The organism is Nonomuraea basaltis (assembly GCF_005893125.1).
GTDB classification, from domain to species: domain Bacteria; phylum Actinomycetota; class Actinomycetes; order Streptosporangiales; family Streptosporangiaceae; genus Nonomuraea; species Nonomuraea basaltis.
On record NZ_VCJS01000091.1, the window covers coordinates 1 to 49,003 of the forward strand.

The 49,003-nt window shown below is 70.2% G+C and carries 47 protein-coding genes and 2 pseudogenes; 36 read left to right on the forward strand and 13 right to left on the reverse strand.

From position 1 onward, the window contains the following. The 20 genes and pseudogenes from EJK15_RS34915 to EJK15_RS77790 all read left to right on the forward strand — a co-directional run. A pseudogene (locus EJK15_RS34915) lies at positions 1–200 on the forward strand (hypothetical protein); the annotation flags it as partial. Positions 201–531: 331 nt separating this feature from the next. Next, positions 532–1,044, forward strand: a complete 513-nt coding sequence (locus EJK15_RS34920) for a flavin reductase family protein (RefSeq protein WP_138714753.1) — start codon at positions 532–534, stop codon at positions 1,042–1,044. 15 nt (positions 1,045–1,059) lie between these two features. Beyond that, positions 1,060–1,971, forward strand: a complete 912-nt coding sequence (locus EJK15_RS34925) for a glutathione S-transferase C-terminal domain-containing protein (protein WP_138714754.1) — start codon at positions 1,060–1,062, stop codon at positions 1,969–1,971. Next, positions 1,968–3,287, forward strand: coding sequence for an NtaA/DmoA family FMN-dependent monooxygenase (locus tag EJK15_RS34930; protein ID WP_138714755.1), 1,320 nt, complete (start codon positions 1,968–1,970; stop codon positions 3,285–3,287). Before EJK15_RS34925 ends, EJK15_RS34930 begins: the two co-directional genes overlap by 4 nt. Continuing rightward, a complete protein-coding gene (locus tag EJK15_RS34935; protein ID WP_138714756.1) occupies positions 3,284–4,456 on the forward strand; it encodes an LLM class flavin-dependent oxidoreductase in 1,173 nt (390 codons plus the stop codon). The genes EJK15_RS34930 and EJK15_RS34935 overlap by 4 nt, the downstream gene beginning before the upstream one ends. Beyond that, positions 4,453–5,487: an LLM class flavin-dependent oxidoreductase gene (locus EJK15_RS34940; protein ID WP_138714757.1), complete on the forward strand. Its 1,035-nt coding sequence runs from the start codon at positions 4,453–4,455 to the stop codon at positions 5,485–5,487. The genes EJK15_RS34935 and EJK15_RS34940 overlap by 4 nt, the downstream gene beginning before the upstream one ends. Next, positions 5,484–6,572, forward strand: a complete 1,089-nt coding sequence (locus EJK15_RS34945; protein WP_138714758.1) for an MsnO8 family LLM class oxidoreductase — start codon at positions 5,484–5,486, stop codon at positions 6,570–6,572. Before EJK15_RS34940 ends, EJK15_RS34945 begins: the two co-directional genes overlap by 4 nt. Next, a complete protein-coding gene (locus tag EJK15_RS34950) occupies positions 6,569–8,167 on the forward strand; it encodes an ABC transporter substrate-binding protein (protein ID WP_240777405.1) in 1,599 nt (532 codons plus the stop codon). The genes EJK15_RS34945 and EJK15_RS34950 overlap by 4 nt, the downstream gene beginning before the upstream one ends. After that, positions 8,164–9,075 carry an ABC transporter permease gene (locus EJK15_RS34955; RefSeq protein ID WP_138714759.1) on the forward strand — a complete coding sequence of 304 codons (912 nt, stop codon included), beginning with the start codon at positions 8,164–8,166 and terminating at the stop codon, positions 9,073–9,075. Before EJK15_RS34950 ends, EJK15_RS34955 begins: the two co-directional genes overlap by 4 nt. A 107-nt stretch (positions 9,076–9,182) precedes the next feature. Next, positions 9,183–9,959: an ABC transporter permease gene (locus EJK15_RS34960; RefSeq protein ID WP_240777406.1), complete on the forward strand. Its 777-nt coding sequence runs from the start codon at positions 9,183–9,185 to the stop codon at positions 9,957–9,959. Then, positions 9,956–11,539: a dipeptide ABC transporter ATP-binding protein gene (locus EJK15_RS34965; protein WP_138714761.1), complete on the forward strand. Its 1,584-nt coding sequence runs from the start codon at positions 9,956–9,958 to the stop codon at positions 11,537–11,539. The genes EJK15_RS34960 and EJK15_RS34965 overlap by 4 nt, the downstream gene beginning before the upstream one ends. A gap of 52 nt (positions 11,540–11,591) precedes the next feature. Then, a complete protein-coding gene (locus EJK15_RS34970) occupies positions 11,592–13,214 on the forward strand; it encodes a TIGR04028 family ABC transporter substrate-binding protein (RefSeq protein WP_206061270.1) in 1,623 nt (540 codons plus the stop codon). After that, positions 13,211–14,140: an ABC transporter permease gene (locus tag EJK15_RS34975; protein WP_138714762.1), complete on the forward strand. Its 930-nt coding sequence runs from the start codon at positions 13,211–13,213 to the stop codon at positions 14,138–14,140. The genes EJK15_RS34970 and EJK15_RS34975 overlap by 4 nt, the downstream gene beginning before the upstream one ends. Next, positions 14,137–14,925 (forward strand): ABC transporter permease, encoded by a 789-nt coding sequence (locus EJK15_RS34980; RefSeq protein WP_138714763.1) that lies wholly within the window; start codon positions 14,137–14,139, stop codon positions 14,923–14,925. Before EJK15_RS34975 ends, EJK15_RS34980 begins: the two co-directional genes overlap by 4 nt. Continuing rightward, on the forward strand, positions 14,922–16,469 hold the full coding sequence (locus tag EJK15_RS34985) for a dipeptide ABC transporter ATP-binding protein (protein WP_138714764.1): 1,548 nt from the start codon (positions 14,922–14,924) through the stop codon (positions 16,467–16,469). The genes EJK15_RS34980 and EJK15_RS34985 overlap by 4 nt, the downstream gene beginning before the upstream one ends. Next, positions 16,466–17,458 (forward strand): putative FMN-dependent luciferase-like monooxygenase, encoded by a 993-nt coding sequence (locus tag EJK15_RS34990; protein ID WP_138714765.1) that lies wholly within the window; start codon positions 16,466–16,468, stop codon positions 17,456–17,458. The genes EJK15_RS34985 and EJK15_RS34990 overlap by 4 nt, the downstream gene beginning before the upstream one ends. Then, a complete protein-coding gene (locus EJK15_RS75000) occupies positions 17,455–18,045 on the forward strand; it encodes a CMD domain protein (protein ID WP_138714766.1) in 591 nt (196 codons plus the stop codon). Before EJK15_RS34990 ends, EJK15_RS75000 begins: the two co-directional genes overlap by 4 nt. Beyond that, positions 18,042–18,611 (forward strand): alkylhydroperoxidase domain protein, encoded by a 570-nt coding sequence (locus tag EJK15_RS75005; protein ID WP_138714767.1) that lies wholly within the window; start codon positions 18,042–18,044, stop codon positions 18,609–18,611. The genes EJK15_RS75000 and EJK15_RS75005 overlap by 4 nt, the downstream gene beginning before the upstream one ends. Then, on the forward strand, positions 18,608–19,228 hold the full coding sequence (locus EJK15_RS35005) for a VOC family protein (protein ID WP_171074703.1): 621 nt from the start codon (positions 18,608–18,610) through the stop codon (positions 19,226–19,228). The genes EJK15_RS75005 and EJK15_RS35005 overlap by 4 nt, the downstream gene beginning before the upstream one ends. Beyond that, positions 19,183–19,779: an OsmC family protein gene (locus EJK15_RS77790; protein ID WP_206061271.1), complete on the forward strand. Its 597-nt coding sequence runs from the start codon at positions 19,183–19,185 to the stop codon at positions 19,777–19,779. The genes EJK15_RS35005 and EJK15_RS77790 overlap by 46 nt, the downstream gene beginning before the upstream one ends. Positions 19,780–20,094: 315 nt before the next feature. On the opposite strand, the pseudogene EJK15_RS77795 reads toward EJK15_RS77790, so the two are convergent. Beyond that, positions 20,095–20,678, reverse strand: a pseudogene (locus tag EJK15_RS77795) (sulfatase-like hydrolase/transferase); the annotation flags it as partial. A 213-nt stretch (positions 20,679–20,891) separates the two neighbouring features. Beyond that, complete coding sequence (locus tag EJK15_RS35020) at positions 20,892–21,788, reverse strand: TauD/TfdA dioxygenase family protein (protein ID WP_138714769.1); 897 nt, start codon at positions 21,786–21,788, stop codon at positions 20,892–20,894. Positions 21,789–22,156: 368 nt separating this feature from the next. On the opposite strand from EJK15_RS35020, the gene EJK15_RS35025 reads away from it, so the two are divergent. Both EJK15_RS35025 and EJK15_RS35030 read left to right on the forward strand, forming a co-directional pair. Continuing rightward, positions 22,157–23,425, forward strand: coding sequence for an MFS transporter (locus EJK15_RS35025; protein WP_206061272.1), 1,269 nt, complete (start codon positions 22,157–22,159; stop codon positions 23,423–23,425). A 273-nt stretch (positions 23,426–23,698) separates the two neighbouring features. After that, a complete protein-coding gene (locus tag EJK15_RS35030; protein WP_138714770.1) occupies positions 23,699–24,199 on the forward strand; it encodes an FAD/NAD(P)-binding protein in 501 nt (166 codons plus the stop codon). A gap of 212 nt (positions 24,200–24,411) precedes the next feature. On the opposite strand, the gene EJK15_RS35040 is transcribed toward EJK15_RS35030, so the two are convergent. The 6 genes from EJK15_RS35040 to EJK15_RS76540 all read right to left on the reverse strand — a co-directional run bounded on the left by EJK15_RS35040 (position 24,412) and on the right by EJK15_RS76540 (position 29,451). Further along, positions 24,412–25,497: an LLM class flavin-dependent oxidoreductase gene (locus EJK15_RS35040; RefSeq protein WP_138714771.1), complete on the reverse strand. Its 1,086-nt coding sequence runs from the start codon at positions 25,495–25,497 to the stop codon at positions 24,412–24,414. Then, positions 25,497–26,324: an ABC transporter ATP-binding protein gene (locus EJK15_RS35045; protein ID WP_138714772.1), complete on the reverse strand. Its 828-nt coding sequence runs from the start codon at positions 26,322–26,324 to the stop codon at positions 25,497–25,499. Before EJK15_RS35045 ends, EJK15_RS35040 begins: the two co-directional genes overlap by 1 nt. Then, entirely contained in the window at positions 26,308–27,342 is a 1,035-nt protein-coding gene (locus EJK15_RS35050; RefSeq protein WP_138714773.1) for a taurine ABC transporter substrate-binding protein, read from the reverse strand. Before EJK15_RS35050 ends, EJK15_RS35045 begins: the two co-directional genes overlap by 17 nt. 16 nt (positions 27,343–27,358) lie before the next feature. Then, on the reverse strand, positions 27,359–28,138 hold the full coding sequence (locus EJK15_RS35055; RefSeq protein WP_240777409.1) for an ABC transporter permease: 780 nt from the start codon (positions 28,136–28,138) through the stop codon (positions 27,359–27,361). Between the two features lie 93 nt (positions 28,139–28,231). Further along, positions 28,232–29,326 (reverse strand): YeiH family protein, encoded by a 1,095-nt coding sequence (locus EJK15_RS35060; protein ID WP_138714775.1) that lies wholly within the window; start codon positions 29,324–29,326, stop codon positions 28,232–28,234. After that, positions 29,326–29,451: a hypothetical protein gene (locus tag EJK15_RS76540; protein ID WP_276615457.1), complete on the reverse strand. Its 126-nt coding sequence runs from the start codon at positions 29,449–29,451 to the stop codon at positions 29,326–29,328. Before EJK15_RS76540 ends, EJK15_RS35060 begins: the two co-directional genes overlap by 1 nt. 379 nt (positions 29,452–29,830) lie before the next feature. Here EJK15_RS76540 and EJK15_RS35065 point away from each other — a divergent pair, with 379 nt between their 5' ends. The 11 genes from EJK15_RS35065 to EJK15_RS76545 all read left to right on the forward strand — a co-directional run bounded on the left by EJK15_RS35065 (position 29,831) and on the right by EJK15_RS76545 (position 40,011). Next, positions 29,831–30,889 carry an ABC transporter substrate-binding protein gene (locus tag EJK15_RS35065; protein WP_138714776.1) on the forward strand — a complete coding sequence of 353 codons (1,059 nt, stop codon included), beginning with the start codon at positions 29,831–29,833 and terminating at the stop codon, positions 30,887–30,889. Between the two features lie 17 nt (positions 30,890–30,906). Beyond that, positions 30,907–31,698: an ABC transporter ATP-binding protein gene (locus EJK15_RS35070; protein ID WP_138714777.1), complete on the forward strand. Its 792-nt coding sequence runs from the start codon at positions 30,907–30,909 to the stop codon at positions 31,696–31,698. After that, positions 31,688–32,548 carry an ABC transporter permease gene (locus EJK15_RS35075; protein WP_138714778.1) on the forward strand — a complete coding sequence of 287 codons (861 nt, stop codon included), beginning with the start codon at positions 31,688–31,690 and terminating at the stop codon, positions 32,546–32,548. Before EJK15_RS35070 ends, EJK15_RS35075 begins: the two co-directional genes overlap by 11 nt. Before the next feature lie 5 nt (positions 32,549–32,553). Then, positions 32,554–32,961, forward strand: coding sequence for an RrF2 family transcriptional regulator (locus tag EJK15_RS35080; protein ID WP_138714779.1), 408 nt, complete (start codon positions 32,554–32,556; stop codon positions 32,959–32,961). 265 nt (positions 32,962–33,226) lie between these two features. Beyond that, positions 33,227–33,565 carry a lipocalin-like domain-containing protein gene (locus EJK15_RS35085; protein ID WP_240777410.1) on the forward strand — a complete coding sequence of 113 codons (339 nt, stop codon included), beginning with the start codon at positions 33,227–33,229 and terminating at the stop codon, positions 33,563–33,565. 56 nt (positions 33,566–33,621) lie between these two features. Beyond that, positions 33,622–34,227 (forward strand): TetR/AcrR family transcriptional regulator, encoded by a 606-nt coding sequence (locus EJK15_RS35090; RefSeq protein ID WP_138714781.1) that lies wholly within the window; start codon positions 33,622–33,624, stop codon positions 34,225–34,227. After that, positions 34,224–35,090, forward strand: a complete 867-nt coding sequence (locus EJK15_RS35095) for a crotonase/enoyl-CoA hydratase family protein (protein WP_138714782.1) — start codon at positions 34,224–34,226, stop codon at positions 35,088–35,090. Before EJK15_RS35090 ends, EJK15_RS35095 begins: the two co-directional genes overlap by 4 nt. Before the next feature lie 4 nt (positions 35,091–35,094). After that, positions 35,095–36,732, forward strand: coding sequence for an AMP-binding protein (locus tag EJK15_RS35100; protein ID WP_138714783.1), 1,638 nt, complete (start codon positions 35,095–35,097; stop codon positions 36,730–36,732). A gap of 83 nt (positions 36,733–36,815) precedes the next feature. Then, positions 36,816–37,811: an aldo/keto reductase gene (locus EJK15_RS35105; protein WP_240777411.1), complete on the forward strand. Its 996-nt coding sequence runs from the start codon at positions 36,816–36,818 to the stop codon at positions 37,809–37,811. 887 nt (positions 37,812–38,698) lie between these two features. Then, the gene (locus EJK15_RS35110; RefSeq protein WP_276615458.1) at positions 38,699–39,733 is read left to right on the forward strand and encodes an aldehyde dehydrogenase family protein; all 1,035 of its coding nucleotides are present in this window, start codon (positions 38,699–38,701) and stop codon (positions 39,731–39,733) included. Then, positions 39,670–40,011: an aldehyde dehydrogenase family protein gene (locus tag EJK15_RS76545; protein WP_206061274.1), complete on the forward strand. Its 342-nt coding sequence runs from the start codon at positions 39,670–39,672 to the stop codon at positions 40,009–40,011. Before EJK15_RS35110 ends, EJK15_RS76545 begins: the two co-directional genes overlap by 64 nt. A gap of 206 nt (positions 40,012–40,217) precedes the next feature. On the opposite strand, the gene EJK15_RS35115 is transcribed toward EJK15_RS76545, so the two are convergent. Next, the gene (locus EJK15_RS35115) at positions 40,218–41,435 is read right to left on the reverse strand and encodes a hypothetical protein (protein ID WP_138714784.1); all 1,218 of its coding nucleotides are present in this window, start codon (positions 41,433–41,435) and stop codon (positions 40,218–40,220) included. Between the two features lie 297 nt (positions 41,436–41,732). On the opposite strand from EJK15_RS35115, the gene EJK15_RS35120 reads away from it, so the two are divergent. Then, on the forward strand, positions 41,733–42,872 hold the full coding sequence (locus tag EJK15_RS35120; protein ID WP_138714785.1) for an FAD-dependent oxidoreductase: 1,140 nt from the start codon (positions 41,733–41,735) through the stop codon (positions 42,870–42,872). A gap of 314 nt (positions 42,873–43,186) precedes the next feature. On the opposite strand, the gene EJK15_RS35125 is transcribed toward EJK15_RS35120, so the two are convergent. The 4 genes from EJK15_RS35125 to EJK15_RS35140 all read right to left on the reverse strand — a co-directional run bounded on the left by EJK15_RS35125 (position 43,187) and on the right by EJK15_RS35140 (position 47,225). Further along, the gene (locus tag EJK15_RS35125; protein ID WP_138714786.1) at positions 43,187–45,298 is read right to left on the reverse strand and encodes a TerD family protein; all 2,112 of its coding nucleotides are present in this window, start codon (positions 45,296–45,298) and stop codon (positions 43,187–43,189) included. A gap of 450 nt (positions 45,299–45,748) precedes the next feature. Beyond that, positions 45,749–46,174: a BP74-related protein gene (locus tag EJK15_RS35130; protein WP_138714787.1), complete on the reverse strand. Its 426-nt coding sequence runs from the start codon at positions 46,172–46,174 to the stop codon at positions 45,749–45,751. 183 nt (positions 46,175–46,357) lie between these two features. Further along, positions 46,358–46,732, reverse strand: a complete 375-nt coding sequence (locus EJK15_RS35135) for a hypothetical protein (protein ID WP_206061275.1) — start codon at positions 46,730–46,732, stop codon at positions 46,358–46,360. Then, positions 46,716–47,225 (reverse strand): hypothetical protein, encoded by a 510-nt coding sequence (locus EJK15_RS35140; RefSeq protein ID WP_138714788.1) that lies wholly within the window; start codon positions 47,223–47,225, stop codon positions 46,716–46,718. Before EJK15_RS35140 ends, EJK15_RS35135 begins: the two co-directional genes overlap by 17 nt. Positions 47,226–47,288: 63 nt before the next feature. Between EJK15_RS35140 and EJK15_RS35145 the strand changes: the two genes are divergently transcribed. Beyond that, positions 47,289–48,062 carry an SDR family NAD(P)-dependent oxidoreductase gene (locus tag EJK15_RS35145; protein ID WP_138714789.1) on the forward strand — a complete coding sequence of 258 codons (774 nt, stop codon included), beginning with the start codon at positions 47,289–47,291 and terminating at the stop codon, positions 48,060–48,062. Positions 48,063–48,193: 131 nt separating this feature from the next. Continuing rightward, positions 48,194–48,760, forward strand: coding sequence for a TetR/AcrR family transcriptional regulator (locus EJK15_RS35150; RefSeq protein WP_171074704.1), 567 nt, complete (start codon positions 48,194–48,196; stop codon positions 48,758–48,760). Positions 48,761–49,003: the final 243 nt, after the last annotated feature.

A 49,003-nucleotide genomic window follows, 5' to 3' on the forward strand; every position in this document is an offset into this window, starting at 1 on the left:
GGCTACGACCCGGCGAGGTGAGCGCCGACACCGGCTACATGGTCGGCGCGGCCGGCATCGGCGCGGCCCTGCTGCATCTCGACGCCGCCCTCCAGCCACGCCAGGCACGCCGGGTCATCCTCCTGCCCGACAATCCGTTCCCCGCCATCCCCGTGCCGCCTGCCGGACTGCGTGACGAGAATTACCCTCTAAACCAGTAGGAAATATTGACTTATCGCAGATCGCGGCTTAGCGTCGTTGGTATGAGCCAGGGCTTCCTCCTGACCAGGCGCTCCCACGTGGACTTCGGCCACGTCGCCAGCGCACAGTGTCGTTGATCACGGACCCGTAGCCGCCGAACCCACCCTCGTGCCTCCGGCGTGGCCGACGCCGTCCACGCCCTCGCCGACGACTCCTCCTTCTCCGCGCCCCCGGACAGCCGTCGAGGCGCCGCGTGAGCATGCCTTCTCCCGTGAGGAACCCTCTCGTGATCGTGCCATCAGTGACATCCGGCCACCCAGGCCACCGCCCGCACCGGACGGGGGTGCTCGCATGACCGACACCCTGCCCGACCGCGCCATCGCGGCCGACCAATTCAGGCAGGCGCTCGCCGTGCACGCCAGCGGCGTCGTGGTCATCACCGCGCAGAACGACGGCATCCCCGTCGGGCTCACCGCCACGTCCTTCTCCTCCGTCAGCCTCGAACCACCCCTGGTCTCCTTCTACGTGGACCGTTCCTCGACCACCTGGCCGCAACTGGGCGCCGCCGACCACTTCGCGGTCAACATCCTGGCCAGCGACCAGGCCGAGCTGGCGGCCCGCTTCGCCCGCAAGAACATCGACCGCTTCGCCTCGCCCACCCGCTGGCGGCCCGGACCGCTGGGCGCCCCGCTGCTGCAGGACGTCTCGGCGCACCTGATCTGCCTGCCCTACGAGCGCGCCGAGGTCGGCGACCACCTCCTGGTGGTCGGCCTGGTCGCCGAGGCCCACGTACGGCACGCCGGCCGCCCGCTCCTCTACCACCAGGGCCGCTTCGGCCGCTTCCTTGCCCACCCCGACTCCTGAACCCCGGAGCAGCTTGTGTCCACATCCACGCAGACGCGGGCCTTCGCGACCCCCGTCGACCACACCGCCTACGGGTACTACGGCCCTGGCCGTCTGCACCTCTCGCCGGACTGGAACCGCCCTGTCTACCCCTTCCAGGGCCGGATCACCGACGACGGCTCCAGCGACTTCCGCGCCGAGCCCGGCCGCTACCACCTCTACGTCGCCTGGGTCTGCCCCTACGCCCAGCGCGCCGCGATCGTCCGCAAGCTCAAGGGCCTGGAGGACGTCGTCTCCCTGTCCTATGTGGACGACGAGCGCGACGGCCGCGGCTGGGCCTTCAGGGAACGCCGAGGCCCGGACCCTGTCAACGGCTTCACCCTGCTGGAGCAGGCCTACGACGCCACCGAGAAGGCGTACGGCGGCCACATCTCGGTCCCTGTGCTGTGGGACCGGCAGACCGGCGCGATCGTCAGCAACAACTTCCCTGACATCACGATCGACCTGGCCACCAAGTTCGAGCAGTGGGCCGGCACATCGATCGACCTCTACCCGGACGCGCTGCGCCCCGAGATCAACAAGCTCAACGGGTGGATCTACTACGACGTCAACACCGGCGTCTCCCGCGTGGCCCGCGCCGCCACCGAGGAGGACCGCGAGCAAGAGCGGCACCGGGTCGTCGCGGCGCTGGAACGGCTGGACGAGCGGCTGGCCGAGCAGCCCTTCCTGGCCGGGGACACGATCACCGAGGCCGACGTGCGGCTGTGGGTGACGCTGGCCAGGTTCGACGCCGAGTACAACCGCGGCCACCTCGTCAGCGAGCGGGAACTGAGCGACTTCGAACACCTGTGGCCCTACGCCCGCGACCTCTACCAGCGGCCCGCCTTCCGCGAGACCACCGAGGGTCTGCCCGCAACCTGGGACGCGCCGCATGGGCGGGGCCGATGACGCGCAAGCAGGTCCACCTGGCGGCCCACTTCCCGGGCGTGAACAACACCACCGTGTGGGCCGACCCCCGCTCCGGCAGTCAGATCGACTTCGCCTCGTTCATCCATCTCGCGAAGACGGCCGAGCGTGGCACGTTCGACTTCTTCTTCCTGGCCGAGGGCCTGCGACTGCGCGAGCTCAAGGGCCGCATCCACGATCTCGACGTGCTGGGCCGCCCGGAGGCGCTCACCGTGCTCAGCGCGCTGGCCGCGGTGACCGACCGGCTCGGCCTGGCCGGGACCGTCAACGCGACCTTCAACGAGCCGTACGAGCTGGCCAGGCGCCTGTCCACGCTCGACCACCTGAGCGAGGGCCGGGCCGCGTGGAACGTGGTGACCACCTCCGACGCCTTCACCGGCGAGAACTTCCGCCGCGGCGGCTACCTGGACCGCGCCGACCGGTACGAGCGGGCCGCCGAGTTCGCCCGCCTGGCACGCGAGCTGTGGGACTCCTGGCGGCCCGACGCGTTCGCGGCCGACGCGACGGCGGGCACGTTCGTCCGCACGGGAGCCATCGGCACGGTCGAGCACCGGGGCAGGCACTTCTCGGTCGAGGGCCGCTTCACCCTGCCCCGCAGTCCGCAGGGCAGCCCGGTGATCATCCAGGCGGGCGACTCGGACGAGGGCCGCGAGTTCGCCGCCGCCAACGCCGACGTGATCTTCACGCCGCACGGGAGGCTGGAGGACGGCAAACGTTTCTACGCCGACGTCAAGCGCCGCCTGGGCAAGTACGGCCGCGAGCCGCACCAGCTGAAGATCATGCCCGGGGTGACGTTCGCGCTGGGCGACACCGAGGCGGAGGCCGCCGAGAACGCCGCCCGCATCCGCCGCCAGCAGGTCGGGCCGCAGACCGCGATCGCGTTCCTGGAGCAGGTGTGGGGTCGCGACATGTCGGCTTATGACCCGGAGGGTCCGCTGCCGGAGATGGAGCCCGACCTGTCGGAAGGGGTCTCCCAGGGCCGGGTGCCGATCAAGGACAGGGCGGCCGTGGCGGCCAAATGGCGGGCGCTGGCCGAGGAGAAGAGCCTGTCGATCCGGGAGCTCGTCATCGAGGTGACCGGGCGGCAGACGTTCATCGGCACCCCCGAGAGCGTGGCCCGGCAGATCGACGAGCACGTGCAGGCCGACGCCGCCGACGGGTTCATCATCGTGCCGCATCTGACGCCCGGCGGGCTGGACGAGTTCGTGGATCGGGTGGTGCCGCTGCTGCGCGAGCGTGGCTCCTTCCGCACCGAATACACCGGCGCCACCCTGCGTGAACACCTGGAGCTCGCATGACACTGCACCTTGCCGTGGCGCTGGACGGCGCGGGCTGGCACCCCGCCGCCTGGCGCTCATTGGACTCCCCGGAGGGGATCTTCTCGGCACGTCACTGGGCGGGGCTGGTGGCCGAGGCCGAGCGCGGGCTGCTCGACTTCGTCACCATCGAGGACGCGTTCGGGTTGCAGTCCACGCTGCCCGACGGCGACGACGACCGCACCGACCGGGTGCGGGGACGGTTCGACGCGGTGCTGCTGGCGGCCCGGCTGGCGCCGCTCACGAGCCGGATCGGGCTGGTGCCGACGGCCACCACCACGCACACCGAGCCGTTCCACGTGGCCATCGGCATCGCCACGCTCGACCACGTCAGCGGCGGCCGGGCCGGGTGGCGGGCGCAGGTCTCGCCGCGGGCCTCGGAGGCGCGACTCGTCGGCCGCAGGCAGTTCCCGCCGGTCGACCGGCTGCTGAACCGGCCGGGCGGCGTGGACCTGTCCGCCGACCCGCACGCGCGCGACCTGTTCGCCGAGGCCGGCGACGCCGTGGAGGTGGCGCGGCGGCTCTGGGACAGCTGGGAGGACGACGCCGAGATCCGCGACCTGGCCACCGGCAGGTTCATCGACCGGGACAAGCTCCACTACATCGACTTCGCCGGGCGGTTCTTCTCGGTCAAGGGGCCGTCGATCACGCCGCGCTCGCCGCAGGGGCAGCCGGTGGTGACCGCGCTCGCGCACGCGCGGCTGCCGTACGAGTTCGCCGCGAGCAGTGCCGACGTCGTGTACGTCACGCCGCACTCGGCCGAGCAGGCCCACGCCATCGTCGAGGAGGTCAGGGGGCTGTCCGGCGAGCTGAAGATCTTTGCTGACCTGCTGGTCTTCCTGGGCGAGGACGCGGCCCGGCGCAAGGCGCGGCTCGACGAACTGGACGGGGCCGAGCTCGTGTCCGACGCCTCGATCTTCACAGGGACCGCCCGGGAGCTGGCCGAGGTGCTGCTGCAGTGGCGGCGGGCCGGGATCCAGGGGTTCCGGCTGCGGCCCGGTGCGGTGCCGCACGACCTGGAGCGGATCACCCGGGAGCTGACGGCCGAGCTGCGGGGACGCGGGGCGTTCCGGCACGAGTACGAGGCCGCCACGCTGCGCGGGCTGCTCGGCCTGCCGCGCCCGGCCAGCCGCTACGCGGAGGTGTCGTGAAATTTCTGCTCATCACGTTAATCGTCCACAACGACGACCGATCGCCCACCGAGCGCTTACGCGAGGTCGTCGACAACGCGGTGCTGGCCGAGGAGTTCGGCTTCGACGGGTTCGGCGTGGGGGAGCGGCACGAGCGGCCGTTCATCTCCTCCTCGCCGCCGGTGGTGCTCAGCCACATCGCGGCGAAGACGTCCAGGATCCGGTTGTTCACCGCGGTCACCACGCTGAGCCTGCTGGACCCGGTGCGCGCGTACGAGGACTATGCCACCCTCGACCACCTGTCCGAGGGCCGGCTCGAGCTGATCATCGGCAAGGGCAACGGGGCCGCGCAGGCCAAGCTGTTCCACGTCACGGCCGAGGACCAGTGGGAGCGCAACCGCCAAGGGTACGAGCTGTTCCGCCGCCTGTGGCGGGAGGACAAGGTCACCTGGGAGGGCACGTTCCGCCCGTCGCTCACCGAGGCCGAGACCTGGCCGCGGCCGTTGCAGCGGCCGATCCGGGTCTGGCACGGCAGCGCCACCAGCAAGGAGTCGGTGGACCTGGCCGCCCGTTACGGTGACCCGCTGTTCTCCGCCAACGTCACCAACCCCATCGACCCCTACGCCGAGTTGATCGACCACTACCGGGAACGCTGGGCGCACTACGGCCATGACCCGGCGGACGCGCTGGTGGGGGCCGGCACGGCGGGCTACTACGCGGCCCGCACTTCGCAGGAGGCGATCGCCACCTACCGGCCGATCTTCGAAGCCCGGGTGGAGCTCCAGCGGAAGCTGGGGCTGCCGATCGTGTTCCCGACGCTGGAGAACGCCATCGAGCGCAGCTCGATCCTGGTCGGCAGCCCGCAGCAGATCATCGACAAGGTGCTGCGCTACCACAAGCGGTTCGGCCACGAGGTCATGCACCTGCACGCCGACGCCGACGGGCTCACCCCGAAGCAGCACCGGGAGGCGCTTGAGCTGTTCCAAGCCGAGATCGCGCCCGTGCTGCGCGCGGAGATCCCCAGCCGGCCGTTCCCCGGAGGTGCCTCGTGACGCTGTCCATCCTCGACCTCGCCCCGATCGTGTCGGGCGGCACTGCCGGTGACGCGTTGCGCAACACCATCGACCTGGCCAGGCGGGCCGAGGAGTATGGCTACCGCCGGTACTGGCTGGCCGAGCACCACTTCGCGCCCGGCGTGGCCAGTTCGGCCCCGGCCGTGCTGATCGCCCTGGTGGCCGCGGCGACGTCCAGGATCCGGGTGGGATCGGGGGCCGTGCAACTCGGGCACCAGACGCCGCTGTCGGTGGTGGAGCAGTTCGGGCTCATCGACGCGCTCCATCCGGGCCGGATCGACCTGGGGATCGGCCGTTCGGGGCAGCGCCGCGCCGAGTTCGCCCAGGCCTCCTGGGAGCCCAGGCCCGCCAGGGTCGTGGACGGGCTGCTGATCCCGCCGCCGTTCGACTTCTCACAGCTGGCCAAGCACCCCCATCTCGCCCACTACGCCACGCTGCTCCAGCAGCCCGGCGCGCAGACGCCCGACTTCGCCGACCAGATCGACGACGTGCTGGCCTTCCTCAAGGGCACGCACGAGGCGCGGGCCGTGCCTGGTGAGGGCGCGGACGTGGAGGTGTGGATCCTCGGCAGCAGCGGCGGGCAGAGCGCGCAGGTGGCGGGGGAGCGAGGGCTGCCGTTCGCGGCCAACTACCACGTCAGCCCGTCCAACGTGCTGGAGGCGGTGGAGGCCTACCGGGAGGCGTTCAAGCCGTCGGACGCGCTGGCCGCGCCGTACGTGGTCGTCTCGGCGGACGCGGTGGTGGCCGAGGATGAGGCGAAGGCCCGCGAGCTGGCCAAGGGCTACGGCCTTTGGGTGCGCAGCATCAGGACCGGCGCGGGCGCGATGCAGTACCCCACCGGCGAGGAGGCCGAGGCGCACGTCTGGACCGACGCCGACCGCGAGCTCGTCAAGGACCGCCTCGACACCCAGTTCGTCGGCTCCCCCGAGCAGGTCGCGGAGCGGCTGCGCGTGCTGCGCCGCGTGACCGGGGCCGACGAGCTGCTGGTCACCACCATCACCCACGATCATCACGACCGCGTGCGCTCGTACGAGTTGCTCGCAGAAGCCTGGAAACGCCCGTGAAGCGCCTCATCCCTTTTCTGCTCGTCCCCATGCTGGCCGCCTGCGGTGCGCAGCCTGCCCAGGAAGCCGCCGCCACCTCGCTGACCTGGGCCATCGAGACGCAGCCCATCACGCTGAACCCGCAGCTGTGGGCGCAGAACAAGGTGCGGCTGCTCGTGTTCAACCAGTTCGACGCGCTCGTGTCCAAGGCCGAGGACGGCACGTTCCGTCCCTGGCTGGCCAAGTCGTGGAAGGTGTCGGACGACGGGCTGACGTACACCCTCGAACTGCGTGACGACGTGACCTTCCACGACGGGACGAAGTTCGACGCCGCCGCGGTCAAGGCCAACCTCGACCAGTTCAAGGTTCCCGGCTACAACCCGGCGGTGGCCGCGATCCAGCTGAAGGCCTTCGACAAGGCCGAGGTGCCGGCCCCGCACACGCTCAAGATCGCGCTCAAGGAGCCCGACGGGCTGTTCCTGGACTTCCTCGCCTCCCCTTACGCCGGGCAGGTGTCGCCGAAGTCGCTGAAGAGCGCCAAGGACCTCAAGTTCGGCGGGCCGGACCTGGTCGGCACCGGACCGTTCATCCTCGACCGATACGTCCAGGGCCAGGAGATCCACTACCGCCGCAACCCGAACTACAACTGGCCGCCCACCGGAGCGGCTCACCAAGGTCCCGCCCACCTGTCGGAGATCACCTACCGGTTCCTGCCCGAGGCCGCGGTCCGCGTCGGCGCGCTCACCTCCGGCCAGGTGCAGGTCATCGAGGGCGTCCCCGCCACCGAGGTCGCCCTGATCAAGAAGGACCCGGCGCTGGCCCTGCAGACCTCGCTGAACTCCGGCACCGCTTACTCCTACTACTTCAACACCTCCCACGCCCCCTTCGACGACAAGCGCGTGCGCGAGGCGTTCCGCGAGGCCGTGGACGTGGACGCCGTGCTGAAGTCCGTCTACCAGGACACCGCCACCAGGGCGTGGAGCATCGCCGGCAACAAGAGCCCCTTCTACGACGCCACCCTCGAAAACGGTTACGGCGGCGACGTGGCCAAGGCCAACTCCCTGCTCGACGCGGCGGGCTGGAAGGAGCGCGACGCCGAGGGCTTCCGGGTCAAGGACGGCAAGCGGCTCACGGTGCGCGAGGTCGCCTCCGCGCCATTCGTACGGGACCGCCGCGACATCCTCGCTCAGGCCATTCAGGCCCAGGTCAAGCAGAACGCCGGCATCGACTTCCAGGTCAAGATCGTGGACCAGGGCAGCGCGCAGAAGGCCCTGGACGAGAACCAGTACGAGCTGTTCGGCAACTCCCGCGGCGACTCCGACGTGGGCGCCGCGCTCAACCTCATCCTTCCGGAGAAGGGCGCGATCAACCGCACCCGCTTCGCCGACCCGCAGGTGGACAAGTGGCTCGCCGCCGCCTCGGCCACCTCCGACCAGGCCGAGCGCAAGGAGCTCTACACCGAGGTCCAGCGGGCGGCCGTGGTGGAGACCGCCATCGTGTTCCCGCTCTACGTCCCCGCCGACCAGATCGCCGCGCACAAGAGCGTCCAGGGGCTCGGCTACGACCCGGCCTCCGGCACCCCGGCGAACGCGTACGACGTGCGGATCGGCACATGATCAAGCGGCTGGGCACCGGGCTGGCGGTCCTGTGGGCCGCCGCCACGGCCTCGTACGTCGCGCTGCTGCTCGCCCCCGGCGACACCGTGGACATCCTGATCGGCGACGGTCCCGACACCCCGGAGATCAGAGTGAAGATCATCGCGGAATGGGGGCTCGACCGGCTGGAGATCGTGCAATACCTGTCCTACCTGTGGCGGCTGCTCCACGGCGACCTCGGCCGCTCCTACCAGCTCCAGCGGGGCGTAGGCGAGATCCTCGCCGGCCAGGTCGGGCCGACCACGCAGCTCACGCTCGCCGCCGCCGGGACCGGGGTGGCGCTGGCCGGGATCATCGCGATCGTCACGGCAGGAAGGGGGCGGTTGCTGCGCGGCGCCGCCTCGGCCGCCGAGCTGGTGTCGGTGTCCGTTCCGCCGTTCCTCATGGGGATCGTGCTGCTGCAGGTGTTCTCGTTCACCCTCGGATGGTTCCCCGTCTCCGGCGCACAGGGACCACGGGCGCTGGTACTGCCCGCGCTCGCGCTCGGCCTGCCCATCGCCGGTGTGCTCGGCCAGGTGCTGCGCGGCGGGCTGGAACGATCGCTGGAGCAGCCGTTCGCGGTCACGGCCAGGGCCCGCGGGCTCACCGAGCGCGCTCTGGTCGCCCGGCACGCCCTGCGGCACGCGCTGATCCCCGCCGTGACGCTGGCCGGGTGGTTCACTGGCACGCTGCTGGGCGGCGCGGTGATCACCGAGGTGCTGTTCGGGCGGCCCGGGCTTGGCCAGGTCGCGATGCAGGCGGTGACCGGCCGCGACATGCCCGTGGTGATGGCAGTCGTGCTGCTGTCGGCCGTCGTGTACGTCACCATCAGCACGCTGCTCGACCTCGCCTACCGCGTCATCGATCCCCGGATACGGGCTGACCGGTGATGCGCGTGCTCACCCGCGGGGCCGCACGTCCTGCCCGGAAAGCTCGGCCGGCTCTGCCGAATTTGCGCCGGCCGGTCGCGGCAGGCCTCCTGCGCCGGCTCGTTCCGGTGGCCCTTCTCGTCCTGCTCGCGGTCGCCGTTGTCGCGCCCGGGCTGCTGACCGCCGCCGATCCCCTGGCCGCCGATCCGCTGAACGCGCTCGCGCCACCCGGCGGCGCCCACTGGTTCGGCACCGACCACCTGGGCCGTGACGTGCTGGCCAGGGTCGTGCACGGCGCCCGCCACTCCATCAGCATCGGCGTGGCCGCCACCGCCCTGGCCGTCACCGCCGGCGTGCTGCTCGGCCTGGCCGCCGGGCTGTCGCCGAAATGGCTGGACGAGGCGCTGGCCCGCTCGTTCGACGTGCTGTCCACCCTCCCCGAGCTGCTGCTCGCCCTCCTCGTCGTGGCCATCACCGGCCCGGGCACCGGCAATGTCATCTTCGCCATCGCCGTCGCCCAGATTCCCAACTACGCCCGCGTGATCCGCGCCCAGACCTTCGTCGTCCGCCGCTCCGGCTACGTCGAGCAGGCGCTCACGTTCGGCCGCTCCCGCCTGGCGATCAACGTCGGGCACGTGCTGCCGAACGTGCTCGGCCCGATCCCCGTGCTCGCCACGATCGGCCTCGGTCAGGCCGTGATCGCCAGCTCCGGGCTCAGCTTCCTCGGCATGGGACCTCAGCCGCCGGCCGCCGAGTGGGGCGCGATGCTCTCCGAGGCCCGCAACTACCTGCGGGTCGCCTGGTGGGAGGCGCTCTTCCCAGGCCTGGCGATCACGCTCACCGTCGTCTGCCTGACCGTCGTCGGGCGCCGCCTGCAACGCCACTTCGAGGGGAGAACACCATGACCTCGCTGGTTACCGTGGAAGACCTGCGCGTGAGCTTCGGCCACGCCGAGGTCGTACGCGGCGTCTCCCTGACGGTCGAGCCCGGCGAGTGCGTAGCCATCGTCGGCGAGTCCGGCTCCGGCAAGAGCGTCACGGCACGGACCCTGCTCGGCCTGGCCGGACCCGGCTCGACCGTGCGGGCCTCGGCCTTCCGCGTCTCCGGCCGGGACGCCCTCGCCTTCACCCACGGCGACTGGCGGCGACTGCGCGGCGGGTTCGCCGGACTCGTCCTGCAGGACGCGCTGGTCTCGCTGGACCCGCTGCGTACCGTGGGCGCCGAGATCGCCGAGGTGCTCACCGTGCACGACGTCGTACCCCGGGCCCGCCGTGCGGACCGGGTGCTGGAGCTGCTCGACGCGGTGGGCATACCGGATCCCGCGACCCGGGTCGGGCAGTACCCGCACCAGCTCTCCGGCGGGCTGCGGCAGCGGGCGCTGATCGCCTCCGCCATCGCCGCCGACCCCGAGCTGATCATCGCTGACGAGCCCACCACCGCACTCGACGTCACCGTCCAGGCCCAGATCCTGCGGCTGCTCGCCGAACGCAAGGCCGCCGGGACCGCGCTGCTGCTGATCAGCCACGACCTGGCCGTCGTCGGCTCGATCGCCGACCGCATCCTGGTCATGAAGGACGGGCAGGTCGTGGAGGAGGGGCCCGCCCGGGAGGTGCTGGCCGCGCCCGCGCACGACTACACCTGCGCGCTGCTGGCCGCCGTCCCGTCCGCCGCTTCCCGCGGCATCCGCCTTACCACCGGTACCCCGCGCACCCGCCCCGCCCGCGTCTCCTCGGTCCAAGTCCTCGCCGGAGCCGGGCTCACCCGCTCCTACGGCCCGCGCCGCGTCGTGGACGACGTCTCCTTCGCCCTCGACCAGGGCGAGACCTTGGGCGTCGTCGGCGAGTCCGGCTCGGGCAAGACCACGCTGGCCCGCCTCGCCCTCGGACTGCTCGAACCCGACACCGGCCAGGTCACCCTGCACCAGCGGCCATGGAGCCACCAGCGCGAACGCGCCCGCCGCCCGCTCCGCCCCAGAATCCAGCTCATCTCCCAGAACCCGCTCGACTCCTTCGACCCCCGCCACACCGTCGGCCACCTGATCGCCGAGCCGCTGCGTCTGCCTCGGGCGGAACGCCGCGAACGCGTACGCGACCTGCTCGCCCGCGTCGGCCTGCCGCCGGAGACGGCCGCCCGGCATCCCCGTGAGCTGTCCGGCGGCCAGCGCCAGCGTGTCGCCATCGCCCGCGCCCTCGGCCCCCGGCCCGACGTGCTCGTCTGTGACGAACCCGTCTCCGCGCTCGACGTCTCCATTCAAGCCCAGGTCCTTGACCTGCTCGCCGACCTCCAGGCCGAGTACGGCACCGCGATGCTGTTCATCTCCCACGACCTGGGCGTCGTCCACCACGTCGCCGACCGCGTGCTGGTCATGAAGGACGGCCGGGTGGTGGAGGAAGGCGACGTCGAGCACGTGTTCACCCGGCCCCGCCACCCCTACGCGCGCGCACTGGTCGCCGCCGTACCCCGCGTGGAATTCTCCACAATATAGGTAGGTTATAGTGGCTTTAGGGTCACAAACGTTCATGAAAGGCAGTACCCCCATGTCTCCATCCAGGCCGTTGCTCACCGCCGCCATGCTCACCGTCGTGGGCCTACTCGGCGCCTGTGGCGGCGGGGGAGCTGCCGAAACCGTGGCAGGCGACGGCAACAAACCGGCCTACGGCGGCACTCTGACCTATCTGGAGCATCAGCCCCCGACCTGCCTCTACCTACCCGCCGCCGGCTTCTATCCCAACGGCGGCATCCTCAATCAGATCACCGACAAGCTGACCTGGCAGAACCCCGAGACGCTGAAGATCGAGCCGTGGATCGCCGCCAAGTGGGAGATCAACGAGGACGCCACCGAGTACACGTTCCACCTGCGCGACGGCGTGACCTTCAGCGACGGCAGCCCGCTCGACGCCTCCGCCGTGGCGGCCAACTTCGACGTGTACGGCCTGGGCGAGCCCAAGCTCAAGCTGCCCGTCGCCGAGTTCGTCAACAACTACGAACGCAGCGAGGTCGTCGACGCCAAGACGGTGAAGTTCCACTTCAAGCAGCCGTCGCCGGGCTTCCTCCAGGGCACCTCCGTGATCGGCGCCGGCCTCGTCTCCAAGAAGACGCTCTCCCTGCCGTACGAGCAGCAATGCCAGCTCAAGAACATCATCGGCTCGGGCCCCTTCACCCTCAAGAGCCAGATCGTCGACAAGGAAGTCGACCTGGCCGCGCGCAAGGACTACAACTGGGCCCCGCCGTCGTCGCAGCACCAGGGCCGCGCGTACCTCGACGAAGTCAAGATCATTGTCACGCCGGAGGACAACGTGCGGGTGGGCGCGCTCACCTCCGGCCAGGCCGACATGGTGCGCTACGTCCAGGCGTACGACGAGAAAACCGTCAAGGACGCGGGCTTCCAGATCTACGCCGAGCCCACCCGGGGCGTGAACAACGGCCTCTACCTGCGGCCCACGAACAGCATCCTCAAGGACGTCGACGTGCGCAGGGCGCTGCAGGCGGGCACGAACGCCAAGGAGGTCGTCGACACCCTGTTCACCGGGAGCTATCCGGTGGCCACCTCCGTGCTCAGCCACCTCGCCCAGGGTTATTCCGACCTGTCCAAGGAGCTCGCCTACGACCCGGACCAGGCCAACGCCCTGCTGGACAAGGCGGGCTGGGCGCGCGGCGCCGACGGGATCCGCGCCAAGGACGGCGTGAGGCTGCAGCTCGGCGTGTTCGTCTCCGGTCCGCAGCCGCTGTCGAAGCAGACGCTCGAACTCGTCGCCCAGCAGTGGGCCAAGCTCGGTGTGAAGCTGGAGATCCGCCCCGCCGACGCCGGCACGCAGGCCGTGGACATCAAGAACGCCGAGAAGACCGCGATTCAGCACGGCATGGTCGGCCGCGCCGACCAGGACGTGATCAAGAGTCACTTCCACAGCCAGAACCGCGACGTCATCCTCCACGAGGACGAGAAGCTGGACCGGCTGCTGGAGGAGGAGTCCGCCGAGCCCGACGTGGCCGCGCGCAACGCCAAGGTGTCCGAGATCCAGCGGTACGTGATCGAGCAGGGCTACGCGATCCCGCTGTTCGAGGAGCCCCAGGTGTACGGCGCCGCACCGCACGTCAAGGGCGTGGCCTTCGAAGCGGTCGCCCGGCCCTGGTTCTACTCGGTGTGGAAGTCGCAGCAGTGACGCGATACCTCCTGTCGAGGACCGGCCAGGCGGCGCTCGTGCTCTGGGCCGCCTTCACGGCGAGCTACGTGCTCCTGCAGTTGCTGCCCGGCGACTCGATCCTGATCAAGTTCCAGAACCCCGAGCTCGGCCTGTCGCCGCAGCAGATCGCCGAGATCCGCGCCTACTACGCCGGCGGCTCGCCGATCGGCGACTACTTCCGGACCTTGTTCGGCTTCGTGACCGGCGGCCTCGGCTACTCGATCGACACCGGCACCCCTGTGATCGAGCGGCTGGCCGAGGCGCTGCCCGGGACGGCCCGGCTCGCCTCGGCCGCGTTCCTGCTGGCGGTGCTGATCGCCGTGGTGATCGCTTTCGCGGCGAGTTACAGCCGGACTTCGTGGTTGCGGGGCGCGCTGCTGTCCGTGCCGTCGGTGTTCATCTCGGTCCCCGCGTTCTGGTTGGGCATCCTGTTGATCCAGGCCTTCTCGTTCCGGCTGAAGCTGGTGCCGGTGATCGGCGGCGGCGACCTGCAGCAGCTCATCCTGCCCGTGCTGACGCTGGCCGTGCCGATCTCGGCGCCCATCGCGCAGGTGCTCGCCAGGAGCATCGACCAGGTGTACGCGCAGCCGTTCGTGCCGGTGATCGAGGCCAAGGGCGCCACGCGGTGGTGGGTCCTGTGGCGGCACGTGGCCCGCAACGCCGTGCTGCCGACGCTGACCGTGGCCGGGCTGACGTTCGGCGAGCTGATCGCGGGCTCGGTCGTGACCGAGACCGTCTTCGGCCGGGCCGGCATCGGCCGGTTGACCGAGCAGGCCGTCAACGCGCAGGACACCCCGGTGATGCTCGCGGTCGTGGTGCTCGCCGCAGCCGTGTTCGTGCTGGTCAACCTGATCGTGGACGTGCTGTTCCCGATCCTCGACCCGCGGCTCAAGGCGGCGGCGTGAAGGGCGGAGTGGCTCTCGCGTGGGCGGTGCTCGGCCTGGCGCTGCTCTGGGCGGTCGTGCCCGGGGTGTTCACCGGCTACGACCCGATCGCCGGCGTGCCTGCTGAAAAGCTCCAGGCGCCGAGCGCGGAGCACCTGTTCGGTACCGACGCTGTCGGGCGCGACGTGTTCGCCCGGGTGGTGCACGGTTCGGTGCACTCGCTGTCGGGGGCGCTCGTGGCCGTGGCGGTGGGCCTGCTGCTGGGCACGTTGCTCGGGCTGCTGGCCGGTGCGGCCGGCGGGTTCGCCGACGCGGCGGTCATGCGGGTCGTGGACGTGCTGCTGTCGGTGCCCGGTCTGCTCCTGGCCCTGACGGTGATCATCCTGCTCGGGCCCGGCACGGTGAACGTGGCAATCGCGGTGGGCATCGGCTCGGTGGCGGCCTTCGCCCGGCTGGCGCGCGCCGAGGTGGTGCGGGTCCGGCGCGCCGACTACGTGGAGGCCGCGTTCGGCAGCGGCGGCAGGTTCCCGGCGGTGCTGTGGCGGCACGTGCTGCCGAACTCGCTGGGCCCCGTCATCGCGCTGGCCGCCCTGCAGTTCGGCGCGGCCATCCTGGCCATCTCGACGCTCGGCTTCCTTGGGTACGGCGCCGAACCGCCCACCCCGGAATGGGGATTGCTCATCTCCGAGGGACGCAACTACCTGGCCACCTCGTGGTGGCTCACCACACTGCCCGGAGCGGTGGTGGCCGCGGTGGTGCTCGCCGCGGGCCGCATCAGCCGCTCGATCGGAAAGGAGCGGGCATGAGCCTGCTGGACGTCCGCGACCTGGCGGTCTCCTACGACGGCAGGCGCGCAGTGGACGGCGTCTCCTTCGCGATCGAGCCCGGCGAGGTCGTGGCTGTCGTCGGCGAGTCGGGCTCCGGCAAGTCCACCACGGCACACGCGATCATCGGCTTGCTGCCGGGGAACGCGTCCGTGGACGCCGGCCGGATCCTGTTCGGCGAGGTCGATCTGGCGGGCTGGTCCGAGCACCGCCTGCGGTCCGTGCGCGGCACGCAGATCGGTCTGGTCCCGCAGGATCCCGCGAACTCCCTGGACCCGGTCAAGACCATCGGCGCCCAGATCGGCGAAGTGCTGCGCATCCACCGGTATGGCGACCGCCGGACGATCCGCCGCCAAGTCCTCGACCTGCTGGCCCGCGTCGGCCTGCCCGATCCGGACACGCGGGCCCGTCAATACCCGCACGAGCTGTCCGGCGGCATGCGCCAGCGCGTGCTCATCGCCATCGCGATCGCCCTGCGCCCCCGGCTCATCATCGCCGACGAGCCCACCAGTGCCCTCGACGTCACCGTGCAGAGGCGCATCCTGGACCTTATCGACGACCTGCGCTCCGAGTACGGCACCGCCGTGCTGCTGGTGACCCATGACCTCGGCGTCGCCGCCGGTCGCTCGGACCGCCTGGTGGTGATGAAGGACGGCCGCGTCGTGGAGCAGGGGCCGACCGCCTCCGTGCTGGCCGCCCCTGAGGCGGACTACACCAAGCGGCTGTTGAACGACGCGCCTGCCCTGTCGGCGCGCCAGTTCCTGGATCCGGTTGAGTCTGAGCCCGCGATCGTGGTCCGCGACCTGGTCAAGGAGTTCCGTGTGGGGCGGCGCCCGTTCCGGGCCGTCGACGGGATCTGCTTCGAGGTGGCGCGCGGCACGACGCACGCGTTGGTGGGTGAGTCCGGCTCCGGCAAGACCACCACGGCGCGGATGGTGGCGCGCTTCGCCACGCCCACCTCGGGAACGGTGAGCATCGCGGGGGCGCCGGAAGGCCGCCGGTTCTGCCGTCACGTGCAACTTGTCTACCAGAACCCGTACGGGTCGCTCGACCCGCGCCAGCCCATCGAGGAGATCGTGGAGGAGCCGCTGCGCAACTTCAAGCTCGGCGACCGGACCGCCCGCCGCGCCCGGGTCGCCGACCTGCTGGAGCACGTCGCGCTGCCGAAGGACGTGCTCGCCCGCCGGCCCCGCGAGCTGTCCGGCGGGCAGCGGCAGCGGGTCGCCATCGCCCGCGCTCTGGCCGCCGACCCCGAGGTGATCGTGCTCGACGAGGCGGTCTCGGCCCTCGACGTCACCGTGCAGGCGCAGATCCTCGACCTGCTCGAACAGCTCCAGCGCGACCTGGGGCTCACGTACCTGTTCATCTCGCACGATCTGGCCGTGGTGCGCCAGATCTCGCACACCGTCTCCGTCATGAGCAAAGGACGCATCGTGGAAACCGGAACGACCCGACAGGTCTTCGCCGAGCCCCGGCACGACTACACCCGCGAGCTGCTGGCCGCAATCCCGGAGCGGGTGCGATGAGGCTCGGCTTCTTCTCCCGGCTCCTCGACGATGTGCCGCCGGGGGAGCGCTACCGGCTGGCCGCCGAGCAGATCGAGCACGCGGAGGCCTGCGGGTTCGACACGGCATGGGTGGCGCAGCACCACTTCGACGGCGAGGAGGGCGGCCTGCCCGCGCCGCTGGTGTTCCTGGCCCACGTCGCCGCGCGGACCGGTCGCATCCGGCTCGGCACCGGCATCATCACGCTGCCGCTGGAGCATCCGGTGCGGGTGGCCGAGGACACGGCGGTGCTGGACCTGCTGACCGGCGGCCGGCTGGAAGTGGGCGTGGGCGGCGGGGGCACGCCGTCGTCGTTCGCGCCGTTCGGGCACGACAGCGCCGACCGCGCGGCTCTCTACGCCGAGCATCTGTGGGTGCTGCGCCGCGCCTGGTCGGGGGAGGACCTCGGCGGCGGCAACCGGCTCTACCCGCCCGCGCCCCGGCTCCTCGACGCCGTGTGGGAAGCCACGTTCTCGGTCGCGGGCGGCGCTCGGGCGGGGAGGGCGGGCCACGGGTTGATGCTGTCACGCACCCAGCCGCGGCCCGCCGAGGACCCGCAGGCGACGCTGGCCGACCTCCAGCTGCCGATTGTCGACGCCTACTACGGGAATCTGCCGTCCGGCGTCGGACCGCGCATCGTGGCCTCGCGGACCGCGTTCGTCGCCGACAGCCGGGCCGAGGCGCTGCGCTACGCCGAGCTCGGCCTCGGCCGGGGCAGGTTGCCCTTCGAGCTGCCCGAGGGCGATCTCGACAGCCGCATCGCAGCCTTCGACGTGCACCTGGGCACCCCGGAGGACGTCATCGAAAGCCTCCGGGCCGACCCGACTCTCGACCGGGTCACCGACCTGGTCTTCCAGGTGCACTCGGTCGACCCGCCGCACCCGCTCGTCCTCCGCTCGATCGAGCTGCTGGCGACCGAGGTCGCGCCCGCGCTCGGCTGGCTCCCCACCACAGAATTGAGCACGAAATGATCAACGATGTCATCGACCAGCTGGCCGGGATAACACCCGGCTCCCCGCTCGACCGGCTGCGCGCCCGGCGGCCGGGCGCGCGCGAGCACGCCCAGCGCAGCTTCGACGCGCTCTTCACCCCGGACGACGACAGCGAAGTCACGCTCGTCGAGCGGGACGCGATCGCGGCCTTCGTGGCCGGGCTGCACCAGGACGCCGAGATCGCCTCCTTCTACGCCGACCGGCTGGCCGAGCTCTCATCCGGCCTGCTCAAGGCCGTGGAGTCCGAGATCGAGGCGGGCGGCACCACCGGTCCCTACGGGGTCTACCCAGACGGCGGCCCGCTGGCGAAGGAGAGCGACGAGGGACTGCGCTACCGGGCACGGAACCCCGCCGACCTGGGCGTCCGGCTCGCCGCCGCGTTCCAGCACGCCCACCTGCTCGTGTTCCGGCCGCGCGAGGCTCGCGAGGACGATCTGGACGCCCTGGCCCGAGCGGGCTGGAGCGCCACGGCCATCGTGTCGCTGTCGCAGCTCGTCGCCTTCCTCACCTTTCAGATACGCGTGGTGGCCGGGCTGCGGCTGCTGCGGAAGGGATCGGCCTCATGACCGGATTCACCCAGGACCAACTCGGCTGGGAGCCTTGGCTTCCGCCCCTGACGGCCGACGAGCTGACTGACGAGCACTATGAGGCGCTGGTCGACAAGGCGCGCGCCGCCTCCCCATACTTCCTGCTGCTCGCCCGCGATCCGGATGTCCTGCACGCCCGCACGAAGACCGACGTGGACATCTTCTACAACCCCGACGGCGGGCTGCCGCGCGCCGAGCGCGAGCTGGGCGCCACCGCGACCTCGCGCCGCAACGGCTGCGTGTACTGCGCGTCCGTGCACGCCCGCTTCGCCGGCCACTACTCCAAACGCCCCGACGACGTGCAGCGCCTGCTGGACGAGGGCGTCGGTGCGTGGCAGGAGGGCACCTGGCGGGCCGTCATCGACGCCTCGGTGGCGCTCGCCGCCACGCCGGCCGAGTTCGGTCCGGAGCACGTCGCCGCGCTCCGCGCCGCGGGGCTCGATGACCTGGCCATCAGCGACACCATCCACGCCGCCGCGTTCTTCAACTGGGCCAACCGGCTCATGCTCTCGCTCGGCGAGCCCACCCAGGAGGCCGGCCAGTGACGGAACCCCAGCTCGACCACCTTGTCTACGCGGTGCCCGACCTCGCGGCGGGGGTCGCCGACTTCGCCGAGCGCACCGGGATCCGCCCTGTGCCCGGCGGCAGACACCCCGGAGGCACCGCGAACTACCTCATCCGCTTCGGCCCCACCTCCTACCTGGAGATCATCGGCCCGGACCCGGAGGCGTCCGCACGGCCCCGGGCGTTCGGCCTGGAGACCCTGACCGCGCCGCGGCTCGCGGCCTGGGCTGTGCGCCCCGGGGACATCGACAAGGCGGTGCGGCAGTCCCGCGAGCAGGGCTACGACCCCGGCGACGTGCAGCCCCTGTCCCGGCGCACCCCTGCGGGTGTGCTGCTGGAGTGGCGGCTCACCCGGCGCGAGGATCCGGCGGCGGTCAGGCCGGTGCCGTTCCTCATCGACTGGGGCGACACACACCACCCCGCCTCCTCGGACCTGCCCCTGGTGAGCCTGACCTCCTTCTCCGCCGTGCACCCCGACCCCGATGCGCTGCGGCGCGACCTGGCCGCCCTCGGCGTCCGGCTCGACATCTCACAAGAACGCGAGACGGCGCTGTGGGCCGTCATCGACACCCCGCTCGGCCATGTGACCCTGCGCTGACCAGACGAGAAAGACCATGGAGCACCCTACGCGAGTACCTGTCACACAAGCGCACGGCCCTGCTGGCCCGCCGGGAGGCACCCGCCGCCGGGCCAGTCCCGCTGCACGCCCACGTCACCGCCGAGGGCCGCAGCGGCATCCGGCGCATCAGGATCAGGGACTTCCAGATCATCAGCGACAGCGGCCCCGACTTCGCCGGTTACGACCTCGGCCCTACCTCACCCGAACTGCAGGCCGGCGTCCTGGGCAGCTGCGTCACGCACATCTTTCTGATCAAGGCGGCCGAGCTGGAGGTGCCGATCGACGCGCTGGAGGTGGACGTGCGCGCCGAATACGACCCCCGAGCCCAGCAGCCGGGCGACGGCGACATTCCCGTGTACCCGCACAACTTCACCTATGAGGTGCTGATCGACTCGCCCGCCTCCGACGAGGAGCTGGCGAACCTGCAGGCCGAGGTCGAGCGGGTGTGCCCGATACTCAACCTGATCCGCAACCCACAGCCGGTCAGAGGAACGGTGGTCCGGACCCGAACGGGAGCACCACTGGTGTGACGGGCAAGCCCCGGACCGGCGTGCGAACGCCGGCGAGCTCCAGCAGTGAGGGGAGCACGTCGGTGACGTACTGGTAGCGGTCGCGCAGTCCCGCCTCCGCGGCGTAGACCTCCTGGTACCGGGCGAACAGCTCCCGCTCCTCCGCGGGAGCGAATCCCAGACGGGGACGTCGTGGAAGGGCTCGCTGTTGCGCGGCGGCAGCGCGGCACCTTCGGGGAAGAGCCCGTCGGAGAGTTGTCTGGCGAACCGCTCTTCGCGCAGCGCGTCCCAGCCCTTCCCATACTTGCCCAGATATTTCGCGATGTCGGCGGGCTTGGCCATGAGCGGGCCGTGCACCGCCGGATGCGCCAGATAGAGAAAGTACGGTTTGCGCGCGTCGTGCGCCCGCAACGACTTGATCATCCTGATGGCCTCGTCGGTGAGGTCGTCGGTCAGGTAGTAGCCCTCGGGGTAGGCGTCGGTCTCGATCGGGGAGTTGTCGCGGACCAGGCGGTGCGGATGGTGTAGCGACGTCAGCACCTCCAGGATGCCGTAGAAGCGGTCGAAGCCCTTCTGCGTCGGCCAGGAGGAGCGGGGAGCGCCGTCGTGCATCGTGGCGTCCTTGGTCAGGTGCCACTTGCCGACCGCGAAGGTGGCGTACCCGGCTCCGCGCAGGATCTCAGGCAACGTCGGCACGTCGTCGGCGATCTCGAAGGCGTAGCCGGGGAAGCCGGGATCGGCGTTGGCCACGAAGGCGTACCCCGCCCGGTGGTGGTTGAGCCCGGTCAGCAGGCTGGCGCGGGAGGGGAGCAGAGCGGGGTGGTGTGGTAGTTGGTGAAGCGCAGGCCGCGGGCGGCGAGCCGGTCGAGCGTGGGGGTGTCGATCTCGGAGCCGTACGGCCCGATGTCGGCGAAGCCCATGTCGTCGAGCAGCACCAGGACGATGTTGGGGGCGCCCTCGGGCGCGCGCACCTGTTCCGGCCACCAGGGGGCGACTCGGCCACGGTCCGGCCGACACGTCCATGGAACGTCATGTGGCTTCCTCCGGGTGTGTGGCGGGCGGGGCACTCCGAAGCCCCGGCCGCACGCCCCGGCCACGTCGTTGGGGCCGGGGTCGTACGGCGGTCGACGGGGTCAGGCGGCGATCGGTGAATACGCGGCGGCATCACCCGCCAGCACTACGCTGGGCCGCCCGTCCACTCCCACTGGCACGTCGCCGGCGACGGTGACCCGGTGCAGGTGACGCGGCCGGTCGCCGAAGTCGTGCACCACCCGGTGCTGGGTGGCCCGGTTGTCCCAGACCGCCACGTCGCCGGGTGCCCAGCGCCAGCGGACGGTGTTCTCCACCTCGGTGACGTGCTCCTGGATCAGCCGGATGAGCGCGGCCGAGGTGGACTTGGACAGGCCCACGAGGTGCTTGGCGAAGTCGCCGAGCAGGATCGAGCGTTCACCGGTCTCGGGGTGCACGCGCACCACCGGGTGCTCGGTCTCGAACACCGTCGAGGCGAACACCTCGGCGTACTCGCGGGCCCGGTCGTCGGTGCCGGCCAGGCGGGCGTAGTCGTAGGCGTTGGTGTGCACCGCGCGCAGCCGGTCGAGCAGGTCACGCAACTCGGCGGGCAGGTGTTCGTAGGCGGTGACGGTGTTGGTCCAGAGCGTGTCGCCGCCCGCGTCCGGGACGGTGACGGCGCGCAGGACGGAGGCCAGCGGCGGCCGGTCGACGAACGTGACGTCGGTGTGCCACCGGTCGACCTTGTGGCCGTTGCGGTAGTCCAGGTCGAGGATGTGGTCGTTGCCGTCGAGCGCGGGCACGGTCGGGTGCGCCGCAGTCGGCTCGCCGAGGAGGCTGGCGAAGGCCACCTGGCTGCGCTCGTCGAGGTGGTCCTGGTCGCGGAAGAAGATCACCTTGTGGCGCAGCAGGGCCTGGCGGATCTCCGCGACCAGGTCGGCGGGTAGGTCGCCGCCGAGCCGCACGCCGGTGATCTGGGCGCCTATGCGGCCGGCTACGGGGGCGATGGACAGGGATGACATGGGTTTCGTCCTTCCGACGATGGAGGGTTGGCGTGAGGTCGGAAGGAGGGACACAGCGCGCTGGCCACGCGGCAGTAGTCCACGTGGCCCCGGATGGTCAGATCCGTGGTCGTCACGTTCCCCAAGGTAGATCGGTGTGATCACATAGTCAACAAATTATGTAGGAAATACGGGTTTATCCCCAGGGGGCGAGCTTGACGAAACCAAAGCGGTCGGCCGGTCGGTCCCACCGCAAGCCGTGAGGGCGAGCGCTGCCGCAGCCAGGACAGCCGGTGTGGAGGTCGCCCGCATGCCGGCGGGGATAAGACGGCTATTAGGTAGGAAATATCGCCTATGGTCCGGATTGGTCCTAGGGCATACTTGCGGCCGTGACCGACGCCGCCTCCGCCCCCGACGAGTCCGCCGGCAACCCCGCTCGGCCCGGCGGCGTGCTGGGAAGCGGCTGGTTCGGTCCGGGGGTGGCCGGCATAGGCGGGGCGAGCTTGCTCGCCGACGTCGGGCACGAGGTGCCCTCCGCGCTGCTGCCCAGCCTGCTCACCTCCACCCTGGGCGCGCCTGCGAGCGCGCTCGGGCTGATCGAGGGCGTCTCCGACGCGCTGGCGGGAGCCGCCCGCTTCGGCGGCGGCGCCCTGGCCGACGACCCTAAACGCCGCCGAGCGATCGCCGTCGGCGGCTATGCCACGACCGCCGTGCTGTCGGCCGGCATCGGCGCCGCCACCGCCGTCTGGCAGGTCGCCCTGCTGCGCGCCGGCGCCTGGACCGCCCGCGGCCTACGGGTGCCGGCACGCAACGCACTGCTGGCCGACATCGTCACGCCCACCGCCTACGGCCGCGCCTACGGATTCGAGCGCATGATGGACAACCTCGGCGCCGTCCTGGGCCCGCTGCTGGCCATCGCTCTGGTCGCTCTCTTCAGCGTCAAGACCGCCATCATCATCTCCGTCGTCCCCGGCCTGCTTGCCGCCGTGGCGATCATCTACGCCATCCGGCACACCGCCCGGCCCCGGCAACGTGACAAGGTGCCCCTGCGCATCCGCATCCGCCCCATCCTGCGTGGCGACCTCGGCAAGATCCTCGGTGCGATCACCGCGTTCGAGGTCGGGAACGTCGCGGCGACCCTGCTCATCCTGCGCGCCACCGAACTGCTCACCCCCGCCCACGGCGCCGCCGGCGCGACTATGATCGCGCTGGCCCTCTACACGGCCTACAACCTCGCCGCCACTCTGGCCTCCGTCCCCGCCGGACATCTCGCCGACCGGATCGGCACGCGCGGTCCGGTCCTCGTCCTGACCGCCGGTGTGATCGCCTTCGCGATGGCCTACGGCCTGTTCGCCGTCACCGGCGCGGGCATCTGGCTGCTCGCGGCGCCTTTCGTGCTGGCCGGGGTCGGTATCGGTGCGGTGGAGACCGCAGAGCACTCCGCCGTCGCCGCGCTGGCGCCTGCCGGCTTGCGCGGTTCGGCGTTCGGTCTGCTGGCCGCAGTCCAGTCGCTGGGCAACTTCGCCGCCAGCGCCATCGCCGGGCTGTTGTGGACTTTCCTTTCCCCGGCCGCCGCGTTCGCTTATCTCACCGCCTGGATGGTGGTCGCTGCCACCGGGCTGATCGTCACCGCTCGATCGCGGACCGCCACACCCTAAATCTATGTATATCCAGTAGGTAATGTTTATAACTTGATCGGCGGTGTGTAGCTTCCTGTTCATGAGCCACGGCATTCTCCTGACCATGCGTGCGCACGTGGACTTCGGCCGCGTCGCCAGCGTGCAGTGTCGCTGATCGCCTCTCGCAACGCACCCGCTGAACGGACTGGCAGCGGGGAAACGAGCAGGACTTCTACAGGAGGAAGACGTGACACGCGAGTTCGAGGTGCGGAAGGCGAGCGGAAGCGGGGTCGTTTCGACCGGGGACCGCCCATGAGCGCGGTGGTGGTGATCGGCGCGGGCCCGATCGGGACGTGCCTGGTGGAGCGGATCTGCGCGAACGCGCCGCAGTTGGGCCGGGGGCGCGTGCTTGATCTGCACGTGGTGGACCCGTATCCGCCGGGCGCGGGCCGCTCGTGGCGGGCGACCAGCCCTACCGTGCCCGGCTCGACGACGGCGCGGGCGCTCATCGAGGCGCGGCAACCCGCACCGAGCGTGCGGCGGAGCATCGATCCGCTGATCGCCGGCCTGTTCGCCCAGGGCGAGTGCCGGGAGGTGTCGGGCCTGCTGGACGTGCGCCTCCCCGACCGGCGGCTGGTCACGCGAACCGGCGCCGTGCACGATCGCCGATTCGCCTTAGGCCCCTGGACCGCCGGCGGCATCGCCGGGTTCGACGGCCCGGGCGGAATCGCGCCGCTGCTGCGGGAGGCCGACGCGCTGGCCCGGACGGTGCTGGCCCAGGTCGCCGGATCGTGGCTGCACGCGGCGGCCTGAGCGTACAACTGAGGAGGCGCATGACGACGGCCGGCTCGCCGGCCCGCTGAATGACGAGCGGGTCATCGGCCGCGCGTTCCTGCCCGCTCTCGCACCACGGCCTGGCCTTGGTGCGCACGAACGCCACGGCCTCCTCCAGGACGCCTGCGGCGATGCCCACGTCGATGGCCGCGTGCAGGTTGTAGGTGTTGTCGTGCCCAACCTCGTCGTCGCTACGTGCGCACGGCCGCCTCGCGCACCAGGCGGGGGAGTACGCGCTCGCCGACCCTGTACGCCTCCTCAAGATGCGGCCACCCGGACAGGACGAACTCGTCCACGCCGGCGGCCGCGTACTCCCGGAGCAGGACCGCGACCTCGTCGTACGAGCCGACCAGCGCGGTGCCCGCCCCTTCCCGGACCAGCCCGACCCCGGCCCACAGCCCTGGGTGGATCTCCAGGTCGCGGGTGTCGCCGGTGTGCAGATCGACCATGCGGCGCTGGCCGACGGAGTCGTAGCGGGCGAAGTGCCGCTGGGCGGCGGCGATGCGGGCCGGATCCATGCCCGCCAGCAGCCGGTCGGCCTCGGCCCAGGCGGCGGCGCCGGTGTCGCGGGCGATGACGTGCACCCGCAGGCCGTACCGGAGCTTGCGGCCGAGCGGCCCGGCCAGCGCGCGCAGCCGGGCGATGCGCTCGGCGATCGCGTGTGGTGGCTCGCCCCACATGAGCACCACGTCGGCATGCCGGACCGCGACCTGCGCGGCCGCCGGAGACGCGCCGCCGAAGTACAGCTCGGGCGCCGGGTCGAGGGGCTCGGCCAGCCCGCCGCCCTCGACGCGGTAGTGCTCGCCGTGGTGGTCGAAGGGCACGCCCTCCCAGGAGCGGCGCAGCACGTGCAGGAACTCGGCGGTCCTGGCGTAGCGGGCGTCGTGGTCGAGGAAGTCGCCGTAGGCGCGCTGCTCGACGGGGTCGCCGCCGGTGACGACGTTGAGCAGCAGCCGCCCGCCGGAGACCTCTTGGAAGGCCTGGGCCTGCTGGGCGAGCAGGGTGGGCAGCGCGTAGCCGGTGCGGAAGGCGACCAGCATCTTCAGCCGCTCGGTGTGCTGGGCCAGCGCTGCGCACACGATCCACGGGTCCGGGCAACCCGCGCCGACCGGGGTGAGCGCGGCCTCGAACCCGGCCTGCTCGGCGGCCCTGGCCACCTGCGTCAGGTAGGCGACGGTGGCGGGGCGGGCCGCGGGATGGAAGGCGTCGGTGGTGGTGATGGCCGAGCGGACCTCGTGGCCGTCGCCGGTCGTCGGCAGGAACCAGTGAAAACGCATCAGGTCACCTCGGTATCGGAGGAGGCGGCCCGCCGGACGGCTGCCGCCACGATCTCGCGTACGGCGGGGAACTCGGGGTGGGTGTGCGGGTCGGGCGCGTGCGGGAGGTCGGAGGCCTGGTCGAGCACGATGCGGCCGGGCCTGCGGCTCATCACCAGCAGGCGGGTGCCGAGGGAGACGGCCTCGTCCACGCTGTGCGTGACGAACAGCACGGTCTTGCCCGTGGCCTGCCAGATGCGCCGGATCTCCTCCTGCAGGCGCTCCCGGGTGAGTGCGTCCAGCGCGGCGAACGGCTCGTCCATGAGCAGGATCGCGGGGTCGGGGGCGAGCGCTCGGGCGATGGCGGCGCGCTGCTGCATGCCGCCCGACAGCTCGTACGGCCGCCGCCCGGCCACGTCGCCCAGCCCCACAAGGTCGAGCAGCTCGGCGGCCCGGGACCGCCTGACCGGCGAGGGAACCCCGGCCATCCGCAGCCCGAACTCCACGTTGCGGCGCACGTTCAGCCAAGGGAACAGGCGCGGCTGCTGGAACACCACGCCCCGGTCCGGCCCTGGCGCCGTCACCGGTTCGCCTGCCACGGCGATCTGCCCGCCGGTCGGGAACGCGAACCCGGCGACCAGCCGCAGCAGCGTGCTCTTGCCGCAGCCCGACGGCCCGACGATGGTCACGAACTCGCCCGCGCCGATGTCGGCGCTGATGCCGCGCAGCGCCTCGACAGGCTCGGCCCTGGACCAGCGGGAGGGGAGGCCATATGTCAGCGAGACCTCACTCAGTCGCACCGCGGCGGCGGTGCGCACCGCGGTGAGCGCCTTATCCTGCGAACGCATCGCGTAGATCCTTGGTGGCCAGCCCCTTCTGGAATACGGCCAGGTCGGGCACGGCGGGGAGCTTGTTCTGCGACTTGAGGAACTCGGCGGCGCTGTGCAGGTTCTCTGCGAGCGCGCCGGGCTTCTCGGGCGTGCCCAGGTAGTCGGGGGCGGCCTGCTCCTTGCCGTCGAGCAGGATGAGCTCGTCGATCTGCTTGGAAGCCTCTGCGGGGCCGAGGTTGAGCTGGCGGCCGACGGCCGCGGCGGCGGCCGCCTTGTCCGCGCGTACCAGTTTGACCGCCCGGTCCTGCTGCTGCAGCCAGGTGCGCAGTGTCTGTGGGTACGTCGTGGCGAACTGGGTGCGGACCACGGCCAGGTCGGCGGTGAGCTTGCCCTTGGCGGCCAGTTCTTTGCTGGTGACGAGCACCTTGCCGGTCTTGCGCAGCTCGCCGAGCACCGGCGTCCAGACGTAGGCGGCGTCGATGTCGCCGCGCGCCCAGGCGGCCTGGATGTCCGGCGGCTCCAGGTCGACGACGGTCACGTCGGACTCGGCCAGCCCAGCCTCTTGGAGTGCGGCCAGCAGGCTGTAGTGCGAGGTCGAGGCGAACGGGGTCGCGATCTTCTTGCCCTTGAGCTCGCCGACCGAGCCGGCCTCGCGGGCCACGAGCGCCTCGTTCTCGGCGATGACGTCGAAGATCCACGGCACCTGGTAGGGGATGTTCAGCGGTGCGGACAGGCCGCGGGTGACCGGGCTGCTGCCGGCCAGGCCGATGTCGATGCTGCCGGCGACCATCGCGGTGTTCACGTCGCCGCCCGAGTCGAACTTGATCCAGCTGATCTTCGTGTTCGGCAGCGCAGTCTCCAGCCACCGCTGGTCCTTGACGATCAGGTCGCCGTTCGGGATGAGCTGGTAGCCGATGCGTACTTCCTTGGGGCTGCCGTCGGCGTTGGGCGCGGTGCTCGGGGTGGCGCCAGTGCCGGTGGAGCACGCGGCCAGGCACAGGGCGAGCGCGAGCGCGGGAATGAGGCGGTGTTTCATGGCTGATGCCTTCTTGTCATGCCTTGCCGCGCCAGGGCACGAGCAGGCGCTCGGTGAGTTGCAGGAGGGCGTCGATGAGCAGGCCGGAGGCGCCGATGACGAGCAGCCCGAGCACGACCACGTCGGTCTGGTTGTAGCGCTGCGCGTCGCGGATCATCCCGCCGATGCCCGGCACCCCGTTGACCGTCTCGGCGGCCACGACCGTGGTGTACGCCACCCCGACTGCGACCCGGATGCCAGTGATCACTTCAGGCAGCGCGGAGGGGAGCACGATCCGGTACGGCAACTGCCACCGGCTCGCCCCCAGCGATCGGGCAGCGTGCAAGTAGTCCTCGTGCACGCCGCGTACCGCGTCCGCCGTTGCCACTGCGACGGGCGGCAGCGCGGCCACGAACAGCAGCGAGACCTTGGGCGGCTCGTCGATGCCCAGCCAGATGATGAGCAGGCTGAAGTAGGCCAGCGGCGGCAGCGTCCTCACGAACGTGATCAGGGGGTTGAGCAGGGCCCGAACGGTCGGCACGAGCCCGACGACCAGGCCGAGCGCGATGCCGCCCGCCACGCCGTACAGGCTGCCAAGGGCGATGCGGCGCAGGCTGGCCAGCAGGTGCTCCGACAGCAGGTAGCCGCTGTAGCCGCGCTGTCCGTCGTGCACGGAGGAGGTGAGGAAGAACTGCTCCCACACCGAGCCGGGCGAGGGCACGAACACCTCGGGCCACAGGTGGGCGGCCGAGACCGCCCACCAGATCGCGGCCAGCAGGACCACGCTCGCCACCCGGAGTCCGGCACCACGGATCACCGACACTTCCTCATTCCATAATAAGCGACTGGTTTAGTGGGGAATAGCGTAGATGATCCCACCTGGACCACGCAACGTGGGGAGACGCCGCTGTCAGGCCGCGGAGAACCCCGAGAACAACGCGACTGCCAGGGCGAGTGCGACCAGCACGTTGACCACCGTCGCCACGGCGAACACGCCGACCGGTCGCCAGCCCGCCTCCCGCAGCGACGAGACGCGGAACTCCAGACCGATGCTCACGAACGCCAGGATGAGGAACCAGGTGCGCAGGTCATTGGCGACCCCGATGACCTCCTTGCCGTGCGCCGCGGAGACCGTGGTCAGGTACCAGGTCGCGAGCACCGAGGCGGCCACGAACCCGAGCACGAACTTCGGGAAGCGCCGCCACAGCTCCGCCAGGCCGGGACGGGGCGCGTCGGGCCGCCGCTCGATCCGGAAGGCGAACCAGGCGGTCAGCGCCACCACGACGACGCCGATGAGCGCGTTCTGGGTGACCTTGACGATGGTCGCGATGGCCAGGGCGTCCTCGCCGACGATCGTGCCCGCCGCGGTCACCGCGGCCGTCGTGTCGATGTTGCCGCCGATCCACGCACCGGCCACCTCCGGGCTCAATCCGAGCAGGGAGGCCAGCGCCGGCAGGATGAAGATGGACGGCAGCGCGAAGGCGATCACCAGGCTCGCGCTGTAGGCAAGCTGCTCGCGCTTGGCCTGTACGGCCCCGGCCGCGGCGATGGCGGCGCTGACCCCGCAGATCGACACGGCGGCCGACAGCAGCGCGCGCAGCTTGTCGTCCAGCCCGAGCTTGCCACCCAGCCACCAGGTGAACAGGAACACCGTGCTGATCAGCACGATGCCTTGGACGATGGCCGGCCCGGCCGCCGTCACGATCACTTCGAGGTTGATCGACGCGCCCAGCAGGACCAGCCCCGTCTTGATGAAGAACTCGGTGCGGAAGCCGCCCGCCAGCCGATCCCGCAGCCCCGTGGCGGTCAGGACGGCGTTGCCGAGCAGGCCGAGCGCGATCGCGTACACCGGGAACTCGATGGCCTTGGCCAGCGCGTTCCCCTCGAACCAGGACGGGACGCCCTGCTCCAAGAACCTCGTGGCGGCGCCGAGCAGCAGGACGGTCAGGACGCCGAGTGCGTTCCACTGCCACGTCCGGGGCGCGGTGGAGGTCTCGGCGGTCATCACGGCACCAGCCCAGGCGGAATGACGCCAGTGAGGACGAGGACGAGTAAGACCAGGCCGAGGATGGTAGCCGCCCAGTCCTCGTTGAACGCAGTGCGGCTCTCGGGGGGTTCGTGCGCGCTCATGGGATGCCTTTCTGCGACATCGCGTCTCAGTCCGGATCCTCCGCGAAAATCCCTAGGAAATCAATAGGGAAACCATGGAATATGGTGTAGCCGCGGAGCGGGTGGGCTACTGCGGACAGGTCGAGCCGTGCATCGCCCCGCACTGGGCCGATCCGCCGACTCCGGTACTGCTCCTGGGTGCTGATCGCCCGGGCCGGGGTGCGAACCGACGTGCTCGTCTGCGACAAGCCGGTCTCTGTACTGGACGTCTCGATCAAGTCCAGGCGCCCAACCATGGCCGCTTGCTCACGTCTCACCGAGGTGTGACTTGACGTGACCGTGCGGATAGAGCTATAAACTCCACAAAAGCTACTAAATAAGTGGGAAATAGGGAGAACCGATGTACGCACGCAGGGCTCGCGGGGTGGTGGCCGCACTGGCCGTCCTGGCGCTCACGACCGTGGCGGCGGCCTGCGGTGGCGGCGCAAGCGGGGGCGACGCCGCCGGCGGCGGGCCGGCGGAGGTGCGGCTCGGGTTCTTCCCGAACATCACCCACGCCACCGCTCTCGTCGGCGTCGAGAAGGGTCTGTACGCCAAGCACCTGGGCAGCGGAACGACGCTGAAGACCAGCACGTTCAACGCCGGCCCGGCGGCGATCGAGGCGGTCTTCTCCGGCGCGATCGACGCCACCTACATCGGCCCGAACCCCGCCATCAACGCCTGGTCCAAGTCCAAGGGACAGGCCATCAAGATCGTCGCGGGGGCGGCATCCGGCGGCGTCTTCCTGGTGGTCAAGCCGGGCATCAATACGCCGGAGGACCTCAAGGGCAAGAAGATCGCCACCCCGCAGCTCGGCAACACCCAGGACGTGGCGCTGCGCTACTGGCTGACCGAGAAGGGCATCAAAGCCGACACCAAGGGCGGCGGCGAGGTCTCCATCGTGCCGCAGGAGAACTCCCAGACCGTTCAGACCTTCGCCACCGGCGACATCGACGGCGCCTGGGTGCCCGAGCCGTTCGCCAGCCGCCTCATCAAGGAGAGCGGCGGCAAAGTGCTGGTCGACGAGCGCGATCTGTGGCCGAACAAGCAGTTCGTGATCACCCATCTGATCGTCCGCCAGGAGTTCGCCAAGGAGCACCCTGAGGCCGTCCGAAAGCTCATCGAGGCGCACGTCGAGGCCAACGCCTTCATCAACTCCGACCCTGCAGGCGCCGCGCAGACCGCCAACGCCGCGCTGCAGAAGCTGACCGGCAAGCCGCTCAAGCCCGAGGTGCTCGACAGCGCGTTCAAGAACATCACTTTCACCAACGACCCGATCGCCTCCTCCCTCGTCGCCAGCGCCGAGCACGCCACCAAGGTCGGCCTGCTCGACCCGGTCGACCTGAACGGCATCTACGACCTGAAGATCCTCAACGAGGTCCTCGCCACCAAGGGGCAGTCCTCCATCTCGGACAAGTAAGCGACCCAGGAGATCCCATGACCGCTCCACTGACGGAGCAGGCCGGCAGCCGCAACGGCGGGCACCAGCCCGCCGTGCGGCTGGAGGCCGTCTCCAAGATGTACGGCCAGGGCAAGACCGGCCTGCTAGCCCTCGATGACGTCGCCCTCGACGTGGCGCCGGGCGAGTTCGTCTGCTTGCTGGGGGCCTCCGGCTGCGGCAAGAGCACGCTGCTGTCTCTGGTCGCCGGGCTCGACGCGCCCACCGCCGGCCGCGTCGACGTCGACCGCGACCGGGTCGCGCTGATGTTCCAGGAGCCGGCGCTGTTCCCGTGGCTGACCGTCTCGGCGAACGTCGAGATGGCGCTGCGCGCCAAGGGCGTGGCCCGCAAGGAGCGCCGGGCCCGCGCGGCCGAGTTCCTGGAGATCGTGCACCTGGGCGGGTTCGGCGGCAAGCGCCCGCACGAGCTGTCCGGCGGCATGCGCCAGCGCGTCGCCCTGGCCCGCGCGCTCGCCCAGGACGCCGACGTGCTGCTGATGGACGAGCCCTTCGGCGCGCTGGATGCGATGACGCGCGACCTGCTCCACGACGAGCTGGAGCGCATCTGGCGCGAACGCGGCCTCGCCGTCCTGTTCGTCACCCACAACGTCCGCGAGGCCGTCCGGCTCGGCGACCGGGTCGTGCTGCTGTCCAGCCGACCGGGGCGGGTGGTCGAGGACTTCCCGGTGACGCTGCCCCGGCCCCGCCGCACAGACTCGGCCGAGGTGGCAGAGCAGGCCGCTGAGATCACCGACCGGCTGCGCCAGGAGGTCATGCGCCATGGCCGTTGACACCCACGCCCAGCAGATCGCCGGGCTCGACGCCCTCGAACTCGCCGACCGCCGGCGCGCCGGCCTGGCTATGCGCGCCTGGTCGGGGCTGTGGCCGGTCGCCTCGGCGATCGCCATCACACTCCTCGCCTGGCAGGCGGTGGTCCTGGCCGGCTGGTGGCCGGAGTACGTCTTCGCCGGCCCGGTGACCACCCTGACGGAGCTGGGCCACCGCCTCGGGGAGGCCGAGTTCTACCAGGCCGTCGCCGTCACCATGCGCCGCGCCGTGACCGGCTTCGCGGCGGCCATCGCCGTCGGACTCGTCGTCGGCGCCCTCGTCTCGCGTATCCGGCCGCTGCGCCGGGCCGTCGGGTCGCTGATCACCGGGTTGCAGACCATGCCGTCCATCGCCTGGTTCCCGCTCGCCATCCTGTTGTTCGGGCTGAGCGAGAGTGCGATCCTGTTCGTCGTGGTGCTCGGCGCCGCTCCGTCCGTCGCCAACGGCCTGATCGCCGGCGTCGACTACACCCCGCCGATCCTGCTGCGGGCCGGGCACATGCTGGGCTTCCGCCGCCTCGCCCTGTACCGGCACGTCATCCTGCCCGCCTCGCTGCCGTCCTTCCTGGCGGGGCTCAAGCAGGGCTGGGCGTTCGCCTGGCGCTCCTTGATGGCCGGCGAACTGCTCGTCATCATCGCCAACCGGCCCTCCCTGGGGGAACAGCTGCACTTCGCCCGCGAACTGGCCGACTCGGCCGGCCTGCTCGCCACCATGATCGTCATCCTGGCCATCGGCATCCTCATCGACCGCCTCTTCGGCGCGGCCGACGGCGCGCTGCGGCGCCGCTGGGGTCTGCACCAGGTCACCAACTGAGCGACATGCGGATCTCCGCCCGAACTCAATACGCCCTGCGCGCCGCCGCCGAACTCGCCGCGGCGCCGCCAGGACCTGTGCCGGCCGACAAGATCGCAGCAGCTCAGGGGATTCCCCGCAAGTTCCTCGACAACATCCTGCTCCAGCTCCGCCGCGCCGGTCTCCTGCACAGCCAGCGCGGCCCCGAGGGTGGCTACTGGCTGGCCCGTCCCGCCGCCGAGATCACGCTGGCTGACATCATCACCGTGGTCGAAGGCGTACCCGAGGGGAGCGACCACGGCGGGTATCCGGGCGTGGCCAGGCCGCTGGCGGACGTGTGGAGCGCCTTGCGCGACCACGAGCAAGCCCTGCTCACCGAGATCACCCTCGCCCACGTCGCGAAGGGCTCGCTGCCCGAGCCATCGGAAAACTGAGGGCCTTGAACCACATGCACATGCCCTCACGCTGACCGCCAACTTCCTGCTCGGCGAGCGGCGAGCGGGGGATGAGCAATGCACCCGCTCGGGATGACCGGGGGATCCGATGGACCACAATGGTGAGGGTGCTGCTGGTCGCCGGGATCGCCGCCGTTGTCAGTTGGGCCACATCTACAAATGAGCACTCCTCGGGTCCGCGCCTTCATTCGCCCAGTCCGGCATGGCTCATCGCGGCGTCTCTCCCCTCATCGGTGCGTGGCGTATGACCTCACTCGAGGTCGGCACCGAAGGGAACCTCCAGCCCGTGCCGTACTCCGGCCAAATCATTTTCACTAAGTCCGGCACCATGTCGGTGCAGGCCATGAACCCCGACGCCAACGCTCCGGACACGCCGTACACGAGCAACGGGTACGAAGCCTTCTACGGGACTGTCACTGTCGACAAGGCCGCCAGGACGTTCGTCGTGACCGTCAAGTCGTCATTGGTGCGCGACCTCATCGGGCAGCGCCTGACGCGCGTCTTCCAAGTGTCGGGCGACAAGCTGGTCCTAACGCCGGCAGATCCGGCAGAAGGGTTCCGCGTCACCTACAAGCGCTTCTGATCGGAGAGGCCCCGAGACCAGTTGACAGTCAGGTATGACTGTGAAACGGTCCGCGCATGACGTCGGGTGTGCGGGCCGCGCAGCGTGAGGCAACGCGGCAGCGGATCGTTCAGGTCGCGGTGGAGTTGCTGATCGAGCGCGGACTGGCGGCGACGACAACCGTCGAGGTGCAGCGCGCCGGCGGGTTCAGCCGGGGTGCGTTGCTGCATCACTTCCCGACGCGCGAGGCGATGCTGGGTGCCACGATCCGGCTGCTGATGGAGCGCAATGAGGCGGCGGTGCGGCAGGCCGAGGCCGACGTGCCGGCCGACCTTGATCGTGTGGAGCGCGCGATCCGGGTGCTGTGCGCGTCGATGGTGCGTCCGGCGTTCGTCGCCGAGTTGGAGTTGTGGGCGGCCGCGCGGACGGACCCGGCGTTGCGGGAGGTGTTGCGCCGCGAGGAGAAGCGGGCGCGTGTGGATCTTTACCGGGTGGTCGGCGAGGTGTTCGGTGAGGATCTGTCGTCCGGCGAGCGTTACCCGATGGTGGCGTCGCTGACGGTGCAGTTCCTGCGTGGCCTGGCGATTTCCGATGTGCTGCGCGGTGAGCGGCGCACCACCGAGCGGCTGATCGCCGATTGGGTCGCGGTCGCCCGGGCCATCTCGGCGGGGAGCAACCCGTGAGTGATGTCATCAGCTATGAGGTGCGGGACCGCAAGGCTTATCTGACGTTGAACCGGCCCGATCGGCTGAACGCGATCACGGCGGAAGTGGCGCACAGGCTGAAGGAGCTGGTCGATCAAGCCAACGACGATCCGGCGGTGCATGTGATCGTGCTCCAGGGCGCGGGGCGTGCGTTCAGCGCGGGCTACGACCTCAAGCAGTACGCCGAGCACGGCGATCTGACGCAGCCGCCGGTGTGGGATCCGATCAAGGATTACCAGCACATGAAGCGCAACACCGACGACTTCTTCAGTCTGTGGCGTTCACTGAAGCCGACCATCGCGAAGGTGCACGGCTACGCGGTCGCCGGGGGCAGTGATATCGCGTTGTCCTGCGATCTGGTGGTGATGGCCGAGGACGCCCGGGTCGGTTACATGCCCGCGCGGGTGTGGGGCTGTCCGACCACCGCGATGTGGGTCTACCGGCTCGGCGCCGAGCGGGCCAAGCGGATGCTGCTGACGGGCGACACCATCGACGGAACCACCGCCGCCGCCTGGGGTCTGGTGCTGCAGGCGGTCCCGGCCGCCGAACTGGACACCGCGGTCGAGGCGTTGGCCGACCGCATCGCCGGGGTCCCGGTCAACCAGCTGGTCATGCAGAAACTGATGATCAACCAGGCCTACGACAACATGGGCCTGCACGGCACCCAGATCCTGGCCACCCTGTTCGACGGGATCACCCGGCACTCCCCCGAGGGCCGCTGGTTCCAGGAATTCGCCGCACAACACGGATTCCCCGCCGCGGTGCGATGGCGCGACTCCGGCAGGCCGATCCCCGACGGCGGCGGCCCCATCCCCACCACAGCCGAAATCGACGAGGAGTGAACCCATGGACCTGGCGTACTGGCCTGCCGACACCAGCCGGCCCGTCCTGGACCTGTCCACAGGGGACCTGTTGCGCGAAGCCGCCAGGGACGCCGGGGACCAGACCGCCCTCATCGAAGTGGCGCCACCAGGCACGCCGTCGCCGGCCGGTGCCGAACGCACGGACCGCCGATGGACTTACCGGCAACTCCTGGCCGACGCCGAGCAATGCGGACACTGGCTGCTGAACCGGTTCGAACCGGGCGAGCGGATCACCGTCTGGGCGCCCAACATCCCCGAGTGGATCATCCTGCAATACGGCGCGGCGCTGGCCGGTGTGATCGTCGTGACCGCCAACCCGGCGCTACGGGCGGCAGAGCTGCGCTACGTCCTTGAGCAGTCCCGCTCAGCGGGACTGTTTCACAGCGCCGGGTTTCGGGGTAGCGACATGACCGCGATCGCGCGGGAAGCGACACCGGGCCTGCCCGAGCTACGCGCCACGTTCTGCTTCGAAAACTGGCAGGAGTCCGTACGCACCCACCAGGCAGACGGCTCCCTGCCGGCCGTGCGGCCCAGCGACCCTGCCCAGATCCAGTACACCTCCGGCACCACCGGATTCCCCAAGGGCGCGTTGCTGCACCACCGCGGGCTGGTCACCAACGCCCGGTTCATGATCGACCGGACACAGCTTCCGGACCGGGGTGCCATGGTCTCGGCGATGCCGTTGTTCCACACCGCCGGCTGCGCGATGGGCGTGCTCGGCTCGGCCCACCAGCGGGCCACCTACGTCCTGTGCCAGCTGTTCGACCCCGTGCTCGTGCTCACCGCGGCCCAGAACCACCACGCGGATCTGCTGGCAGGGGTTCCCACCATGCTCATCGCGATGCTCAGCCACCCCGAGTTCGACCAGTTCGAGCTGTCCCGCCTGTCGCGGGTGCTCTCCGGCGGCAGTCCCGTTCCACCCGAACTCGTGCACCGGGTCGAGCGCCGTTTCGGCGTCCAGTTCACCACGGTGTACGGCCAGACCGAACTGTCGCCGGTGGTCACGCAGACCAGCCCCGACGACTCGCCCGACGACAAAGCCACCACCGTCGGACGGCCGCTGCCGCAACTGGAGGTCGCCGTCCGTGACCCCGTCACCGGCGACACCGTGCCCATCGGCCGGCCAGGGGAAATCTGCGCCCGCGGCTACCAGCGCATGCTCGGCTACTTCGACATGCCCGAACGCACCGCCGAAACCATCGACCCGGAGGGCTGGCTGCACACCGGCGACCTGGGCACCATGGACGAGCGCGGCTACCTCCGCATCACCGGCAGGCTCAAAGACATGATCATTCGCGGTGGGGAGAACATCTACGCAACCGAAATCGAGCAGGTGCTGTTCACCCACCCCGGCATCCGTGACGTCACCGTGCTCGGCCTGCCCGATCCCACCTGGGGGGAGATCGTTGCCGCGGTCCTCGTGCCCGCCCACCCCGACCAGATCCCGGCAGTCGCCGAACTCCACCAGTTCTGCCGTGCGCACCTGGCACCCCACAAGACACCCACCCGCTGGTTCCACACCGCCGATCTACCGCTGACCGGCTCCGGGAAGATCCAGAAATTCCGCCTCCGCGACCAGATCGACCAGGCCGAAGTCAAAGAACTGCACAGCGAGCCCTGAGGGCTGCGCCGAAGCACACACCGTGACCTTGATTACACATGGTTACTTCGAGCCGGTGACACGGATCCGATCGGGAGGCCGGGATGGGCGATGAGATGACGTACGGGCACTTGGGCCGCTCTGGTCTGCTGGTCAGCCGGATCGGTCTGGGGACCATGAACTTCGGTTACACCGTCGACGAGCCGAGCAGTTTCGCGGTCATGGACGCTGCGATCGACGCGGGTGTCAACTTCTTCGACACCGCCGACGTCTATGGTGGCCCGCAGTCGGCGGACATGGCCAAGGGGTATGGCATCTCGGAGGAGACCGTCGGCCGGTGGCTGCGGCGCAGCGGGTGCCGTGACGACATCGTCCTGGCCACGAAGGTGTACCAGCCGATGGGACTCGGTCCGAACGACCGTCGGCTCTCCGCCTATCACATCCGGCGCGCGTGCGAGGCGAGCCTGCGGCGGCTGCAGACCGATCACATCGACCTGTACCAGATGCACCACGTCGACCGGGCCACGCCGTGGGAGGAGATCTGGCAGGCGATGGAGCAACTGGTCCGCGAAGGAAAGATCACCTACGTCGGCAGCAGCAACTTCGCCGGTTGGGACGTGGCTCTCGCCCAGTCCGCCGCCTCGGCACGGCACTTCATGGGGCTGACCTCCGAGCAGAGCCTCTACAACCTCGCCGTGCGGGCCGTGGAGCAGGAGCTGATCCCCGCGCTACGCCACCTCGGCATCGGCCTGATCCCGTACAGTCCGCTCCACGCCGGGGTACTCGCCGGAGCGCTTCAAGCCCTTTCGGAGGGACACGTCTCGGACGACTCGGCACGGCAGCGCATCGAGACGTACCGCGACCGGCTCGAAGCCTATGAGAGTCTGTGCCGCGATTTGGGCGCACAGCCGGCGGCCGTGGCGGTGGCCTGGCTGCTGCGCAACCCGGTCGTGTCCACCACCATTGTGGGAGCGACGACGATCGAGGAACTGCAGTCGGACTGCGGCGCGCTGTCGCTGCGGTTGGACGACGACGTCGTGCAACGACTCGACCGGATCTGGCCCGGGCCGGGCGAAGCCCCGCAAGCATACGCATGGTGAGGCCGGCCCCGGCACCAGCGAGAGCCCGTGACCCTGGCGACAGCCGCCGTAAGGGCAAGGGATGATCCGCGCGTTGTCCGAGCCCGGCACATGGGCATGGGATATCCATCATGATCGTCGGCATGGTCAACGGCTGTCCGTTCGCTCCGTGTCCCCACCGGTGGTGGGGCGGGTGAGGCGGACCATGGCTCGATACGGCGCGGTGGGTGCAGGGGCCTGCTCCAGCGGTGGGAGGCCGGCGCCGGGGGCGGCGTAGGCGTGCAGCATCCCTGGGCCTCCTGGCCTGAGGGCATCACTGCCGGAGGCCCCTGCGCCGAGCTGGTCGTCATCGGCGCGGCGGCCGGCCCAGGGTGCCTACGATCCGGCAACCATCGTCGTCCACGGCGGTCCCGAGACCGGCGTCGCCCGCTCGTTGACGTTCGACGTGGGCAACTGGCTGATCGTCGACACTTCTTCCTGTCAGCGGCTGGTCCCTGTGAGCGCGGTCGGGTCCGCGCTTCTCAGGACCTGCTGCGTGCCTGTTCCAGGGCCGTACGAACCTCCTTGACGTCGGCAGGGTAAGCACTGCTTCTTGTCTTCGCTATGAGAAGCTATGGTTCTACCATGATCATGTAGCGGTTCTCGTGAGGCCGGCGGCGGCAGTCCGGCCCGGGCGGGATCGGCCGGTGAAGCCGGTTGGTGGACGTGGGAGGCTCGCGAGTCGGTTGCCCGGCGACGCCGGGCCCTCCACATCCGGAACGTGACAGGCGGCCGGTGCTGACCCGGCAGGCACTGGCAAAACCTGCATCATGTCGTTCACATGTTCTACCCGGCAGGGTCAACCTTTGGTAGTCTAACGGTCGCTGAAAGTGAAAGCCGAGGGAGGCGGAGGGCGCGGGCATGCGGGCATGCGGGCGTGCCGGTCGGGAGTACAGCGGGATGGCGCCCGGTCCTCCTGGGCGCGTATCGTGCCCAAGGAGCGCTCAGAGGTCCTGCACGCCATCGCCGACCGCCTCGCGAAGAACCGCGACGTGCTGGTTCGTCTGGAGTCCGCCAACACGGGCAAGCCGATCTCGGTGGCCCGCGACGACGTCGCCGGCACTGTCGACACCTTCCGGTTCATGGCCGGCGCGCTGCGCGCGACCACGACGATGGCGGCCGGCGACTACGCCGAATCCCACCTCTCGGTGTTCCTTCGCGAACCACTCGGCGTGGTGGGCGTCGTCACGCCGTGGAACTACCCCCTCCTGATGGCGGCGTGGAAAATCGCGCCGATCCTGGCTGCGGGCAACACCCTCGTGATCAAGCCCTCGGAGCAGACGCCCCTGACCACGCTCAAGTTCGCCGAACTGGTCGCCGATCTCCTCCCCGCGGGCGTGCTCAATGTCGTGACGGGACTCGGTCCCATCGTCGGTTCCGCCCTTGCCGCGCATGCCGACATCGACATGATCGCGCTGACCGGGTCGGTCGGCAGCGGGCGTGCCGTCGCGCGTGCCGCCGCGGACACCCTCAAGCGAGTTCACCTGGAGCTCGGAGGCAAGGCCCCGGTCGTGGTCTTCGAGGACGCGGACCTGGACCTGGTGGCGACCTCGCTGCGCAGCGCCGGTTTCTACAATTCGGGCCAGGAGTGCGGCGCCGCCTGCCGCGTACTGGTTCACGAGTCGGTCGCCGCTGAACTCGTCGACCGCCTGGTGGCGCAGGTACGCGAGCTGAAGGTCGGTGACCCGGACGCGGGCGACGACATCGAGGTCGGTCCGCTCGTGTCCAAGGCCCACTACGACCGGGTGCTGGCACATCTTGACCGTGCGATCGCCGAAGGAGCGCGCGCTGCCATCGGTGAGGCGCCTTTGACGGCACAGGCTACTTCGTCCAGCCGACCGTGCTCGTTGACGTCCCCATCGACGCTGCGTGCACCCGGGAGGAGATTTTCGGGCCGGTGGTGACGGTCGAGACGTTCTCCGCGGAGGACGAGGCCGTCCTGCGCGCCAACAACGTGCCGCTCGGCCTGTCAGCGTCGGTCTGGACGAGCGACGCCCGCCGCAGCCACGATGTGGCCGCTCGGCTCGACGCCGGCACGGTGTGGGTCAACTCCCATCTCGTGCTTGCCAACGAGGTGCCCTGGGGAGGCTTCAAGGGCTCGGGGTATGGGCGAGACCTGTCGATCTACGCGCTCGACGACTACTCGCGTACGAAGCACGTCATGCACTATCACGGCCGCTGACCTCCCGTCGGTCACCAGGGCCAAGTGGGCTATAAACCCTCGCGAACGCTGAGGCGCCCGGCAGCACTCTGCCCGGCGCCCCTGTTCGTTTCCTGGCCGAGTCTCGGGGTCTCGGCCGGTGGCGAGGGTGCGCAGCCGCCGCCGATCCTGCCCCTCCGACGCGGCGGCTGCTGGTGTCGCCAACGGGTCAGGCGCGGCAATCACGGTCACGTGCCCAGACGGGACGTGAACGGCGACAAGCTGGCCGTCACGGACCCCGAGCACAAAGTCGCCGACACGGACCCCAGCAGGGGGAGCCGGACGCGGGCCGGTGCGGCCCGCCCGCCGGATAGCGTTCCGCACCCGGTCACGCACCGGCGCAGCGGCAGGGTAGTGGGGCCGCCCGACGCCTGCGCCGCGTCAAACACCGACCCGAGGAACGAGGCAACGTTCTGGATGATGTCGCCGAGCTGCTGGAACACCGTGATCGCATTGGTGATCCATTCGGTGACTTTGCCGGCCTCGGCTTGCTGCTGCAGCCAGGTGCCGAACCGGGTGGCGAGCCCGCCGACGGCGTCGCCGAGCTGGCCAACAAACGGCAGCGCCTCCGCGACCACCTCGCGGATGCCGCCCAGGAGCGGCTGGATGCCGACCGACGCGCCATCGACGGCCTGCCGGGTCGTGGCGAAAACCTGCCGGACAACGTCAACGGTTCGGGCCTGGCTCGCGAATTCGGTCGCCTGCCGCGCGGCCCGGCCGAGCGCATCGGCGACGCCGGTCATGCCGTCGCGGACGGCGGGCAGGAGACTCGCCCCGAGCACGGTGAGCTGCCCCTGCAGCGGCGCGAAGAACGCCTGCTGAACCGACCGTTTCAGGCCGTCGATCTCGGGCTTGAGGTTCCGCAGCTCGCGCGCGACGCTTTGGGCGGCGGGCGCAAGATTTTTGATGGCCGTTTCGAAGGCGGCCGGGTCGTCGCCAAGTGCGGCCGCGAACGCTTCGTTGACGCCGAGAAGGGCAACCCGCAGGGTGCCGAGAGCGGCCTGGGTGACCGCGATGACGGCGGGGTAGGCGGCGAGGATGCCGACTGCGGGAGCCAGCGCCGCCCCGAGGGACAGGATGGGGCCCATCGCTGCCGCCGCCCCGCCCGCGAGCAGGGATAACGCGCCAGCGAGTGCGCTGACTTTCGTGACGGCAGCCCCGTCCTGTAACGCGTTGGTGATGAGGCTGCAGGCCCCGGATAAGCCACGGCGAAGCCCGTCGCGGATGCCGGTGCCGATCCGCTGACCGATGCTGCTGCCGGTGCGGTCCGTGCCGCGGCGCACGCCGCGGTCAATGAGGTCTCCGGCTTCGTCGGCGACCTTGCGGGCTTCGCGTTTGAAGTCACTGGCGAACTTGCCCAGTTCGGCAATGACCTCGACGATCGCTTCTGCCAGCGTCCCTGCCACGCCCTACCCCCGTTTGGGACATGTCTGCCGATTCCCCCCGAAATCGACATAACGGGACCAAGGCTAAGTGTTTAGGACTTATCGCCGCAGAATTACATAAAGCCTATAACTCCAGCGATCACATCGAGGTCATCGGGTCCGGCCTGGAGCCGTGAGTTCACCGTGACGCGGGTTCTCCAACCACCTCTCGGCAGAGGAGCAATCCACCGTCCCGAGTGTGGCGATGCTGTCGAGGTACGGGGCGGGTACCGTGCAAACGGTCCCACGGGCGGGGTACCGCCCCTACCGTCGCAGGATATGCAGACCGTGGATGTACTGGTCGTGGGTGCGGGCCTGGCCGGCCTGCACACAGCCCGCCTGCTCGCGCGACGGGACCTGAACGTGATGGTGGTCGACCGCCGCAGGTCGCTGTCGACGGGCATCCGCACGACGGGGATCTTCGTGCGTCGCACCCTGGATGACTTCGACCTTCCGGACCACCTGCTCGGGCCTGGTGTCCGGGACGTGCTGCTGTATCCGCCGTCGCGGCGGGCACCGATCCGACTCACCAGCGACCGGGACGAGTACCGCGTGGCCGACATGGCGGCCCTCTACGAGCACACACGCCGCGCGGCGGAGTCGGCCGGGGCGCGCGTCCTCTTGGGCGTACGGTATGTCGACGCGTCGATGGGTTTCGTACGGTTCGCGGGTGCGGAACCGGTGACGGCCCGGTTCATCGTCGGCGCGGACGGCGCCCGCTCCCGGGTGGCGCGTGATCTCGGCCTTGATGTCAACCGGCGCTTCCTCGTCGGTGCCGAGATCGTCCACCCGATCGCGTCGGGCACGACCACCCCGGCGTTCCACTGCGTGCTGGACCCTCGGATCGCTCCGGGGTACCTGGGATGGGTCATCGACGACGGCCGGCATGCGCATGTTGGCGTCGCGGGATCTCCGGACGCGATGCGCACCGGCATCCGCCACCTGCTGGACGCTTTCGCCGCCGACGCGCCCGGCCGCGCGGCGCCGGCTGGTCCGCTCGAGCGTCGAGGTGGTCCGATCCCGGTCGGCGGCGTGCTGCGACGGCTGGCGTGCCCCGCCGGGCTGCTCGTCGGAGACGCGGCGGGCGCGGTGTCCCCGCTGACGGCCGGTGGGTTGGACCCCTGCTTACGCATGTCCGAACTGGCCGCGGCGGTCACCGCCGGGTATCTGCGTACGGGCGACCCACGCATGCTGAGCCGGTACGACGGGGACGCGTTGCGGACCCGGTTCCGAGGCCGGCTGTTGCTGCGCCGCGTGTTCGCCGGCATCCGATCCCCCGCCGCGGCAGAGGCGGCGGTGACCGTGCTACGCGGTCGTGCCGGTCGCGCCTTGGCGGCGCGGATCCTGTTCGGCGACGGCTCGTTTCCCGATGTCAGCCCACGGCTCGCTGACCTGGCGATCGACCACCCAGGCCGGTAGCGCGGGCCGGCTCGCCTGTGACAGACCGGGCGCAAGGTGTGGGTCACGGACGCTGTCGCAGCGCGCAGCCTAGAAAGGCCCGCCCGCTTGATCGATAAGCGTGCTTCAGCAGGGTGCATCGACGGCTGGCCGTGAGGGAAGCTCGGGAGCTAGATAGCCAGTAGGCCCCTTACGGGGTCCACCTGGATTCGAACCAGGAGAAGGAAGCCCTCGAATGGCCTCACGACCAGGATGCGAGGAAAGCGGGAAGACTAGATGAAATCAAATAAGATTTGAGAAGGAAGCCCTCCCATGGCCTCGCGATCCCCACCGTATCAGGCGGGGATCAGTTCGTGCAGCACTGCCGGCGTGTACACCCGCGCCCCCTCAGGCAGGTCGGCCGGGGCCTCCAACCCGATGTACGTGGTGTGCCCGGCCGCCGAGCCCTTCGCCCGCAGCAGGTCGGCCAGGTACCGGACGCGCAGGTAGTCGCGCTCCACGATCGAGCGCACCAGCAGCGACGCCGTGACCCGGTTGCCCTCCACCCGGTTGAAGCCGGGATGCCCCTTCAGGTAGAGGTGCAGCCACTTCACCCGCCAGCCGCCGTCGTCCCCGCGAAGGAACACGAGCGGCAGCGCGACCCGGCCCGAGCCGCGCAGGTCGGACTTCATCCGCACGGTACGCGGCTCGAACGGCCTGCCTTCCTGCGCGGCGTCCCTGGTCATGTACCCGAAGAACGCCTCGGCGGCCTCGTCGAACGGCTCCCCGGCGTAGATGTTGACCTGCGGGATGACGATCGGGTGGGTCGCGTCGGCGAACCGGACGTCGATGAACTCCGACGCGCCGTCTGACGCGTCTGTCAGGTCGCCGGAGTAGGTGGCGAAGCCGTTGCCGTAGTTCGTCCACGAGATCTGCGTCGGGTTGCCGTAAGAGGCGTCGAGCATGAGCGCGGACAGATCGTAGTCGGTGCGCCGCTCGACCTGACGCCAGTGCACGAAGAACCGCAGCAGCTCACCGTCCACCGGCGACAGCGACCCGCGCGGCAGCATGCCGAGCCCGGGCGCAACGGCCTTGCCGGACAGCGGCAGGGCAACGTCGAGCACGTCGGGATCGACGATCAGCTCGCCGGGGTCGGGGAGGCGGCGGGTGATCTCTTCGTCCAGGATGGACAGCGCCCGCGATAGAACCGTCTCCTCCAGGGGCGACCGCGTATCGGGCGCCGCCCACGCCCGGCCGTGCCTGTTGGCGAAGACGCGGCCGGCCTCTGCGGTGAGCCGGTTCTGCAGGTGTTCGCGCAGGGACAACAGCACCCGGCCTGAGGCACCGGCCGCGGCCCTTTCCGCAGCATCCAGCACGGCAGACTCGTCCGGACCCGTCCGGAGCAGGTGGTCGAGGCGGCGCAGCAGCGCGCCGGGCGCGTTCTCCAGCAGCTTCACGGCGTCGTCGGTACGGCCCTCCGACAGGGCGGCCTCGACCCGGCTGTCGAAACTTGGCGCGTCGCGTGCACCCCTAGCAACCTCGAAGGCCTGGGCGGCCTGCGGCAGATGCGGGTACTCGTGAGGGTGCAGCCGCTCGCCGAGCCGCTTCCACTGCTCCCGGTGGCGTGCCACGTCGCCGAGCTTGGCGGGCGTGGCGACCGAGTCCAAGGCCTGCAGGAGGGCACGGCGCTCGGCCCGGCGGAACGAGCGGAACCGGGTGGGCTCGGCCAGCGTGACGTCGCCGCCGGAGCAGCCGCAGGCGAGCCGGAGAACGTCCGTCACCGTGTCGACGAGCAGCGGCCGGCCGGCGGCCAGCCGCACCTCGTTGACTATCGCGCGGTTCTCCCGCACGGGGATACGCTCCGGCTCCTCAGCGCAGAACGCCGCCAGAGTGCGGAGCGCTTCCAGGTCCTCGGTGGGCAGCGGCACCTCGGAGCCCGCCAGCGAGAAGTACAGCTGCCGCGCCTCCGACTCCAGGCTGCCGCCCAACTCCAGCACTGTGACCCGGTTACCGGCCAGCGGGATCAGCTCGGCGTGCGCGGCCATCAGGTCGGCGTAGGAGTGCTGGTAGCGGCCGTAGCCGGGCAGGGTCAGCAGGTTCAGCGTCGCCGGCTGGACACGCGCGGCGGCCACCGGGTCGAGCAGGGCCTCGCTGAGCAGCCCGACCCAGAACTCCAGCGTGTCCGGCACGTTCTTCGGGAAATCGATGAAATACGCGTTGTGCTGGACATGGTCACCCACCAGCTCCCGGACGGCGGCCAGGACCCGCACACCGAGATCCACGACGATCTCGCCGGGCAGCCGCGCCAGGCGTTCGAGCAAGGCAGGCGAACACGTGAACCCGACGCTCAACAGTGCGGCGTCGAGCTGGCGTGCGGCCACCTCTCCCCAACCCGCCGTCGCGTCGGCCGGGTCGTCGATGGGAACTCGTAGCCGTCGGGTGATGATGAGGCTTTCCAGAGTGTCCACGAGCGCACCCTATAGCCGAAACGTTCTTGCACGCTGCGGGTTTTCCACGCTTGCGATCATCCGCCAACCTCGGTCACCGGCTGCTTTTCCGGGCATGTAACCTGCGTCGGAAGACTGGTGTCGCGAGACTGCTCATGGCCTCGCTTCGGCACAACGGGATACCGTCAACGCGTGGATGCGCGTGCGGAGCGGATCAAACTGTTCACAGCTGTCCGCAACATCCTGTACGCCACCGACGGAGCCCACGACGCTCAAACGCTGATGGCCTTCCCCGTCAAATCTGCGTGTTGAAGTTTCTGTCGCCTTTCACTCGACGTCCTGATGCCCCGGCCGTGCAAGGTGATCCCGGACGGAGGCCGACATCCCGAGGCTGCCGCGAACGGCTCGGCGCATGCGGGCGGCCCCCGGAGCGGTTTTCCAGGGGCCGCGATGGCAGACGACGTCAGAGGGCTATGGCCTGATTTCGCGCACGAGCCTGGAAGTCCAGTCGCACCAGACAAGACCGGGCAGGAACGCCCCGCCGGCCTCGTCCAGGTGATCCTCGACGTAGGGGATCGTGGCGTCGCAGACCTCGATCGCGTAGTCGAAGAAGTCGACCGTGTCGGGGTTCAGGTTGTAGCTCCAGCGCGGGTTGTAGGGGGTCGGGCGCTTGATGATGCGGCCGACGACGTGCGGCCGCTCGTCGGTGGTGCCGTTCACCAGGTCGCGGGCGTGCTGGATCTTGCCGGGGTCGGTGAGCTGGACGACGAACTCCTCGCGGGTGACGTCGGTCATCACGAAGTAGGCTGTGGGCGCTGCTTGGGCGGGCGGGGTGGCGACGCTGAACGTAGCGATGGCGGCGAGAGTCGCGAGGATCCTGGTCAGGATGCTGTGCATGGAGACCCTTTCAGCTGCGCGCAACTACTTTGAGTTGCTGTTACATGCGCTAAGTAATCACGTGAAGATGAGAGCAGCCCCTAACGTCACAGTGATAACGCAGTCACCGTCCGCCACAGCCTTCTCGAATTGAGCCGCGTGCGATCCCTCAGCGTCGCGAGGAACGGCGGAGCGGGGTGACGTTCAGGTCGGGCCGGTCCAACTGCTCACGCAGTTCCTGGTTCTCCAGGGTGAGCTGGTGGACGGCCCGGACCAGCGCGGGGACGTCCTCTCGGATCTGGGCGAGTTCCTTTTCTTGTTCGCGATCGTCTTCTTCAGCTTCTTGATCGTCTCGCGCAGGCGCACTTCAACGTCAGGGGTTGCCCCGCATGCTTTGACACGCTCATAGAACTCGTTCCGCAAGTCGCTGTGGCGCTGTGTGAGCGCGTTGCGTGGAACGCCAGCCTCGTGGGCGAGCGCGACGATGGTCAGAGCGCCGGTCGAGTTCTGCGGGCTGCCGTCCAGGATGCGGTCCATGGCAGCGCGGATGCGCTCACGTTCGTCAAGGGCGGGGCTCACGTTGAGGTCTCCTGCAGGATGATCCGGGTGCGGTCGTGGGTGCCGGCCAGCTCGCGCAGTTTGCCGGCGCGGGCGCGTAGCCGGTCGCCGACCGGCTGGGGGCGTGCGCGGCGCGTTTGTCGAGCACGTCGGCCCGGTCGCGCAGACCGGCGGCCTGGCGGTCGGTGCAGACGATGTTCCCGCAGCCGGGAACGCAGTGGTCCAGGCTGGGGGTGTCTTTCACGCCGTCGCGGTGGCAGAGCGCCTGGGCCCGTTTGTAGTGGCAGAGCACGAATGCCTGCGGGTTGTCATAGATCATGACGTCTTCGTTGGCGATCAGGTGCTGGGCTGTGCGCGCGTTGATGGTGGCCCCGGCAAAGGTCGTGGCGCGGGCGGCGGCTCTGATGACGCGCCGGGCCGCGGGCCCGGAGATGCCCTCCCCGGCGTGCAGACCATCGCGCATGCGGTCGCTGAGCGCAGGACGCGACCCCGCAGTGACACTTCCTAGTCTCAAGTTGAGATATTATCGTCTCATTCAGAGACGGGATGTCGCATCATCCAGGACAGGAGCTGTGTCATGAGAGGTCTCACTGGCAAGCGCATCGTCGTCGCCGGAGGTGCGTCCGGGATCGGCGCGGCCACCGCCGAGCGGCTCGCGGCCGAGGGTGCGGCGGTCGTGGTCGGTGACGTCAACATCGACGCGGCCGAGGCCACCGCCAAGCGCATCACCGACACCGGCGCGACCGCCCTCGCCGTCGAGTTCGACCTCGGCGACGAGAGTTCGGTAGGCGCCCTCGTCGACACCGCCGTCACCCAACTCGGCGGAGTCGACGGCCTCTACAACGTCGCCGCCGACGTCTCGGCGGAGACCCTGGGCCGTGACGGCGACCTGCTCGACATGGACCCGGCCGTATGGCGGCGCACCCTGGAAGTGAACCTGATCGGCTTCGCGCTCACCAGCCGCGCGGTCCTTCCCCTGCTGCTGGAACAAGGCGGCGGCGCCATCGTCAATACCTCCTCCCTCGCGGCGCACGTGGGCGACCACGCGCGTGCGGCGTACCAGACCAGCAAGGCCGGGATCAACGCACTCACCCGGCACATCGCCTCCCGCTGGGGCAAGCAGGCCATCCGCTGCAACTGCGTGTCTCCCGGAGTCGTCCTGACCGAATCCGCGCAGAAGATGGCTCTGAGCCCGGAGGCGATGGAGTTCACCCGCATGACGCTTCCCAGCACCCGCTTGGGCAAGCCGGAAGATCTGGCCGGCATCGTGGCGTTCCTCCTCTCCGACGACGGCGAGTGGATCAACGGGCAGGTCTGGTCGGTCAACGGCGGCGCGATGCTCCGCGAATGAGAGCGCCCTCCCCCCGCCGCGCCGGTCGTGTCCTTGTACGGTCCGGGCAATCCGATCAACGACATGCCAAGATCGTCGGCGATCCCAGGTCGGCCGCTCCGGCTCGCCCCGTCACCGTAGGATTGATGCCTATGCCCCGCTCGCCTCACACCGACGACATGCCCGGCCCTCGCGCGCAGGCGCGGCGCTACGTGCTGTCGGCGGCGGCTACGGCCCTCGCCGAGAACCCCGGCGCGAGCATGACGGAGATCGCCTCTGCCTCCGGCATTGGGCGGGCCACGATGTACCGGTGGTTCGCCACCCGCGAGCAACTCGTCGAGGCGATCCACGCCCATGTTGTCGCCGAGGTGGACGAGCTGATGGCGCGGCGCCTGCGCGAGAGCGGCCCCGCCCTCGACGTGCTGCTGCGACTGAGCGGCGACATCATGGCCTTCGGCGACCGCTACCGGTTCCTGATCGCCTCCAGCGACAGACAGCAGAACCTGACCAACACCGTCGAGTTCAAGAAGTACGTCGCCGACCGCCAGCAGGCCGGCGAGCTGCGCGGCGACCTGTCGCCCGAGTGGCTGGTCGCGGCCTACGGCGGGCTCCTCGTCGCCGCACTCGACCAGCTCGACGAGCAGCGGCTCGGCAGCGCCGCGGTCGGTGACGAGCTGGCCCGCACCATCGTCGCGGCCTTCTCACGCGAAACGCCGTGACCCGCGCAGGAGCATGACGGCCGCATTTCTGGAGGCGTGACGTTGCCCGTCGGCGACGCCCGCCACAGCTCGGGGAGGTGGCGCCCGGTCACCGGCAGCCCCGATGGCCGGTCGCGCGCGCTGGAGGTGCCCCACCCGTTGACGCAATCTGACGATCAGCCCAGAGGGATTCGGGCATGACGAAGCCTCGTTGGAGGCCGTATTCCACCCCTGACACCAGGCGCTCCGGAGGGCTGATCTCCG

Bases quoted from the DNA above. Each gene is read 5' to 3' on its own strand.
- EJK15_RS34920 (WP_138714753.1), top strand. From the start codon at position 532: ATGACCGACACCCTGCCCGACCGCGCCATCGCGGCCGACCAATTCAGG.
- EJK15_RS34930 (WP_138714755.1), top strand. From the start codon at position 1,968: ATGACGCGCAAGCAGGTCCACCTGGCGGCCCACTTCCCGGGCGTGAAC.
- EJK15_RS34935 (WP_138714756.1), top strand. From the start codon at position 3,284: ATGACACTGCACCTTGCCGTGGCGCTGGACGGCGCGGGCTGGCACCCC.
- EJK15_RS34955 (WP_138714759.1), top strand. From the start codon at position 8,164: ATGATCAAGCGGCTGGGCACCGGGCTGGCGGTCCTGTGGGCCGCCGCC.
- EJK15_RS34965 (WP_138714761.1), top strand. From the start codon at position 9,956: ATGACCTCGCTGGTTACCGTGGAAGACCTGCGCGTGAGCTTCGGCCAC.
- EJK15_RS34970 (WP_206061270.1), top strand. From the start codon at position 11,592: ATGTCTCCATCCAGGCCGTTGCTCACCGCCGCCATGCTCACCGTCGTG.
- EJK15_RS34985 (WP_138714764.1), top strand. From the start codon at position 14,922: ATGAGCCTGCTGGACGTCCGCGACCTGGCGGTCTCCTACGACGGCAGG.
- EJK15_RS34990 (WP_138714765.1), top strand. From the start codon at position 16,466: ATGAGGCTCGGCTTCTTCTCCCGGCTCCTCGACGATGTGCCGCCGGGG.
- EJK15_RS75000 (WP_138714766.1), top strand. From the start codon at position 17,455: ATGATCAACGATGTCATCGACCAGCTGGCCGGGATAACACCCGGCTCC.
- EJK15_RS75005 (WP_138714767.1), top strand. From the start codon at position 18,042: ATGACCGGATTCACCCAGGACCAACTCGGCTGGGAGCCTTGGCTTCCG.
- EJK15_RS35020 (WP_138714769.1), bottom strand. From the start codon at position 21,788: ATGTCATCCCTGTCCATCGCCCCCGTAGCCGGCCGCATAGGCGCCCAG.
- EJK15_RS35030 (WP_138714770.1), top strand. From the start codon at position 23,699: ATGAGCGCGGTGGTGGTGATCGGCGCGGGCCCGATCGGGACGTGCCTG.
- EJK15_RS35040 (WP_138714771.1), bottom strand. From the start codon at position 25,497: ATGCGTTTTCACTGGTTCCTGCCGACGACCGGCGACGGCCACGAGGTC.
- EJK15_RS35045 (WP_138714772.1), bottom strand. From the start codon at position 26,324: ATGCGTTCGCAGGATAAGGCGCTCACCGCGGTGCGCACCGCCGCCGCG.
- EJK15_RS35050 (WP_138714773.1), bottom strand. From the start codon at position 27,342: ATGAAACACCGCCTCATTCCCGCGCTCGCGCTCGCCCTGTGCCTGGCC.
- EJK15_RS35060 (WP_138714775.1), bottom strand. From the start codon at position 29,326: ATGACCGCCGAGACCTCCACCGCGCCCCGGACGTGGCAGTGGAACGCA.
- EJK15_RS76540 (WP_276615457.1), bottom strand. From the start codon at position 29,451: ATGAGCGCGCACGAACCCCCCGAGAGCCGCACTGCGTTCAACGAGGAC.
- EJK15_RS35065 (WP_138714776.1), top strand. From the start codon at position 29,831: ATGTACGCACGCAGGGCTCGCGGGGTGGTGGCCGCACTGGCCGTCCTG.
- EJK15_RS35070 (WP_138714777.1), top strand. From the start codon at position 30,907: ATGACCGCTCCACTGACGGAGCAGGCCGGCAGCCGCAACGGCGGGCAC.
- EJK15_RS35075 (WP_138714778.1), top strand. From the start codon at position 31,688: ATGGCCGTTGACACCCACGCCCAGCAGATCGCCGGGCTCGACGCCCTC.
- EJK15_RS35080 (WP_138714779.1), top strand. From the start codon at position 32,554: ATGCGGATCTCCGCCCGAACTCAATACGCCCTGCGCGCCGCCGCCGAA.
- EJK15_RS35085 (WP_240777410.1), top strand. From the start codon at position 33,227: ATGACCTCACTCGAGGTCGGCACCGAAGGGAACCTCCAGCCCGTGCCG.
- EJK15_RS35090 (WP_138714781.1), top strand. From the start codon at position 33,622: ATGACGTCGGGTGTGCGGGCCGCGCAGCGTGAGGCAACGCGGCAGCGG.
- EJK15_RS35100 (WP_138714783.1), top strand. From the start codon at position 35,095: ATGGACCTGGCGTACTGGCCTGCCGACACCAGCCGGCCCGTCCTGGAC.
- EJK15_RS35105 (WP_240777411.1), top strand. From the start codon at position 36,816: ATGGGCGATGAGATGACGTACGGGCACTTGGGCCGCTCTGGTCTGCTG.
- EJK15_RS35110 (WP_276615458.1), top strand. From the start codon at position 38,699: ATGCGGGCGTGCCGGTCGGGAGTACAGCGGGATGGCGCCCGGTCCTCC.
- EJK15_RS35120 (WP_138714785.1), top strand. From the start codon at position 41,733: ATGCAGACCGTGGATGTACTGGTCGTGGGTGCGGGCCTGGCCGGCCTG.
- EJK15_RS35130 (WP_138714787.1), bottom strand. From the start codon at position 46,174: ATGCACAGCATCCTGACCAGGATCCTCGCGACTCTCGCCGCCATCGCT.
- EJK15_RS35145 (WP_138714789.1), top strand. From the start codon at position 47,289: ATGAGAGGTCTCACTGGCAAGCGCATCGTCGTCGCCGGAGGTGCGTCC.
- EJK15_RS35150 (WP_171074704.1), top strand. From the start codon at position 48,194: ATGCCCCGCTCGCCTCACACCGACGACATGCCCGGCCCTCGCGCGCAG.